At 56.3% G+C, this 57671-nt stretch carries 48 protein-coding genes, 1 tRNA gene and 12 pseudogenes (1 of these 61 running past the window's edge); 30 read left to right on the top strand and 31 right to left on the bottom strand.

The features are described 5' to 3' along the window. A protein-coding gene (locus tag JCM25354_RS03460) for a hypothetical protein (RefSeq protein WP_025884973.1) crosses the window boundary here: on the top strand, positions 1-67 show its 3' end. Its footprint begins 419 nt before the window's first position; only the last 67 of its 486 coding nucleotides appear in the window; its start codon lies beyond the left edge, outside the window; it ends in the stop codon at positions 65-67. Positions 68-288: 221 nt separating this feature from the next. Then, on the top strand, positions 289-678 hold the full coding sequence (locus tag JCM25354_RS03455) for a hypothetical protein (RefSeq protein WP_025884972.1): 390 nt from the start codon (positions 289-291) through the stop codon (positions 676-678). 79 nt (positions 679-757) lie between these two features. Here the strand turns inward: JCM25354_RS03455 and JCM25354_RS03450 are convergent. Further along, positions 758-833 (bottom strand) — tRNA-His (locus JCM25354_RS03450). A gap of 272 nt (positions 834-1105) precedes the next feature. On the opposite strand from JCM25354_RS03450, the pseudogene JCM25354_RS16350 reads away from it, so the two are divergent. Next, positions 1106-2560: pseudogene (locus JCM25354_RS16350) on the top strand (SulP family inorganic anion transporter). A 262-nt stretch (positions 2561-2822) separates the two neighbouring features. Continuing rightward, entirely contained in the window at positions 2823-4124 is a 1302-nt protein-coding gene (locus JCM25354_RS03440) for a hypothetical protein (RefSeq protein WP_148301360.1), read from the top strand. Positions 4125-4300: 176 nt separating this feature from the next. On the opposite strand, the gene JCM25354_RS03435 is transcribed toward JCM25354_RS03440, so the two are convergent. From JCM25354_RS03435 to JCM25354_RS03395, 9 genes and pseudogenes are all read right to left on the bottom strand, one after another. Continuing rightward, complete coding sequence (locus tag JCM25354_RS03435) at positions 4301-4720, bottom strand: host attachment protein (protein WP_025884970.1); 420 nt, start codon at positions 4718-4720, stop codon at positions 4301-4303. A gap of 78 nt (positions 4721-4798) precedes the next feature. Next, entirely contained in the window at positions 4799-5653 is an 855-nt protein-coding gene (locus JCM25354_RS03430; RefSeq protein ID WP_035446693.1) for an inositol monophosphatase family protein, read from the bottom strand. 81 nt (positions 5654-5734) lie between these two features. Beyond that, positions 5735-7038: pseudogene (gene hflX, locus JCM25354_RS16345) on the bottom strand (GTPase HflX). A 29-nt stretch (positions 7039-7067) separates the two neighbouring features. Further along, the gene (hfq, locus tag JCM25354_RS03420) at positions 7068-7334 is read right to left on the bottom strand and encodes an RNA chaperone Hfq (RefSeq protein WP_025884968.1); all 267 of its coding nucleotides are present in this window, start codon (positions 7332-7334) and stop codon (positions 7068-7070) included. A 157-nt stretch (positions 7335-7491) separates the two neighbouring features. After that, positions 7492-8876, bottom strand: a pseudogene (gene ntrX, locus JCM25354_RS16340) (nitrogen assimilation response regulator NtrX). 38 nt (positions 8877-8914) lie between these two features. Beyond that, positions 8915-11170 (bottom strand): sensor histidine kinase NtrY-like, encoded by a 2256-nt coding sequence (locus JCM25354_RS03410; protein ID WP_051537204.1) that lies wholly within the window; start codon positions 11168-11170, stop codon positions 8915-8917. 128 nt (positions 11171-11298) lie between these two features. Further along, the gene (locus tag JCM25354_RS03405) at positions 11299-12228 is read right to left on the bottom strand and encodes a helix-turn-helix domain-containing protein (protein WP_148301359.1); all 930 of its coding nucleotides are present in this window, start codon (positions 12226-12228) and stop codon (positions 11299-11301) included. Between the two features lie 80 nt (positions 12229-12308). Continuing rightward, positions 12309-13402: pseudogene (gene dusB / locus JCM25354_RS16335) on the bottom strand (tRNA dihydrouridine synthase DusB). A gap of 139 nt (positions 13403-13541) precedes the next feature. Continuing rightward, complete coding sequence (locus JCM25354_RS03395; protein ID WP_159103435.1) at positions 13542-14579, bottom strand: threonine-phosphate decarboxylase; 1038 nt, start codon at positions 14577-14579, stop codon at positions 13542-13544. An 8-nt stretch (positions 14580-14587) separates the two neighbouring features. Here JCM25354_RS03395 and cbiB point away from each other — a divergent pair, with 8 nt between their 5' ends. Next, on the top strand, positions 14588-15553 hold the full coding sequence (gene cbiB / locus JCM25354_RS03390; RefSeq protein ID WP_025884964.1) for an adenosylcobinamide-phosphate synthase CbiB: 966 nt from the start codon (positions 14588-14590) through the stop codon (positions 15551-15553). After that, positions 15550-16190 (top strand): annotated as a pseudogene (bluB, locus tag JCM25354_RS16330) (5,6-dimethylbenzimidazole synthase). The gene cbiB and the pseudogene bluB overlap by 4 nt, the downstream one beginning before the upstream one ends. 23 nt (positions 16191-16213) lie before the next feature. Here bluB and JCM25354_RS03380 read toward each other — a convergent pair. Continuing rightward, on the bottom strand, positions 16214-17122 hold the full coding sequence (locus JCM25354_RS03380; protein WP_025884963.1) for a LysR family transcriptional regulator: 909 nt from the start codon (positions 17120-17122) through the stop codon (positions 16214-16216). 278 nt (positions 17123-17400) lie between these two features. Between JCM25354_RS03380 and JCM25354_RS03375 the strand changes: the two genes are divergently transcribed. Continuing rightward, entirely contained in the window at positions 17401-17835 is a 435-nt protein-coding gene (locus JCM25354_RS03375) for a hypothetical protein (RefSeq protein ID WP_148301358.1), read from the top strand. A 37-nt stretch (positions 17836-17872) separates the two neighbouring features. On the opposite strand, the pseudogene JCM25354_RS16325 reads toward JCM25354_RS03375, so the two are convergent. The 3 genes and pseudogenes from JCM25354_RS16325 to cobU form a co-directional block, all read right to left on the bottom strand. After that, positions 17873-19309, bottom strand: a pseudogene (locus tag JCM25354_RS16325) (cobyric acid synthase). Positions 19310-19323: 14 nt separating this feature from the next. Further along, on the bottom strand, positions 19324-19932 hold the full coding sequence (gene cobO, locus JCM25354_RS03355; RefSeq protein WP_025884958.1) for a cob(I)yrinic acid a,c-diamide adenosyltransferase: 609 nt from the start codon (positions 19930-19932) through the stop codon (positions 19324-19326). Continuing rightward, positions 19929-20422: pseudogene (gene cobU, locus JCM25354_RS16320) on the bottom strand (bifunctional adenosylcobinamide kinase/adenosylcobinamide-phosphate guanylyltransferase). Before cobU ends, cobO begins: the two are co-directional and overlap by 4 nt. A gap of 48 nt (positions 20423-20470) precedes the next feature. On the opposite strand from cobU, the gene cobT reads away from it, so the two are divergent. Together cobT and JCM25354_RS16310 are read left to right on the top strand one after the other, a co-directional pair. Next, positions 20471-21493 (top strand): nicotinate-nucleotide--dimethylbenzimidazole phosphoribosyltransferase, encoded by a 1023-nt coding sequence (cobT, locus tag JCM25354_RS16315; protein WP_035446677.1) that lies wholly within the window; start codon positions 20471-20473, stop codon positions 21491-21493. Beyond that, a complete protein-coding gene (locus JCM25354_RS16310) occupies positions 21494-22267 on the top strand; it encodes an adenosylcobinamide-GDP ribazoletransferase (protein WP_035446676.1) in 774 nt (257 codons plus the stop codon). Positions 22268-22356: 89 nt separating this feature from the next. On the opposite strand, the pseudogene JCM25354_RS16305 reads toward JCM25354_RS16310, so the two are convergent. The 3 genes and pseudogenes from JCM25354_RS16305 to JCM25354_RS03325 all read right to left on the bottom strand — a co-directional run bounded on the left by JCM25354_RS16305 (position 22357) and on the right by JCM25354_RS03325 (position 25707). Further along, positions 22357-23381, bottom strand: a pseudogene (locus JCM25354_RS16305) (WD40 repeat domain-containing protein). A gap of 5 nt (positions 23382-23386) precedes the next feature. Further along, on the bottom strand, positions 23387-24349 hold the full coding sequence (locus JCM25354_RS03330; protein ID WP_025884957.1) for a CobW family GTP-binding protein: 963 nt from the start codon (positions 24347-24349) through the stop codon (positions 23387-23389). 14 nt (positions 24350-24363) lie between these two features. Further along, positions 24364-25707 carry an O-antigen ligase family protein gene (locus tag JCM25354_RS03325; protein WP_025884956.1) on the bottom strand — a complete coding sequence of 448 codons (1344 nt, stop codon included), beginning with the start codon at positions 25705-25707 and terminating at the stop codon, positions 24364-24366. A gap of 436 nt (positions 25708-26143) precedes the next feature. On the opposite strand from JCM25354_RS03325, the gene JCM25354_RS03320 reads away from it, so the two are divergent. Then, positions 26144-26611 carry a hypothetical protein gene (locus JCM25354_RS03320; protein ID WP_025884955.1) on the top strand — a complete coding sequence of 156 codons (468 nt, stop codon included), beginning with the start codon at positions 26144-26146 and terminating at the stop codon, positions 26609-26611. A gap of 171 nt (positions 26612-26782) precedes the next feature. Continuing rightward, positions 26783-27316, top strand: a complete 534-nt coding sequence (sodC, locus tag JCM25354_RS03315; protein ID WP_025884954.1) for a superoxide dismutase[Cu-Zn] — start codon at positions 26783-26785, stop codon at positions 27314-27316. Positions 27317-27438: 122 nt separating this feature from the next. Here sodC and JCM25354_RS03310 read toward each other — a convergent pair whose 3' ends face one another. The 3 genes and pseudogenes from JCM25354_RS03310 to mtnA all read right to left on the bottom strand — a co-directional run bounded on the left by JCM25354_RS03310 (position 27439) and on the right by mtnA (position 30921). Next, positions 27439-28734 carry an adenosylmethionine--8-amino-7-oxononanoate transaminase gene (locus JCM25354_RS03310; protein WP_025884953.1) on the bottom strand — a complete coding sequence of 432 codons (1296 nt, stop codon included), beginning with the start codon at positions 28732-28734 and terminating at the stop codon, positions 27439-27441. A gap of 15 nt (positions 28735-28749) precedes the next feature. Next, positions 28750-29705: pseudogene (locus JCM25354_RS16300) on the bottom strand (DUF2272 domain-containing protein). Between the two features lie 112 nt (positions 29706-29817). Beyond that, positions 29818-30921, bottom strand: a complete 1104-nt coding sequence (gene mtnA / locus JCM25354_RS03300; protein ID WP_025884952.1) for an S-methyl-5-thioribose-1-phosphate isomerase — start codon at positions 30919-30921, stop codon at positions 29818-29820. 221 nt (positions 30922-31142) lie between these two features. On the opposite strand from mtnA, the gene JCM25354_RS03295 reads away from it, so the two are divergent. From JCM25354_RS03295 to bioD, 8 genes and pseudogenes are all read left to right on the top strand, one after another. After that, on the top strand, positions 31143-31775 hold the full coding sequence (locus tag JCM25354_RS03295) for an NUDIX hydrolase (RefSeq protein ID WP_025884951.1): 633 nt from the start codon (positions 31143-31145) through the stop codon (positions 31773-31775). Positions 31776-31779: 4 nt separating this feature from the next. Then, positions 31780-32856, top strand: a complete 1077-nt coding sequence (locus JCM25354_RS03290; RefSeq protein WP_025884950.1) for a glycosyltransferase family 4 protein — start codon at positions 31780-31782, stop codon at positions 32854-32856. An 86-nt stretch (positions 32857-32942) separates the two neighbouring features. After that, the gene (locus JCM25354_RS03285; RefSeq protein WP_025884949.1) at positions 32943-33371 is read left to right on the top strand and encodes a hypothetical protein; all 429 of its coding nucleotides are present in this window, start codon (positions 32943-32945) and stop codon (positions 33369-33371) included. A gap of 138 nt (positions 33372-33509) precedes the next feature. Continuing rightward, positions 33510-34388 (top strand): SDR family NAD(P)-dependent oxidoreductase, encoded by an 879-nt coding sequence (locus tag JCM25354_RS03280; RefSeq protein WP_084294626.1) that lies wholly within the window; start codon positions 33510-33512, stop codon positions 34386-34388. Positions 34389-34447: 59 nt separating this feature from the next. Next, positions 34448-35631 (top strand): annotated as a pseudogene (locus tag JCM25354_RS16295) (aminotransferase class I/II-fold pyridoxal phosphate-dependent enzyme). Beyond that, on the top strand, positions 35628-36047 hold the full coding sequence (locus tag JCM25354_RS16290) for an alpha/beta hydrolase (RefSeq protein WP_051537187.1): 420 nt from the start codon (positions 35628-35630) through the stop codon (positions 36045-36047). The pseudogene JCM25354_RS16295 and the gene JCM25354_RS16290 overlap by 4 nt, the downstream one beginning before the upstream one ends. Further along, positions 36047-36259, top strand: coding sequence for an alpha/beta fold hydrolase (locus JCM25354_RS19815; protein ID WP_051537186.1), 213 nt, complete (start codon positions 36047-36049; stop codon positions 36257-36259). The genes JCM25354_RS16290 and JCM25354_RS19815 overlap by 1 nt, the downstream gene beginning before the upstream one ends. Continuing rightward, positions 36256-37641 (top strand): dethiobiotin synthase, encoded by a 1386-nt coding sequence (gene bioD, locus JCM25354_RS03265; protein WP_025884947.1) that lies wholly within the window; start codon positions 36256-36258, stop codon positions 37639-37641. The genes JCM25354_RS19815 and bioD overlap by 4 nt, the downstream gene beginning before the upstream one ends. Before the next feature lie 3 nt (positions 37642-37644). On the opposite strand, the gene JCM25354_RS03260 is transcribed toward bioD, so the two are convergent. Further along, positions 37645-38046: a rhodanese-like domain-containing protein gene (locus JCM25354_RS03260; RefSeq protein WP_025884946.1), complete on the bottom strand. Its 402-nt coding sequence runs from the start codon at positions 38044-38046 to the stop codon at positions 37645-37647. A gap of 144 nt (positions 38047-38190) precedes the next feature. Here JCM25354_RS03260 and JCM25354_RS16285 point away from each other — a divergent pair. From JCM25354_RS16285 to JCM25354_RS03235, 3 genes and pseudogenes are all read left to right on the top strand, one after another. Further along, a pseudogene (locus JCM25354_RS16285) lies at positions 38191-39171 on the top strand (cysteine synthase A). A 76-nt stretch (positions 39172-39247) separates the two neighbouring features. Then, the gene (locus JCM25354_RS03240) at positions 39248-39967 is read left to right on the top strand and encodes a response regulator (protein WP_025884942.1); all 720 of its coding nucleotides are present in this window, start codon (positions 39248-39250) and stop codon (positions 39965-39967) included. Continuing rightward, a complete protein-coding gene (locus JCM25354_RS03235; RefSeq protein ID WP_369345720.1) occupies positions 39924-41516 on the top strand; it encodes an ATP-binding protein in 1593 nt (530 codons plus the stop codon). Before JCM25354_RS03240 ends, JCM25354_RS03235 begins: the two co-directional genes overlap by 44 nt. A gap of 75 nt (positions 41517-41591) precedes the next feature. Here the strand turns inward: JCM25354_RS03235 and JCM25354_RS03230 are convergent, their stop codons facing one another. From JCM25354_RS03230 to JCM25354_RS03220, 3 genes are read right to left on the bottom strand one after another with little or no spacing between them, the layout of a single operon-like run. Further along, on the bottom strand, positions 41592-42242 hold the full coding sequence (locus JCM25354_RS03230) for a methionine ABC transporter permease (RefSeq protein WP_025884940.1): 651 nt from the start codon (positions 42240-42242) through the stop codon (positions 41592-41594). Further along, positions 42223-43254 carry a methionine ABC transporter ATP-binding protein gene (locus JCM25354_RS03225; RefSeq protein ID WP_025884939.1) on the bottom strand — a complete coding sequence of 344 codons (1032 nt, stop codon included), beginning with the start codon at positions 43252-43254 and terminating at the stop codon, positions 42223-42225. Before JCM25354_RS03225 ends, JCM25354_RS03230 begins: the two co-directional genes overlap by 20 nt. Continuing rightward, the gene (locus JCM25354_RS03220; protein WP_025884938.1) at positions 43251-44066 is read right to left on the bottom strand and encodes a MetQ/NlpA family ABC transporter substrate-binding protein; all 816 of its coding nucleotides are present in this window, start codon (positions 44064-44066) and stop codon (positions 43251-43253) included. The genes JCM25354_RS03225 and JCM25354_RS03220 overlap by 4 nt, the downstream gene beginning before the upstream one ends. A 354-nt stretch (positions 44067-44420) precedes the next feature. Here JCM25354_RS03220 and JCM25354_RS03215 point away from each other — a divergent pair, with 354 nt between their 5' ends. From JCM25354_RS03215 to JCM25354_RS22065, 4 genes are read left to right on the top strand one after another with little or no spacing between them, the layout of a single operon-like run. Beyond that, positions 44421-44747: a YnfA family protein gene (locus JCM25354_RS03215; RefSeq protein WP_035446674.1), complete on the top strand. Its 327-nt coding sequence runs from the start codon at positions 44421-44423 to the stop codon at positions 44745-44747. A gap of 48 nt (positions 44748-44795) precedes the next feature. Further along, a complete protein-coding gene (locus tag JCM25354_RS03210) occupies positions 44796-45374 on the top strand; it encodes a YqaA family protein (protein WP_025884936.1) in 579 nt (192 codons plus the stop codon). Between the two features lie 20 nt (positions 45375-45394). Next, entirely contained in the window at positions 45395-46144 is a 750-nt protein-coding gene (locus JCM25354_RS16280) for an SDR family NAD(P)-dependent oxidoreductase (RefSeq protein ID WP_243443866.1), read from the top strand. Then, complete coding sequence (locus JCM25354_RS22065; protein WP_243443865.1) at positions 46032-46394, top strand: hypothetical protein; 363 nt, start codon at positions 46032-46034, stop codon at positions 46392-46394. Before JCM25354_RS16280 ends, JCM25354_RS22065 begins: the two co-directional genes overlap by 113 nt. Positions 46395-46488: 94 nt before the next feature. Here JCM25354_RS22065 and JCM25354_RS03200 read toward each other — a convergent pair whose 3' ends face one another. The 3 genes from JCM25354_RS03200 to JCM25354_RS03190 all read right to left on the bottom strand — a co-directional run bounded on the left by JCM25354_RS03200 (position 46489) and on the right by JCM25354_RS03190 (position 49717). After that, a complete protein-coding gene (locus JCM25354_RS03200) occupies positions 46489-46875 on the bottom strand; it encodes a hypothetical protein (protein WP_025884935.1) in 387 nt (128 codons plus the stop codon). A gap of 146 nt (positions 46876-47021) precedes the next feature. Next, a complete protein-coding gene (locus JCM25354_RS03195; protein ID WP_025884934.1) occupies positions 47022-47903 on the bottom strand; it encodes a 4-(cytidine 5'-diphospho)-2-C-methyl-D-erythritol kinase in 882 nt (293 codons plus the stop codon). Between the two features lie 8 nt (positions 47904-47911). Beyond that, positions 47912-49717, bottom strand: a complete 1806-nt coding sequence (locus JCM25354_RS03190) for a tetratricopeptide repeat protein (protein ID WP_025884933.1) — start codon at positions 49715-49717, stop codon at positions 47912-47914. 122 nt (positions 49718-49839) lie between these two features. On the opposite strand from JCM25354_RS03190, the gene JCM25354_RS19810 reads away from it, so the two are divergent. The 4 genes from JCM25354_RS19810 to JCM25354_RS23275 all read left to right on the top strand — a co-directional run bounded on the left by JCM25354_RS19810 (position 49840) and on the right by JCM25354_RS23275 (position 52740). After that, on the top strand, positions 49840-50274 hold the full coding sequence (locus tag JCM25354_RS19810; RefSeq protein ID WP_051537185.1) for a uracil-DNA glycosylase family protein: 435 nt from the start codon (positions 49840-49842) through the stop codon (positions 50272-50274). A 98-nt stretch (positions 50275-50372) separates the two neighbouring features. Then, complete coding sequence (locus JCM25354_RS21285) at positions 50373-50564, top strand: uracil-DNA glycosylase family protein (RefSeq protein ID WP_159103434.1); 192 nt, start codon at positions 50373-50375, stop codon at positions 50562-50564. A gap of 170 nt (positions 50565-50734) precedes the next feature. Beyond that, complete coding sequence (locus JCM25354_RS23280) at positions 50735-51694, top strand: hypothetical protein (RefSeq protein ID WP_369345719.1); 960 nt, start codon at positions 50735-50737, stop codon at positions 51692-51694. Then, positions 51628-52740 carry a lytic transglycosylase domain-containing protein gene (locus JCM25354_RS23275; protein WP_369345718.1) on the top strand — a complete coding sequence of 371 codons (1113 nt, stop codon included), beginning with the start codon at positions 51628-51630 and terminating at the stop codon, positions 52738-52740. The genes JCM25354_RS23280 and JCM25354_RS23275 overlap by 67 nt, the downstream gene beginning before the upstream one ends. Before the next feature lie 15 nt (positions 52741-52755). Here JCM25354_RS23275 and JCM25354_RS22060 read toward each other — a convergent pair. The 4 genes and pseudogenes from JCM25354_RS22060 to hpnH all read right to left on the bottom strand — a co-directional run bounded on the left by JCM25354_RS22060 (position 52756) and on the right by hpnH (position 57324). After that, positions 52756-53378, bottom strand: a pseudogene (locus tag JCM25354_RS22060) (ATP-binding cassette domain-containing protein). Continuing rightward, positions 53375-54631 carry a hypothetical protein gene (locus tag JCM25354_RS03170; protein ID WP_025884932.1) on the bottom strand — a complete coding sequence of 419 codons (1257 nt, stop codon included), beginning with the start codon at positions 54629-54631 and terminating at the stop codon, positions 53375-53377. Before JCM25354_RS03170 ends, JCM25354_RS22060 begins: the two are co-directional and overlap by 4 nt. Before the next feature lie 75 nt (positions 54632-54706). Then, complete coding sequence (locus JCM25354_RS03165; RefSeq protein WP_025884931.1) at positions 54707-55999, bottom strand: hemolysin family protein; 1293 nt, start codon at positions 55997-55999, stop codon at positions 54707-54709. Between the two features lie 137 nt (positions 56000-56136). Continuing rightward, positions 56137-57324, bottom strand: coding sequence for an adenosyl-hopene transferase HpnH (gene hpnH, locus JCM25354_RS03160; RefSeq protein ID WP_025884930.1), 1188 nt, complete (start codon positions 57322-57324; stop codon positions 56137-56139). Between the last annotated feature and the right edge of the window lie 347 nt (positions 57325-57671).

The raw sequence follows: 57671 nt of genomic DNA, 5'->3' as shown, positions 1-57671 counted from the left end.
AAGTGGCTGGCTCTGCTGCCGCCTTGCCCCCCGTGCGCGAGACAGTTTCGGTTACGGGCGCGCCTGAGGATCAGGCAGCCAGAGGTCTGATTAGAAGCCTGTCCCATGTTTTTTTTTTGCGGAACAGGCTACAGCCCCTTGAAAATAAGTTAGAAACCACAACAAATTAAAAGTAAAAATGGAATTATTTGGATATTAAATCAGATAGTAGGCCAGAACTGTAATATATATCATATTATCCGTCATCTGATATAGACTTCTATTTAATATAAGAAGGGGTATAAATACATGCATTTTCATCATCTGTTCGACATTGAGAGCAGTATTTTCAGAGGGAGCGCACCACGCCCTGATGCAATCAACGAGCAGATCGGCGGTGATGAACTTGCGGCCTGGCTGCACGAACGCCTGATCGCAGCAGGAATAGCCTGCGACCCTGTCCATGCTGAAGACCATGGATGGGATTTCGAGATAAAATCCGGCAAAAGACGTTATCTGGTAGTGTGCTCCTGTGAATTCAGGAAAAAGGGCGTTTCAACCAGCTGGCATTCAGTGCAGGTCGCTCAGACCAAAGGCGCTGCGCTCATACCCGACCCTGTTCTGGTCGCAGTGCGTGAAGTTCTTTCAGCTGCCCCTGATATTCGGATCCTGACCGACGAGCCAAGAGGTCGGCATTAAGAACGTATTTCAAGAGACCTGAAATACGGAACTCTCTCTGTACGCAGAAGAGAGAAGAAATTAGATTTTCTGAGAATGCTGGGGCGAATGACGGGACTCGAACCCGCGACCACCGGTACCACAAACCGGCGCTCTACCAACTGAGCTACATCCGCCACACAGCGATGCCCGATTTAGAGAAATGCAGAGCAGACGTCTAGCCCCTTTATCGAAATTCTTTTGCCAACCATGAGCTGATCGCAAATGGCAGCCCTAAAATCATCACAAATACCGTAAGACCGGGCAAACAAGGCCAGAGAATCCGCTTTCCTTTATCTGCCCCCTTGCGATCCTGCACGGCTCTTTCTAGTTTTACGACGCCATTGCCGCGTCGGGCCGGAATACGACGAAAAAACCTGTTCGTCTTTCACCCCTGAGGAGTCGTCTCTTGAATCTCTCAACCTATCGCGCGCAGTGGGCGTTCAGCCGCTGCGCGAGGTGCTGGCTGGCATGGTGGGCACGTTTGCGCTCATTCCTGAAGTCATTGCCTTCTCCTACATAGCGGGCGTTTCGCCTGCCGTATCCCTCTATGCGTCATTCGTCATCAGTGTAGCTATTGCAATCACGGGCGGACGACCGGGCATGATTTCAGGAGCCGCCGGCTCGGTCGCCCTTGTCGTTGCCGCCCTCGTGCATAATCACGGCATTCAGTACATGTTTCTCGCCACGCTCATTGCGGGAGCCATGCAGATTGTCTTTGGGCTTTTGCGCCTGCATGTATTGATGCGTTTCGTATCCAAGGAAGTCCAGACCGGCTTCGTCAATGCCCTGGCCATCATGATCTTCTCGGCCCAGGTGCCACAGATGCTTCATGTCACCTGGCATACCTATGCGCTGATCGCACTAGGCCTGGCCATCATCTATCTTCTGCCACGTCTTACAACGGCTATTCCCTCACCTCTGATCTGTATTGTGGTGCTCACCCTGATCACGGTCTGGTATCCGATGCCCGTCCATCTTGTGGCCGATCTTGGCGCCCTGCCCGATGGTCTGCCATCACTCGTATTCCCGCATGTTCCGTTTACACTCGAAACCTTTGAGATCGTTGTGCCCTATGCCCTGGCAATGGCCTCGGTCGGGCTACTCGAATCCCTTATGACCGCTGGTGTGGTTGACGACCATACCGATACGCACAGCGAACCGCGCATGGAATGCACGGGGGCTCGGAATTTCAAATATTTTCGTCGGGATGTTCGGTGGAATTGCAGGCTGCGGCATGATCGGACAAACCGTCGGCAATCTGCGCTATGGCGGACGTGGGCGACTCTCCACCTTCACAGCAGGCGCGTTTCTCCTAGTTCTAATGGTGTTACTCCATGATTATGTAGCCAAGGTCCCGATGGCCGCGCTGGTTGCCATCATGATCATGGTGTCGATCAGCACATTTGCCTGGGGATCACTGCGCGATCTGATGCGCCATCCGAAACTGTCGAGCCTTGTTATGCTCATTACCGTGATCGTGACCGTTACCACCCATGATCTGGCAGCAGGAGTTGCAGTCGGTGTACTGCTGAGCGGTGTTTTCTTTGCCTGGCGCGCTGTGGGTATGCTGCGTATCGAAACACACAGCACCGAAGAACTGGACCGTTACATTGTCCATGGTCAGGTCTTTTTTGCCTCCGCAGATATGCTCTATGATGCTGTTGACTTCCAGACCAAGGCCTCAACCGTCGAGATCAATGTCGCCGATGCAATTTTCTGGGACATTACCTCGGTCGGCATGCTGGAAAAGATCGTCAGCAAACTTCAGGGACGCTCGATTGCAGTCCGCGTGGAAGGACTTCACAGCCGTCGACACGGATTGATTGCCGAACAATCAGACGAGCCCCTTCTTTCCATGTAGGGCAACTCAGGATACCCCCTTTTTGTACGAAAACCAAACAGGGGGCCTTGGCACTAATCGAACTCCTATTGTCGATATTCCCCGTGAGAAATCGGCTGCACATTCGATCTACCGTATCTACCAGAAAAAAATTTCCAGCGTTTGATAATCGTACGTTAAAAAGTGGCAACATAAAGTAGCAATTTTTCTGTTTTTTCGTATCCGCTCCCAAGTTATCAGAAGCCTAATAAATAAATAACAGGCGGGGATCGGAAATATGATCTTGTATGAGGGCGACGAGATCGTACTGCATCATCACAAAGGAAGCAGTCCTTACACGGTTATTACTTTCAATGGTCTCCATTTCGAAAATAACGCCAAAGATTTTTATATGCTCAAAAACGTTGCGCGCATAAAAGATATCAACGTCATCGGGTTCGCAACAAAGAAACCAAATTGGTTTCTCAGTGATGAGATGCATACCGCCATCAAAGTCATGAACGCCACGATCGGGTTTGGGGGGGACCGGCTCGTTTTCGGTCAATCCATGGGCGGCTACGCTGCGATCAAGTTCTCGAAACAGCTTTCCGCCGACTACATCATGGCGCTTTCTCCTAAGATTTCGATTCATCCCGATGAATGTGATATCGATGAGGGATACCATCAATATCTGACTGAACAAATGACTGGCATGTCAGTCAAAATGGGAGATGTCAGAGGTAAAGTCTTCATCTTATCAGACCCCCGTGACAAGACGGATAGCTACCACGTAAATCTGCTCTGTGACGTTATTCCGGATATTACGTATATACCGACCTTTTATAGCGGTCATGTTGTTTACGAGAGCATCTCCGGGTCGAAGTCAATTTCGTCCATACTTGATGCTTTATCAAGTGGCCGATCCTCAACGGTCCGGCGCGAAGTATGCGTGCAGCGTCGAAGAAATCCGGTTAATTTGAGAAATCGGCTTTTCCATGCCAAGCCACACCACATGAAGCTAGTCGCAAGAACTCTCGCCTCTGATCAAATTGATTCAATGAAAAAGCGGATTTTCATTTTTTCCCATATCGGCTTTATTTGTAGTATTATCTACAATGCAGCCCTGCACGGAGAAACTGACCTCGCCAGACGAATCAAGCGTAAGCTGGTCGCCAATCTCGCCGTATCCGGACCAGAAGAGATCCAAACTGAAGCCTTAACTGCCAATAACATTACCGGACCACTATGCCTCGACTGCCACCAGCGGATCGTATGTTATGACATTAAAAACAGGTGTCTGACTGTGGAGTCGCTGACGAATCGTGGCCCGACGATTATTCCCGTCTATCCTGACCAGATGGGTCACGAGGCCAGTTCAGCAGCGTGTGTGACTCTTCTTGGCGAAGAATTCAGACTGGTTCAGCAGGATGGAAAGATAGAGCTGTCTACTGATAGGAACACGGGGGTACAAAATATAATTTTCACGAAGAAGGAGACCTATCATCTTATCAGCAACGGCTCTGAGCTTGCCACCTCATGCTATGGTGGCTCGATAATCTTCGTAACAGCAATCGAGAATGAGTGGGAGCGTTATATCGTTATATGACAGAAGCAGGCAGAGGCTGAGCTCATTAATTTCCAGATGTCTCGATAACCGGGTTGTCACAATAGCGGATAAAAACAATGAATAGAGAAGCTCATTCACGGATCAGGTGCTGTGACAACAGCACCTGATCCGTGAAACGAACGGTTTGACCGCCAATTAGATCGGCTCACGTCAGATTACGGTTTTGGCCAACCTGTTGCGGGACGGTCAAAATGCGCCAGTAGATCCTGATCGGGGATATTGGTCAGATCCTTGCTCTCGCTCTTGATCAGTTTCCTGCTTGTGACTTTCGACAGATGTTCACGAATGTCATGCAACACATGCGGGGCAGCAGCGAGGACCAGACCTTCAAGAGCCGAATTGGCGGTAAAAGCCGTATCGATCTCATGTGCAATCTGCCGGGCAAAGCGCTCTTTCACCTGCACCTTCGGGTCCGATCGGGGCTCCTTGATGGAAGCTACATCACCTGCCGCATCCGTCGTCTTGTCATGGGCGTCAAAGCGCTGGATCGTACGCATCTGATGGCCATCAAAGCGCAGAAAACGGGCTTTTTCCCCGTCACATACTGCATAAAGTACCGGATCCTGAGTGGCCATAAAATCTCTCCTATGTTCCTGAGTCAGGAACGTCCCGGAGTGATGGCAGTTCTGGTCACACGAATACTTGAAATTACCCTAGGCAGACAGAGCCAGCGCATTATGAACAATGTGCCAGCTCTCCTTGTCAGGCGAGTAAAGCAGGCCACGCCCCGGAATGGCAGCATGATAGGGTGCGCCATTCAGACGCGCGCCATAGCCTCCAGCTTCATGAAGCAACAGCCAGCCAGGACAATGATCCCACAGACATGTGCGGCTGTAAGCCAGCACATGTCCATGACCTGAAGCAATCAGACGGTATTCCTGAGCGGCACAGCGCAGATCCCACAACCCTGTCATGGCGCGCAGATTATGATCCGCCAGAATCGTGTCCCCAAGCGGCAGAGTACGCCAGGCAATCTTGCCTGTAATATCCTCTATACGATGGAAGGGTGCGGCGACCTGCAATGGCGTGGTCTGACCTGTTTCATCCTCGGCCCAGGCCCCCTCATGCCTGAGTGCAAGGGCTACCGATTGCGTTACAGGATCCATAATGACGCTGGCCGTAGGCACACCATGTTCAAGGACAGCCATCATTACACCAAACACAGGCAGACCGGCTGCATAATTCGCCGTCCCGTCAATGGGATCAATCGTTACTGCAAGTTCGGCTTCCGCCGCCTGATCGACCAATGAGGGGTGCGCGCTGCAGCGTTCTTCACCGATCAACTGCGCCTTTGGCAACAATCGCCTTAACTGGGTTGATAGATACTCTTCAGCCAGGACATCCGCGACAGTGACCAGATCTGAAGACGAGGTTTTGGTATGAATGTCTTCTTTGGCGAGACGGCCAAAACGCGGCATGATGATGCGCGAAGACACTTCCCGGGCGATCAGAGACAGATCCTCGAGAAGAGCGCGGGTCACGACCGAAGGCCGCGCCGTTATTGTCATGTCCTCAGCCTTCAACCTGTCTGCCCTCCCGGAAAGGCGCTCTTTTACCAAGCCTTCACTTAAGACAGTATCGGGAGGATTTCAGGCAGATACAAGGCAATCAGGATAAAGCTGGCCAAAGCGTGACCGATCCTGCTCGAAGAGACGGACATCGAGCGTGATTTCAGTTTCCTGGTCCAGTCGCTCAAGCACTTCGCCATGCTCGTAGAGCCAGGCAAGAGCCGCACCATTACTGATATCAAGACTGATACGGGTCAGACTCATTGATGCTGTCATATGCTGATCGAGCATCGAATAGAGATTTGGCAAACCTTCACCCGTTATGGCCGAAATCGCCACGCAGCCGGGATGACGAGGAACAGCTTCGATGCCGCCCATCAGATCGGCCTTGTTCAGCACCTCAATCGTCCGTCTAGGCCAGTCTTCATCAAGCATTCCGTCACGTACCATGCCATCAAGCACGTTGATAACATCGGCACGCTGGGCTGCACTGTCGGGGTGAGCCACATCACGCACATGCAGGATGATATCGGCTTCAGCTACTTCTTCGAGTGTGGCACGGAAAGCAGCTACGAGCTCAGTCGGCAGCTCGCTGATAAATCCCACTGTATCCGAAAGAATGACCCGCCGGCCCGAGGGCAGACGAAGACCACGCATCGTCGGGTCAAGCGTCGCGAAGAGCTGGTCCTGTGCATGAACGGCAGAACCGGTCAGGGCGTTGAACAGGGTCGATTTACCTGCATTCGTATAACCGACAAGGGCCACAACCGGAAAAGGGACCTTTTGCGGGCAGAACGATGCAGGCCGCGCGTCCGCCGTACCTGGTCGAGTTCCTTGCGCAAACGCACAAGACGCTCGCCGATCATGCGCCTGTCAGCCTCGATCTGGGTCTCGCCAGGACCGCCAAGAAAGCCGAAACCACCACGCTGACGCTCGAGATGGGTCCAGAGACGCACAAGGCGTGAACGCTGATATTCCAGATGAGCAAGCTCAACCTGCAGGACGCCTTCACGCGTTGCTGCACGGGCACCAAAAATATCAAGGATAAGACCCGTGCGATCCAGAACCTTGCAGTTCATCGCCTTCTCAAGATTGCGCTGCTGGCCCGGTGAGAGCTTGGCATCTACAATCACGACCTTGACGTCATCCTCCTGCACCATCTCGGCAAGCTGCTCGACTTGCCCCTTGCCGAACAATGTTGCCGGGCGCACAGCCCGAATGGCAAGCACGGCCTGTCGCACCACAACAAGCCCGATGGAGGAAGCGAGACCGACAGCCTCCTCAAGACGAGCTTCGGCTGCACGAAACTCGTCGTTTGGTGTAGGGCGTTCCCAGGGGAGGATAACCGCGGCGCGTGTCGCGGGAGGAGTCGTACTGGTCGTCACTGACACGTCTTGGTAAAACTCCCTGCCTTCTATAGTTCGGTCTCGCCATCCTGCGCGAAGAGCGTCAGGGGCGCTACAGGCATGATCGTGCTTACTGCATGTTTGAAAACGAGCTGTGTATGCCCGTCACGACGCAGGATGATTGTCTCGTGATCGAAGCGCGGAATCACACCCTGAAGCTTCACACCATTGACAAGAAAGACAGTGACGGGCTGGCCGTTCTGCTGGAGATGCTGGAGAAAGAGATCCTGCACGGTCTCACCGGGATGGAACTCCGCATAAGGTTTATCGGACATGGTATCGACGGGGAGGGGATTTGCTCTGGCCAAAGTTGCTCTTCTTCTTTTCCGATGTGTGAGAGGGCCCCTCATAAGGGGGCCAGAGGTCAACGCATCAAACGCCTCTCTGGCTTTCTGATTCTATCTTAGCTTCATTGATATCCGGTTTCCAGACTCACAGAGTCCGATCTTCCGGAGTGACCCCAAGCTGTTTCAGTTTTCGATGCAGGGCCGAGCGTTCCATTCCGACAAAATTGGCCGTACGACTGATATTGCCACCGAAACGAAGAAGCTGGACCTGCAGGTATTGCGTCTCGAAAAGATCGCGTGCCTCACGCAGGGGAAGCGCCATGACATCAGCTCCGGCATCAAGACGCGTCATGGATGGCGCACCCTGACTGACGGTACTTGGCAGCATATCCGCACGGATCAGGTCCTGCCCATTGGGCATCATGATCAGCAGACGCTCCATCAGATTGCGCAATTCCCTGATATTACCCGGCCATTCATAGGATTGCAAAGCCGCCAGCGCATCTACTGAAAGCTCACGCGGTGCCAGACCGGCATTTTCCGCGTAGCGCTGCAGAAAATGCTGGGCCAAGGCCGGTATGTCTTCCCGACGTTCACGCAAGGACGGCAGACGCAGTGGCACCACGGCAAGGCGATAATAGAGATCCTCCCGAAAACGGCCGAGCGTGATCTCGCCCTGAAGATCCCGGTTGGTGGTGGCAATGACACGCACATCCACCTTCACGCGTGTTGCGCCACCCAGACGCTCGAAAGTCTGGTCCTGAAGAGCCCTGACGATCTTGCCTTGGGTCTCGATCGGCATATCAGCGACTTCGTCAAGCAGAAGCGTTCCCTTATGGGCACGCTCCAGCACTCCTGTACGACGCATTGTGCCATCCGGCTGCCCTTCAATGCCGAAAAGCTCTTCCTCGAAACGGCTAGGTGCCAATGTTGCACAGTTCAGCGCGATGAAAGGGCCTGATCCACGACGGGAACGCGCATGAAGCATCCGCGCCGCAATCTCCTTGCCCGATCCGGCAGGCCCGGTAATCAGTACGCGGGAATTGGTCGGTGCCACACGATCGATCTGCCCACGTACCGCACTGATTCCGGGGCCATCACCGAAAAGCGCCGTTTCAGTGCCTGCACGCATACGCAATTCGGCATTTTCGCGCTCAAGACGCGCTGCCTGAAGAGCACGCTGGACAACCAGAATGAGACGGTCGGTCTGGAAGGGTTTTTCGATGAAATCATATGCGCCATGCTGCAGGCTGGATACGGCCGTTTCGATCGTTCCGTGGCCCGAAATCATGACAACAGGCAGATCAGGTTCTTCACCCTTGATCGTCTTGAGCAAATCAATTCCATCCAGGCGAGAGCCTGGAGCCAGATATCAAGGATAACCAGCGACGGCCGACGCGCCCGGAATGCTGCCAGCGCCTGATCCGAATTGGCTGCGACGCGCGTTTCATATCCTTCATCGCGAAGGAGTCCCTCGATGAGAAGTCGGATATCCGGCTCGTCATCGACGATCAGGATTTCATGCTCCATGCGCGTCCCCCATCAACCGTTCCTTGCTCCTTATCAGCTCAACCCTGCTCCGGGTCATGATCACGCACCGGGAGGGTGAGCGTCGAGACAGTCCCCCGCCCATCCTGGCGGTCCTCCAGTCTGATGCCACCTGCGTGATCCTCCATGATCTTCTTGACGATCGCGAGCCCGAGTCCCGTCCCTTTCGGTTTGTGCGTGATATACGGTTCCGTCAAGCGGTGCCGGTCAACTGAAGGCAAACCAATACCATCATCTGTCACCTGGACTGCCGCCTCTCCCCCGTGCACGACAAGAGAAACCCTGATCTTGCCCAGTGTCTGATGTCCTTCACCCAGACCACCTTCCGGATCATTCTCCTGATCCGACCGCACCATCGCAATTGCATCCGCCGCATTCTGCAAGAGATTGGTCAGTGCCTGCCCCACGAGACGCCTGTCGCATCTCACAACGGGACCCTGCGGTGGTAACGATGTCGTATCATAGGCAATTTCAGGATGGGCGTTGCGCTGAAGTACCAGTGCTTCCCTGACAAGACGCACCAGATCCTCATCCTTCAGCACAGGCTGCGGCATACGCGCGAAGGACGAAAACTCATCGACCATACGGCCGATATCACCCACATGCCGTACAATCGTATCGACACATTGTCCGAATGTCTCGGGATCCGAACTGATCTCACGCATGAAGCGCCGCTTCAGGCGCTCTGCCGAGAGCTGGATCGGAGTCAGGGGATTTTTTATTTCGTGAGCAATACGACGTGCAACATCCGCCCATGCCGCCTTGCGCTGGGCGGCAAGCAATTCAGTAATATCATCGAAAGTAACCACATAACCGGTCGATTCATCGCTGCGTTCCTCACCGACCACACGTACCAGCAGAGTACGCCCGGCGGTTCCAACACTCGGCCCATCACCGAGAAGCGCACTTTTCTCGGGAGCATCTATCTGGATTTCGGCTGTATGGGCCTGTCCTGGTTCGGCACGCGCCTGACCAAGCATACCAGAAAACTCCGGTACCGTGTCGTACAGAGGCTGACCAATAAAGTGATCAAGGTCACGCTGTAACAGACGTGAGGCCGCCCTGTTGGGAAGTTCGATAACCTGGCGGGAATCAAGACCAATCACACCAGCAGAGACACCGGAAAGAACGGTCTCGGTAAAACGACGACGCTCGTCGATCTGATCATATGCCACCATAAGTTCGGTTCGCTGTGTCGAGAGCTGATCTGTCATGCGATTGAACGCGCGCGACAATGTACCGACCTCATCATCCTTGCGCCCGTCGCGACCTCTGGCCTCCGGAACACGCACGGTCAGATCGCCCTCACTGATACGTCTTGCCGCCAAAATCAGAAGACCCAGAGGCTGGGTGATCTGCTTGGCCAGCACGAGCCCGGTCAGCATGCCGATACTCAGTACCAGCAGGCCCAGCATGGCAAAGATCAGGACAAAACTGATCTGAATGGCCGATCGATGGGCATTCAGTCGCTGATATTCGGACACCACAGCATCGGTATGGCGCATATGCTCAAGAATCTTGGCATCGACAGGCCTGGTAATGACAAGCATCAGCCCGGAACTTGGCCCCAGACTGACGACGGCGCGTACGGTCTTTTCATCAGGACTGTCGAGAATTGCCACATCGTTGGTGCGGGCAAGCGTCGTAGCGTCTTTCGGCGGCAAGGCAAGCTGATTGCCCTGCAGGGCCGCAAGACCACCAGAAGCGACTACCTTGTTGGTATAGGAGTCGAAAACCACCGCCTCATTGAGCCCCCGCTCAGTCGCCTCGACATCGAGCATCATGCCCAGTTGACCGGGGTCACGCATCAGGTCGACACCGTGGCGATACATCTCATCGTTATTAGCCGTGATGATGATATTCGCCAGTGCAAAAGCCTCAGTGCGGATATTGTCATTATGCTCCTGCAGATAGCCGGCAGCAACATCACGGGCTTCTGTCAGGGCCGTGTTCACACGGTTCGAGAACCAAATCTGGATCCCGAAATGAAAGAACAGTGCTGCCAGACCGCCAATCACCACGGTTGGCGCCACCGCGACCACACCAAAAAGCGTGATCAGTCTGACATGAAGGCGCGCACCGGCAAGACCGGTCCGCCGTTCTGCCAGCATACGCCCGACACGGATGATCACCGCCGTACCCAGCAGGAGCAACACAATAAAATCGAGCAGAAACACCACAGCCTCGATCTGCGGTCGGTAGGCAAAGGAAAGACCACGTGCCAGCACGACAAAAGTGGTCACCAGCAAAACCAGTGCCGCACAGGTCAGAACCATGGCCGTTTTCAGACGACTCACATGACGGATCACAGATCGCAGACCGGAAAATCCGGATGATGTGCTCCTGTCGCGCTCCGACGCGGCGCCTTCATCATGAAAGGGCGGAGGGGACACATCATTGCTTTTCATGATCGGAAACCGCTCACATCAATACCAAGAAGCTGCAGACGTTTGCGCAGCGTATTCCTGTTGAGGCCAAGCAGCGCTGCTGCCCTGATCTGGTTACCTTCTGTGGCTTTCAGTACGAACCTGAACAGCGGGCGCTCGACTTCGGCCAGAACACGCGCATGCAATGTCCCCTGAATATCGGTTTCCAGATCGAGCATGGAAGGCAGATAACGGGCCATCAACCCTTGGAACGATGCCGTATCCGACACGGTATCGACCCGGTACCAGTCGGCAAGACGTGCCGCGGTTACCACACCTTCCGGACTGTTATGACAGGCATGATACAGCAACTGACGCATCTGGCGGAAATTGCCTGGCCAATCCTGTCGGGCCAGCCACGCCAGACAGTCCTGATGCAGCACTACTGAGCTGTTCCCCTGCCCCATCCATACCGCACAGAGCGCCGCAAGATCCTCATATCGGTCACGTGCCGGCGGTACGGTGAGATGACAGGAAGCCAGTATCGCGCCAAATGCCTCGGTAAGACGTCTGTCCTGAACCAGACGCGCAGGCGTCCAGGATGACGTGCACATCAGGACGGGTCGCTCGGACTCTGCCTTTTCCTGCACCATTTGCAACAATGCCATCTGAAGATCAGGTTCAACCAACCCGATTTCATTGATGAACAGACACCCGGTATTCTTCTCATCAATCGCTTCTTCGAAAGAGAGGCGGTCGATGACAGCAACAAACCGTCCTTCTCTGGCTGACGCTGCCCAGAGGTACCGGGCCGCACGCGTTCTGCCACTTCCGGCTTCACCGGTCAGAACATGGATTCCGAAGTTCGACAGACTTGCCTCAAGTCCGCTCCTCAGCTTTTTTACTGCCTCGGATTGGCCATCGAAGCCCAGGCTGACCGGAATCCTGCTCTGAACGGTCCGGATCACACTCACAAACGCGGTGGAAGGCTGGAAAAACACATATCGGACCAGACACTCATCGGGCGACAGGAAAGATCAGGATGCATTCAGGCTGCCTCCTCAACAGCGCTTGGAAGCTGACGGACATTTTCGCGATCACGTATCACCCCATCAGCGATCTGCTGATCGTAAAATGCCGTAAGATGCTCAATCACGTCCTGTGCCCGATCCATCTTATTGATACTGGCGCGAAACGCTGCCGATCCCCGAAGGCCATGCGAATACCAGGACACATGTTTGCGCGCGAGACGCAGGCCCGGGCGTTCCCCGAAATGATCGAGCATCATGCCATAATGACGCAGCACGATTGCCTTTTCCGTTGTGAGGTCGGGGTCAGGCATGGTCTGCCCCGAACGCAGTGACTGGGCCACCTGCGCCAGGAACCACGGCCTGCCATAACAGCCACGCCCGATCATAACGCCATCGGCCCCCGACGCAGCCAGCGCATCGCGCGCATTCCGGATCGTGACAATATCACCATTGACGATAACCGGCAGCTTCACACTTTCCTTGACGGTACGAACGAAATGCCAGTCAGCCGTGCCGTTATAGAACATCTGCGCGTGCGCCCATGCACTGTCACCATGCGAATGCCAACATCTTCGGCAATACGGGCAAGGCGTGGCGCATTAAGCGATTGATGGTCCCACCCCATACGCATCTTGAGGGTCACGGGCACCGACACCGCCCTGACCGTGGCTTCGAGCAGGGCAGCAGCCTTTATCTCGTCACGCATCAGAGCAGAACCTGCCGACTGGCCAACTGCCACCTTCTTTACGGGGCAGCCAAAATTGATATCGATCAGATCAGCTCCCTGATCGACGGCTATCTTCGCTGCCTGCGCCATGGCCTCTGGGTCGCATCCGGCCAGTTGGACTGAATTAGGACCGTTTTCGGCACTGCGTGCCATACGCAATGTGTTCTCGTTCTCACGTACCATCGCCCAGGAGGCAATCATCTCCGAGACGACAAGCCCTGCTCCCAGATCACGGGCAAGCTGCCGAAAAGGCAGATCGGTCACACCTGACATAGGGGCAAGAATCACCGGCGTCTCGATAACGACACCGCCACCAAGATCGATCGGGCGTAGCTCAAGGGCGCGGCACGACCCAGCCACGTCTGAAGAAGGAGAATTGCTCATGATAAAGCAAGAATATCGAGGCGCCCGGCCTGAAGCAATCAAAGATCGCGCCTGGCTGAACGTCACTTTCGTCAGCCTAGGGCCGGATATCCGATAAGACGGCTGTCCTGACAAAGCATGAGAAACCGCCCGTCATAGTTCAGGACAACGCCTGGGCAATCCGCCTCAGCACCACTTCATCGAGGGGGAGACCAAAACGCAGCAACGTTTCGTCCCATTCGAAACGACGCACCAGAAGCCCGGTGCGGGCGAGTTTCTCCCAAAGCGTCTGCGCTTCGGGAGAACGAAAAAGACTGAAGAGGGAGGTACCGCCCACAAAATCCGGCCCGGCCTGGGTAACAACGCGGCGCAGAGCTGCCATTTCACTCTCCAGACGTGGCGCCATGTCCTGACGCCAGGCACGATCTGAAAGCGCATCACGCCCTATATGACAGGCAGGTGTACTCACGGCCCATGGTCCGATTGCGGCACGCATGGTGTGGAGGACCGGATGAGACCCCAGCAGAAAACCGATCCTGAGCCCGGCAAGGCCATAGGCCTTGCCAAAGGAACGACAGATGAGGAGAGCAGGATGAGGCAGTAACGAGGCAGCACTTTCCAGGCTGAAATCGGCGAAAGCCTCATCGACAACAAGCATTCCCCCGAATCGCGCATGATCTTCGGCCAGAGAGGCAATTTCGGCCAGAGAAAATCTGTGACCCGTGGGATTATTCGGCGAACATATGACGGTCACCATCTGACGGTCAGGCGGGACAAGCACGGTACCATGATGAACAAACGTGATGGCGAAACCAGCCTCACGCCAGGCCGCCTCGTGCCCGCTATAGGTCGGAGCCAGAATACGAATAACCGATGGCTTGAAGAAACGGGAAAGGAAAACCGGCAGAAGACCGATCAGCATCTGTGTACCGGCTCCGGCAAGGATATATGCTGATGAGACGCCATAGGCCCCGGCCGCTGCGACACGCAGGGAATTCTCTTCCAGAGGGTCTGGCAGACGCTGCATCAGAGCAGTGTCCAACTTTGCCAGAGGATAGGCATGCGGATTGATACCGGTAGACAGGTCAATCCAGGGAGTCGGAGCGTCGGGAAAAAGGCGTGCGAGTTCGCTCAGCTGCCCGCCATGGACCGGCCAGGGCGTCATGCTATGGTTGACCCTTTCATGCAGCCCGGTCATCTCGTCCCATGTTCCTTTCCCTGACTCTGTGCGCCCTTCTGATCGAGGCAGTTTTCGGCTATCCGGACGCATTATTCCGGCGTGTTGGCCATCCGGTAACATGGATTGGCCGATTGATCACAGCGCTCGAACGACATCTGAACAGACCGCACACGTTTTTTCATGCACGCGCCCTGGGTCTGCTGGCGCTCGTCATGATCTGCGCCGTACCTGTCGGCATTACCCTCGTAGCGCAGGGTCTGTTTCGTCATTTTCTGCCTGAAAAGATGTGCTTCGGGTTCGAAGCATTCTGTGCCAGCACATTGATTGCCCAACGTGCCCTCTATCAGCATGTCAGAGCCGTTCTGATCGGCCTTGTCGAGAATGGACTTGTGGGGGGACGCCATGCTGTCTCGAAAATTGTCGGGCGGGACCCCGAAACACTTGACCGGGCTGGCGTGGTGCGGGCAGCGATAGAAAGTCTGGCCGAAAATTTTTCGGATGGGGTGGTTGCCCCTGTTTTCTGGCTTCTTGTTTTCGGCCTGCCGGGCATTGTTGCCTACAAGGCGATCAACACCGCAGACAGCATGATCGGCCATCTCTCGCCACGCCATCGCGATTTCGGTCGAGCCGCAGCCCTTTGCGATGACTGTGTAAATATACCTGCCTCACGACTGACCGCTTTATGGATCTGTATGGCCGCTTTTCTCTCTGGCAATGCCGCCGGAGGCGCCCTGAGAGCAATCCGGCGCGATGCAGCCCGTCACCGCTCCCCTAATGCCGGCTGGCCCGAAGCCGCGATGGCAGGGGCACTCGCTTTGCGTCTGGCGGGGCCAAGACAGTATGATGGCATCATGGTAGTCGATTCGTGGATGGGGGATGGCAAAGCCGAAGCCGGAGAGCAGGATCTTGCAAAAGCGTTAAGACTCTATCGCCTCGGGTGCCTGATCCAGGCGATTTGCCTGTTGAGTCTGCTGACTGGAGTACGCACATGACCGCAGCCCCTGTATTCGACCAGAAGTTTCGTGATCAGCTCGATTCGCTGTTTTTATGGCGGCGGGACGTACGACATTTCAGGCGTGACCCTGTGCCCGAAAATGTGCTCGATCATATGCTTGCTCTTACCTGCGTCACACCATCCGTCGGGCTGAGCCAGCCTGGCGGTTCATCCGGGTCGACGCCCCCACACGCCGTGCCGCAGTCAAAGCCGAATTCGCCGAACGGAATGCCGAGGCTCTGGCAGCACAAAGCGAGAGTGACAGCGCTGCCTATGCCCGCCTCAAACTGGCAGGCCTCGACGAAGCCCCTCATCATATCGCCGTCTTCTGCGACCCTGATCCTGCACAGGGGCGCGGACTTGGGCGCATGACCATGCCAGAGACTGTACAATGGTCGGCCGTTATGGCCATTCACAGCTTCTGGCTTGCGGCGCAATCTCACAATATCGGGCTTGGCTGGGTCTCCATCCTTGACCCCGAACATATGCGCCTCCTGCTGGACGTTCCTCCCGAGTGGCGTTTCATGGCCTATCTCTGCGTCGGATATCCTGAGGAAGAACATAACACCCCCGAACTGGAAAGACGGGGGTGGGAACAACGGGCATCGGAACGTCATCACTGGATCATACGCTGACTCAAACCAGTGGTAGCCGGGATCTAGTTCGGGAAAGGAATTCCCTGCGCCGCACAGGCTACCCATTCGACAAAAAGCCTTACCGCCGCCAAACGCTGCCGTGTCGGATAGGTATAGGCAAGAATACTGCCGCTTTGCGCCGACCAGTCAGGCAGGAGATGAACCAGACGCGGGCTCAGTGCCTCATGCTCACAGAGAAAATCCGGCAGGACCGAGAAACCCTGACCATCCATGACGCTCTCGAGCACGAGATTGATCGGTCCGAGCGTAATCCTTGACTGGAACTGGACATGGCGCTCAGAGAGACCATTAGTGAACGTCCAGCCAGACTGATCGATATGATTGACATAATCGATAAACGGCAACTGACGAAGACAGTCGAGTGTCTCAATCGGTCCGAAACGATCACGATGCTCGCGACCAATGACAATCTGACGCTTGAAACTGCCGATCCGGCGTACATGTAATGCATGATTTTCGAAACTGCGTGTACGGATCGCCACATCAAACCAGACCATATTCGCTTCCGATACGTCATCGGCCAGTTTGAAACTCACGCGACATTCCGGATAACGCTCTGCAAAAGCCTGTATGACCGGAAAGACGACATAGCGTCCGTAAGCGGCATTGGCGAGAACGCGTAATTCACCCTGCGGGGAGGCGCCATGATACTGCGCGTCAAGATAAGCTGCCTCAATCGTTCTGACTCCTGCAATGCATTGCTTGTAAAAAGCCTCTCCCGCCCGCGTAGGCAAAATCTGTTTCGATGTTCGTACCAGAAGACTCGTCTGCAATGACAATTCCAGATCACAGATCGACTTGCTGATGACGCTTTTTGACACCCCCAGAGTACGAGCCGCTGCCGAGACAGACCCGGCCTCGACCACCGAAATAAAATAGATCATCGCATTGAAATTGATCTTCTTTTTCATTTTTTCTCTCAGTCATCGTTCTGAAAATACGAACGACGCGTTCCCAAAACGTGACTTGTTTTTACACAGCATTTCAGCAAAGGATATGTGTCGTAAAAATTGAGTCATACAAACGAACCCGAAAAGCTTCTTATCGTTACAAATCGTCAAAAAATTAAACGAATGTTGCGGATAACACTGCATTTACGAATGTTTCTCCAAAAAACGCCCAAAAATATATATAGAAAAAACAGGAGATTTGGATGCATCACTTGAACACATCATGCGAGAGTCAGTACATGACCGATAACCGCTGGAATAACATATCAAAAAGCTCCGAGATTGCGCGTAATTTTCTCACTTTTTATCAAAATAACTACGAATCAGAAATAGTATTCAATTCGAATACTTCTATTGATCCAAATATTGCAAGAAATACCATTCCCTTGTCAGACGTGCATATGCACGATGCCATTTCCTTTCTGGGCTCTGATACCGAACTGCTGGTCAAAAATGAACAGGAGCCTGTTGCAGTACGCGTAGTGTGGAATCTTCTTGAGAATACGAGCCGCGTTTATTTTCCCAGAAGTATTGCGACAGACGAACCAGAGACCATCTGCCTGTCAGTCAAGGGAGATCCTTATTCCGTCCGCGAAAATGGCGTCATGCTCGATGCATTGAACTATGTTCGCATGCTTTTTTCTGAACAGTCCGGGATTGTTCCTGCTTACTGACCATTACAGTAAGCAACCCGCCCCTGTACTGAAAATATTACCTTCGACAGGAGAAAAGAATTCTTTCAAGATCCAGATGCTCTTCAAGATGATCTGCCAGAGCATCAAGTGTATCAAGGATGCGGCGTGTATTTTCAAACGGCTCGGAAACGATACCCAACTGAGTGAGTAAAGCCGAACGAGAAGCAGAGTGATCAAACAGGCCGTGCAGATACGTTCCGCAAACCAACCCTTCCTTCGATCGGGCCCCATCGAAACGGCCATCTGAAAGTCTGACGAACGGGTGCTTGAGACCGGGTCCGAAGCTCGCTCCGGCATGAATCTCATATCCGCAGACCGATGCTCCCGATGGCAGAAGAACGCCTTCGATCTGCCTGACAGTCTTCGACGGCATCAGTACGGTTTCGATCTCCAGATAACCCAGCCCCGCGCATGAGCCGGCTTTACCCTCCACACCCTCCGGATCGGCAATCAGGCGCCCCAGCATCTGGTAGCACCGCAAAGACCCAGGATGTGCCCGCCCCTGCGAAAATGCGCTTTGAGATCAACATCCCATCCCTGAGCGATAAAAAATGCAAGATCACCCATCGTGGCCTTCGAACCGGGCAGGATCACGAGATCGCAAATAGGCAAAGCCTGGCCAGGCGGAATGAATGCCATGGATACATCCGGCTCGGCGCGCAGAGCATCCAGATCGTCAAAATTGGCAATCATGGGCATCATGGGAACGGCAATACGCAAGGCTCCACTGCCCTGCCATCCCATTACAAGATCCCCAGTATCCTCAGGAGGAAGCTCTCTCATCCGGTCAAAAAACGGTACCAGCCCGCACGGTGCCCAGCCGGTTCTGTCGGCTATAAATCGCATTCCATCGTTAAACAGACTGGATCTCCACGCATGCGATTGACGATAAATCCCTTGATCCGTTCGTGATCAGACGAGGCCAGAACATTTTTCGTCCCGACCAGACTCGCAATGACGCCACCACGATCGATATCCCCGATCAGAATGACGGCAGATCCGCAGCTTCGGCGAAACCCATATTGGCAATATCGTTACGCCTGAGATTGACTTCCGAGGCTGATCCAGCCCCTTCCACCAGCACAATATCTGCTTCCTCCTGGAGACGGGCAAAACTGTCGAGAACCGCCGGCATCAGAAGGGATTTGACCTCCTGATAGGCGCGCGCCTGTTCCTGCCCCCAGACCTTACCCTGAAGAATGATCTGGGACCCCTGCTCCGATTGCGGTTTGAGCAGCACCGGGTTCATGTGCACACTGGCCGGTACGCCGCAAGCCAGCGCCTGCAGAGCCTGGGCACGACCTATTTCGCCGCCATCGGCAGTGACAGCGGCATTATTGGACATGTTCTGGGGCTTGAAGGGACGCACTCTGAGACCACGACGCGTCAGAACACGCGCAAGCCCCGCCACAAGCACCGATTTACCAACATTCGATCCCGTTCCCTGAAACATCAGGGCGCGTGAAGTCAAAACTCAATCCCCAGCTGGGCCTTCACGCCATCCTTGAAATGATGCTTCACAAGCGTCATTTCAGTGACAAGATCGGCCTCCTCGATCAGCCAGGCTGGCGCATTGCGCCCTGTAATCACGACGTGCTGCTGTGGTGGACGATTGCGCAGGCCATGCAGTATCGCCCGTTCGTCAATATAACCGTAACGCAGGGCAATATTGAGCTCGTCAAGCACGACCAGCGCAACGTCTTCCTGCGCCAGCGCGACAAGTGCCTGTTCCCAGGCCCGGAGACAGGCGGCAATATCGCGTTCACGATCCTGGGTCTCCCAGGTAAAGCCCTCACCCAGCGCATGAAACTGCGCCAGATCACCAAAGCGTTGCAGCGCCCTGCGCTCCCCCGTATCCCAGGCCCCCTTGATAAACTGCACCACCACAACTTTGCGTTCATACCCCAGCATACGCAGGGCAAGCCCGAATGCTGCTGTGGATTTGCCTTTTCCGGAACCGGTGTGGACTGCAATCAGACCTTTCTCGATCGTTTTCCCGGCCACCTCACGATCCTGGATCGCCTTGCGATGTTTCATTTTTTCACGATGCCGCGCGGTGTCATTATCCAGGGTCATTTCATCTCCAATGCACATCCCGCGGCTACAAACAGCACACGGCGCGCTTCACGGGCAATCTTCTGATGCAGCAGACCAGCCTCGTCACGAAACCGGCGGGCCAAGGCATTTTCCGGGACGATGCCCAACCCCACCTCGTTTCCGACAAGCACAGTCAGGGCTGAACGTTGTCGTAATGCATCAAGCAGGCTTTCCGTGGCCTCTTCAATGTTTCGTTCATCCAAAATTAGGTTTGTCAGCCATAAGGTCAGGCAGTCGACCAGAACCGGCTGAGATCCGTGCAAGGAAGAGACAAGATCAAAGGGCGCCTCGACGGCCTCCCACCCTTCACCGCGCCTTGCGCGATGAAAGGCAATACGTGCGCGCATTTCATCATCCCAGCTCGCCCGGTAGCGACATAGCGCCAGGGCGCCGGTTCGGCCATGACCAGCGATTCGGCATGGCAACTCTTGCCCGAACGCGCCCCACCCAGAACCAGAATGGAATTCATTGCCCACTTCCTCTTGCAGAAGAGCACTTATCCCAACAGAAAGACGCCATGTCACCTTTCCGATCGCTCGACGACCTCCACAGGGCCTGCACGATACTCCCCATGCCCGATCAGGACGCCGCTTCACAGATCCGGGCGCGTGAAGCTGTTCTGACCAAACCTGCGGGCAGTCTGGGCAGACTGGAGGAACTCGCCGAATGGTTCGGTTCGTGGCGCCCCTTATGTCTTGATCAGGCGGATATCTGTATTTTTGCAGGTAATCACGGGGTTCTGGCACAGGGTGTCTCCAGCTGGCCTGCCAACGTCACGGAAGCCATGGTGCGGAATTTTCTGAGCGATGGGGCAGCAATCAATCAGCTCGCTCGCAACGCCGACGCCCGGCTGCATGTCGTGACAGTGGGCAATCTTGTGGCAAGCGGCGACTTCACCAGGGATGTGGCCCTTTCTTCCGAGGCGTTTCTGGAAGCCGTCTCGACAGGATATAATGCGGTTCCCGCCGGATGTGACCTGCTTGCCCTAGGCGAAATGGGGGTGGGAAATACCACCGCCGCCGCCGCACTCTCTGCGGCTTTTTTCGGAGAAGACGGTGCCTACTGGGCCGGGCGTGGCGCCGGTCTTGATGACGAAGGGGTCATCCGCAAGGCACAGGCCATTGACCGGGCTCTGTCCCTCCACGGGCGCGATCATGCTCCTCTCGAGCTCGCCAGAATCTACGGGGGCTGGGAACTGGCTGCCCTGCTGGGTGCCACGCTTGCGGCACGCCATAGGCGCATTCCTGTCATGCTGGACGGATTTGTGGTGACAGCGGCCGTGGCCCCTCTTGCCGCGCTCCATCAGGAGGGACTCGCCCATACGCGCCTTGCGCATAACTCGCATGAGCAGGGACATCGCCAGCTTGCATCCAGGCTCGGCTTTGTACCACTCATGGACCTGAATCTGCGTCTGGGTGAAGGGACAGGGGCCGCTCTCGCCATCCCGCTTGTGCGGGCCGCTCTCGCCTGTCACAATGGCATGGCGCGCTTTTCGGATGCCGCCTTCGCCGATGAAAATGAACGAAAAACAATGAAATAGATGTCTACCATTCGCGCAGATCTAGCTGCAGGTATCAGCCTGCTTACACGCCTGCCGACGGGATGGCTCCATACTCCTGGATCAAGGGTTGATCTGGCCCGATCCAGCTGGTGCTGGCCTCTGATCGGCGGTGCCATCGGTGCCGCTACCGGTGCCGCATTAACGCTCGGCATCCTGCTCGGCATGCCTGCCATTGTTGCCACAGGCTGGGCCATCACCTTTCAGCTTCTGTTGACCGGTGCGCTGCACGAAGACGGCTTTGCCGATTGCATGGACGGGCTGTTCGGCGGCAACTCGCCACAACGTCGTCTGGAGATCATGCGTGACAGCCGGATCGGCAGTTATGGAGGGCTGGCTCTCAGTATCGTCCTTCTGCTGCGCGCTGGTACCATGACAGCGCTTGCAGCAAACCCTTTTCATATCATCGCGGTTCTGATGACCGCCGGTGCCTTTTCACGTCTTGCCCTGTTACTGCCCATTCTCTGGCTTCGACCGGCCAGGGCCGACGGTCTGGCCCATCAGCTGCGTCATTTGCCAGCCAAGGGGTTGCTGATCGCCATGGTATGTACTGCGCTGATTGCATCTTCTCTCTCGATGCTTGGCGCATTATCCCTGTTCCTGCTCGCCTGTCTTGGCACATTGGGACTTTGCAGCATCGCCTATCGCCTTATTGGCGGCTATACTGGCGATATACTGGGCGCCACAGCCATTATCGCGGAACTCCTCGTCCTGACCGGAGCCAGTCTGGACGGATTCAGCAAGCTGCCTTTCTGAGAACCGGGAGGGTCTGGCCGCTTCGAACAGGCAGGACCAGAGGGCATGACCCTCTCTGCCCGGGAAAGAGTCAGAACTCTACGGTCGCCTTACCCTGCTGTCGAAAGATCAATGGCTGCAATCACCCCGTCTTCGGTACCGAACACCATCACGCCGCCCAGAGGTGAAAAGACGAGCCAGTCACCTTGCCCCGCTTGCCAAGACAGATCGGTAGCACACGTTCTGAGCCCAGCTCGGCCAACAGCACCGAACCATCCTCAAATCCGGCAGCAATGATATCATTTTTGGGGTGAGCGCATACGGCGGAACAGAAGACACCAGGCAGACGCGCCAGCTCTGTCGGAGGCTTGCCCATGGGACCACCACCAAAGAATGGCCAGAGCACAATGGCATCGGCCCCCGAAGTCGCGAGCCAGCGCCCGTTTCGGGTAAAGGAAAGTGAGGTGACACGCTTGGGATAACCGCTCATACGCATGTTATGGCCGTCAGACAGACGCCAGCCATGCAGATCGTTTTCCTGCATGGCCGTCACAAGCGCTTCTCCGCCAGGGTGAATGGCGAGCGCCGTATGACTGCCCTTCCATTCCAGCGGGCGCACGGTGTCAACTTTGGCACCAACAAACCACATCGAGACGCCATTGTAATGAGACGCCGCCACGCGTTTGCCCTTGGCGTCGAAAACAATGCCGGTAACACTCGAAGGATGATCAAGGGTCTTCAATGTGACCTGGCCAGCAGCATCACGAACCTCAAGCTGCTTGCCGACAGAAAACGCGATATTTGCCGTTGTGGTCGCCACGCACTCGACCCAGCGACGCCCGCGATAAAGCTCGGTTACCGTTCCGTCAGTTTCGGTTCGGCAAAGACGGTTATCTTCGCCACCGCTGACAAAACCGGTCTTGCCCGTATCGGGAGCCAGACAGAGTACAGCGCCATCATGGGCCTCGACACGCTGCCACGTTTCGGGATGTTTGAGGCCCGCTACGGGGATAAGAAAGATTTCGCCCTCGACCGTGCCCAGCGCAAAGGTCTGGCCGTCACGAGCGGAGGCAGCGACAGTTACTGGCGATCCAATGGTCTTTTCCGCGCCACGGGTGGCGAGGAGTTCGGTCATCTCACTCATGCGCGGCAGCTCTCAAAGCCACGACGAAGCTGCGGACGGTTCAGGTCGCGCCCGATAAACACGATGCGTGACTCCTTGCTGTCGCCTTCCTTGCCTTTGCCGATGTAATCGCCATCAGCCATCATGTGCACCGCCTGAAACGCAAAGCGTTCTTCCTGACCGGCAAAATGCAGAATGCCTTTCGACCGCAGGATATCAGCGCCCCGTTCCTGAAGCAGGGCACCGATCCAGGCCTGGAAACGCGGCTCGTCCAGTGGCTCCGACACGGAGAAGGACATGCTGGTCACACCCTCCTCATGCGAATGTTCGCTATTCTCCAGAAAATCTGGCATGGTTTCGAGCGCCCGTTCGAGATCAAAACCTCCCTGATCGAGCACTGCGCTCAGCGCAACGGCGCTGTGTTGGGCACGATGGATCTGTACGCTCACATTGATGCCGCGCAGACGGGCCTCTATAGCCTCAAGACCAGCCTCATCAACCAGATCGGTCTTGTTGAGAATGATCACATCTGCAAACGCTACCTGACTGACAGCTTCCGGGCTCTCGTCAAGAGTCTGCATGACATTATAAGCGTCGACCACCGTCACGACTGCATCCAGCCGGGATTTTTCGCGCAAATTCTCATCGACAAAAAAAGTCTGTGCAACGGGAGCCGGATCAGCAAGGCCTGTCGTTTCGACAATGATCCCGTCAAATTTGCCGCGACGGCGCAGAAGACTGCCAAGGATGCGGATCAGGTCTCCGCGCACTGTGCAGCAAATACACCCATTATTGGTTTCAAAGACCTCTTCATCCGCATCGACCACCAGATCGCCATCGACGCCGAGTTCACCAAACTCGTTGACGAGAACAGCATATTTGCGCCCGTGTTCGGTAGCGAGAATATGATTGAGCAACGTCGTTTTACCGGCACCGAGAAAACCGGTGAGAACGGTAACGGGAATCTTGGTCTCTGACATCGGCGCTCCGGGTCCTAGCGAGAAATTGCTGTGGGTCCAGCATATAGGGTGGCAGGCAAAGGAGGAACAGAGGCGGAGCGCGCCGCTGCTTCTGCCAGACCCACGCCCAGCAATACGAAGGCCCACCCTCCCAGCGGCAGATTGAGAAAGTCGCTCGCAGATGCCAGAGGCCATTCCTGGACAAAAAAAGCGGCAAACAATCCGATGCGCCAGGCCAGATGCGGGCCCGGTAACGGCCAGAGTGCCCTCAGACACCCCAGCACCAACCCGCAGAACAAGAACAGTCCGGGCAGCCCGGCATTGGTCAAGGCCTGCAGATAATGATTATGAGCATGCTGTACGCAGATAGCCGTACCGCCACCGTCCTGCACTGTACTGAGCCAGGAAAGCCCATGCAGATAGGCGGGGTTGGCACAGGCATGACGGAAGGCATCATAACCAAGACCGGTGACAGGATGGGCCTGCGCCATGACAACCGCACGGGTAAAGACAAGACCATAGTGCGATTCCCAGAAATGCGAGAGCTGCTGCGCTGCCAGAATAACAAGATGATGAAAGGGCTGAGGCGCGAAAATACGCGCCAGAAGCACAAGTACAGGCAGGCTGCACAAGGCTGCCAGAGCAGCGGGACGCAAGGGGCGATAAAACAGGGCGCATACCGCCATTCCCAGAAGGGTCAGAGCCATGGGAATTCGCTGCCCGGCAAGCACCATCAGCGCCACCACCCCAATAGCCAGACAGCTCATTGCCAGAAAACCACGCAACCGTGCCGTACGACCGGACAGAACTCCACTCTCATCCCCAGAGGCCACAAGCCAGGCACAACCAAACATCATGACGGGAAGAACAAGACGCGAGAAAGGCGCTGCCGCGCGCGGATGGGCATAGGGACCGGTCAGAGTGCCATCGATATAGCGCGGATAGCCAAACAGGTTGTGACCCGATATCGCCTGCACCACAAATTGCAGGACAAAATAGAGGCAGCACGCAACCAGTACCCAGGAGATCGCGCGACGGGCCTTGTCGGTCGAGAGCGTCCATACCTGCAACGCGATCGCCATAAGCGGAAAACGTATGGCCAGAATCGCCTGGGTGAGCGCCTGAGAAGAGCCCAGACCGATATGAGGCAGGGAACAGACGACCTGCCACAGCCACCAGAGCAGCGCGACGCGTACCCAGGACTGACGCGCCCACCCCCAGCCCAGCCCCAATGCGGAACGCGCCAGAAGACCAGCCGCCAGCACATCCATGGTGATCTCTGAAAAGACCCGGCCATGCGTGAGAAAAACAGGGAGCAGAAGCGTCGCCCAGAGGCCGAGGCGATCAAGAACAGGAAGAAAACGATCGGTTCTGGTCATGCCTCAGGTGATGCCGTTTCCATTCGTGCCGCGCAAGTGAGGCCATTATGATCCGAAAGAACCACAGGAAGGACACTGACCCTGTCTTCGAATGGAAACGGATCAGAAAAACAGGATCTTGCCCACTCGGGTCATCAATGTCTTCGTCCGGCAAAAAGATTGCCCGGCAGCCATTATGTCACCTCCACACGTCGAGCGCATAACAGCCTTTCTGAGAGCAGGACGACCGAAGGCGGTGTTTCCCCGATCAGGGAAACCCGCCATGCTCGTGATGTCTCCTCTCACGCCATGTCGTCATGGCTACCTGGCCTCAACAGGCTGGCTGGAGTCAGGCATGATCTTCACTGCCTCGCGATCATATAACCGGGCGGGAACGAAAATCACTGCAATGAGTTAACGCTTCATAACGAACCCTTTTTTGAGAGGACCGAGTCAGATGCGCTCCATTACCCGCCGGGCTCTTGCCGCTTCCACCTTCGCCGCAGCTGCCCTGGCCATTATGCCTGCAACGCATGCCGCCCCCAAGACACCTGATGCGCTCGGCACACCGGTCGGTCATGTCACACTTACAGCCAAATCAGCTGATGTCGGTATCGGCTACACCTGGGGTCAGGGCACGCTGACTTTTGGCAACAAGACCTATCGCTTCAAGATTTCAGGCGGCAATATTGCTGCAGTCGGTTTCTCCAAGATCGAGGCAACAGGCATCGTCTATAATCTGAAAAACCTTCATGATTTTGATGGTGGCTACGGTGCACTGAATGGCGACGCCACACTCGATCGCGGAATCGGCGGTGCCATTCTGAGCAACAGCAATGGTGTAAAGATCAAGATCACCACAGCAACACGTGGCGCTCATCTTGCGGCAGGTGGTCAGGGTCTGTCTTTCCAGATCCAAGACTGATTGTCAGATCGTCGACAGTTCTGAAAAAGCGGCCCTAGGGCCGCTTTTTTTATGACCACACATGAACGCAGACCGGTTGTTGCGAAGCGATCTCACCTCAGGCAAGCTCATATCGTTTCGATCTGATTTTCACTCTGCTTTGCCCGACGCACTCCACAAGAGGTCTGATCCATGTATTCTTTTTCCAGAAACACACTTTCGCTCATTTCACTTGTTCTGTCCTTCGCCGGCACCTCGCAGGTTTATGCGGCAGACACTACCAGCGGTACACTGATGGGCACGGACGGCAAATCCCACGGCACCGTTACTGTGACCGATGCTCCAAAAGGTGTGCTGCTGCGCATAGTAGCCGAAGATCTTACCCCCGGTTGGCATGGCATGCATTTCCACGAAAAAGGCAGCTGCACGCCGCCGAAGTTCACCAGCGCCGGTGGCCATGTCCACGCTGTTACCCCAGTCGTACATGGCCTTCTGACACCAAACGCAACGGATGCCGGTGATCTGCCCAATCTCTATGTCGCCAAAGATGGGACAGCGACCGTCGAACTTTACTCGACTCTCGTATCACTGCACGGTGCTGGCGGCCGACCTGCACTGAAAGACACTGATGGCTCGGCTCTGGTCATCCATACCAGCCCTGACGACTATGTCTCCCAGCCAATTGGTGGTGCGGGGGCCCGTGACGCCTGTGCAGCGCTGAACTGATACGTTCGGGCAGCAGCCCCTGTCTTTCATCAAAGGGTTTCTGCCCTTTGGTGACCATTACTCAGAAAAGCATGAGTTGAACTCCTCCGCGAAAAGCGGATCATTCCTTCAGTTTCTCCGGGTCAGGCACTCCTGTCTGGAGATCGGGCTGGCTTTCGGAATGCTCCTTCCCGAATGACATGATATATAGCCTGTGTCAGTCGAGTCAGCTCATCGGATGTAATGGTGAAAGCAGGCGTCAGATAGACGATCCTGCGGAACGGTCGTACCCAGACGTTACAGGCAACAAGGGCATTTTTCAGACGATTCATATCATCGACAGAATCGAGTTCCACCACCCCGATTGCTCCCAGAACGCGCACATCACGCACGCCTGACAAGACCCGGCAAGGTTCCAGCTCTGCACGAAGCTGGCGCGAAATTGCCGCCACCTGCTCAAGGCGGGGTTCGCGCTCGAACAGGTCGAGTGAAGCACAGGCCGCCATGCAGGCCAGAGGATTGGCCATGAAGGTCGGACCATGCATCAATGCGGCTGAAGGCGAGTCAGATAAAAATGCCTCAAACACATGGCGTCGGGCCACAGTAGCGGCAAGTGGCACAGTACCACCGGTAAGTGCCTTGGAAAGAGTGATGATATCCGGAATGATTCCGGCCTGCTCACAGGCAAACATCGTGCCCGTGCGCCCGAACCCGGTAAAGATCTCATCGAGAATGAGCAGCACATCATGCTTGTCAGCCAGTGCCCGCAGACGAACCAGTACCTCGGGAGGATGAAAGATCATACCTCCTGCCCCCTGGACCAGAGGTTCGAGAATGATCGCCGAAATTTCGTGACGTCGTTCTGCGAGAAGTGCGTCCAGCGCCGCAGAACTCGTTTCATCACGGGGCAAATCAGCAAGAACCTGTTCGGGGAATGCGCCAGCGAAAAGACTGTGCATGCCCTCTTCCGGATCGCAGATCGACATGGTGGCCAGCGTGTCGCCATGATAGCCATCACGGAAGGAAAGAAGCTTCTTGCGCCCCTGCACACCGCGATTGATCCAGTACTGGATCGCCATTTTCATGGCGACCTCTACAGCGACAGATCCGCTATCAGTGAAAAAACTGTGATCAAGATCGCCCGGAAGCAGGATCGACAGACGTTCGGATAATTCCCGAACCGGCTCATGAACCAGCCCGCCCAACATCACATGCGGCATACGCCCGAGCTGCTCACTCACCCGCGCATGGATATGCGGATGGTTATAGCCGTGGCAGGCCGTCCACCATGACGCAATACCATCGACCAGCTCACGCCCGTCTTGCAGCGTGATCCGGCTGCCCTCGGTACGTACTGCGTGCAAAGGTACTGGTGCTGTCTTCATCTGGGTATAGGGTAACCAGATTTTCGGCAGATCAGTCAGGGGTATCTCGTTCATGCAGATCTGTTCGGTCTACTGACCGCTATCCGGCTCGCGTTCAGCGTCATAAAGAACCTGAAGCACTGCACACCATGGATAGCGCGTATCGTAGAACTGCCCGTCGGATGTCGCCAGTGCGCCATTGGCATCGGTAGGTACATGGGTGAGCGACACCGTGTCATCCACATTGCCACCGATGATGCTCAGCTCGTTGCCGAAAGGGGGGGCGTTCTGACGCGTGGCGACCACGATGCCGCAATGAGACGGAAAGCCGTACGAGGTAGGCAGATTGGCGAAGGTGATACTGCGGCTCTTGCCACGACCGACACAAAGCAGATCGCCCAGTTGGGGAATATAGCTTCTGGGATCCTGCGCACGTAGGCCGGAAGACTGACCCGAAGCAGCCGCATTGATATAGGTCGAATGATTGGGCGAGTAGGGAAAACGGTCATTTGCCCCTGCAACGCGCATTACATAGGAAATGAAAGCCGCAGACCATGCATAATGCCCGTCGTTTCCGGACGGAAAAGCTGGCCGTCGGCGTTGTATTTGCCACTCCACGACACTTCGGTCTCATAAGGGTCCTGACCGATCCACCAATATTCACCGACACGCTGCCATAAGCCAGGGATGCGTTCCGGTTTGAGCGATGGCGCGCTGGGCTCAGGGCGATCTTCCGGGTCATCATCGCTTACGGGACTGCCGAACATGCGCCACTCACGCATGGCAATGGCCACGACATCCTGACGATTGAACGGGACAAAATTGCGAGAAGCGAAATCAGGGACATGTCCGTCATAACCATAGGCGCCGGTGCGACCGTTGGCATACTGCGCCATGGGCGTCTGGACGGGGGTCTGGGCGGCAGGCTGCGGGGTCGATGAACAACTCGGCAACAGGCCCAATGCCCCGAAAGCCAGAAGCGATCCGCGGGTCAGGCGAACTCTCTGCAATCGAGGTAAGGAAATAAAAGCCAGTCCGGCGCTCATGATCTGTTCCTATCCGTTAGACACGTAACGAGCGCCGAACAGCGCCGGTTCGTAATAAGGAGATAGGAACGAGAGCGGTCCTCCGGTCAAGTGCCGCTCTCTTCACAGCTGATCAACCTGCAAGATCGGGAAACAGGGCAGCCAGACCTTCGGCACTGGCATCGCAGCGTCCGCGTTCCGTAAGAAGACCGGAAACCAGACGTGCCGGAGTCACGTCAAAAGCCGGATTGGCAGCTTGTGTCTGCTGTGGTGTTACACGCAGACGTGCGGCCTGGCCATGTTCATCAAGGCCGTGAACATAGGTCACTTCCTCACCCGAACGTTCCTCGATCGGGATCTCCTTCACACCGTCTGTCACGCGCCAGTCTATGGTAGAGGAAGGAAGTGCTACCCAGAACGGAACATTGTTGTCCCGTGCTGCAAGCGCCTTGAGATAGGTGCCGATCTTGTTGGCAACATCACCCTGGCGCGTCACACGATCCGTGCCGACAATCACCAGATCGACATCACCATGCTGCATCAGATGACCGCCAGCATTATCGGCTACCAGGGTATGGGGCACCCCATGTGCACCCAGCTCCCAGGCCGTAAGCAGCGCACCCTGATTGCGCGGACGGGTTTCATCCACCCAGACATGCACCGGCAGACCGGCATCATGCGCCATATAGATCGGAGCGAGTGCTGTCCCCCAGTCGACAGTCGCAATCCAGCCTGCGTTGCAATGAGTGAGGATGTTCAGACGTTCCTGACCAGGGCGACGCTTTTCCCAGAGCATACGGAACAGTTCCAGACCATGACGCCCGATAGCTTCATTGACCTGCACATCTTCATCGCAGATCGCATCGGCCTCTTCATAGGCTGCCGCGACACGGGTTTCGGGCGCAAGCGGACGCAGATGCGCGACCATGCGCTCGATCGCCCAGCGCAGATTGATGGCAGTCGGGCGCGTCTCGACAAGCATGGCTGCGGCATCTGTTAGGCCGGCATCCGACGCATCTTTCTGCAAGGCAAAGGCAAGTCCATAAGCCGCAACGGCGCCAATCAGAGGGGCACCGCGAACCTGCATGGTACGTATGGCATGAGCCACTTCCGCTTCGTCCTGCAAGGCAAGAATATCAAGCATCCAGGGGAGTTTTGTCTGATCAAAGATATGAACCAGTCTGGGATCATGCGCGTCGCGCCAGACGCTGCGATAGGGCGTGCCGTTGATTTTCACGTGAGTATCCGTCTTTCGGGCGTCAGGATGGGGAGATTCTCATGTGGCAAATAAGGAAGCCGGACTCAAGTTTTCTGCCCTTTCTTTTCCGTTGAGCCGCTGAAATCTTCCTGCAGTCTGCGGGCTGCAATCACCCCTGATATGAATCAGACAAGGAGAACGACTGTTTTGCACTCGCAGCGATCCGGTCTATATCGAGCCCTGAGCGAGAGGACCTTGGCATGAGCGAACCGCAATGGCTGATCTGGGCAAGAGACGTTCAGGCAATCGCCCAGAACGGGCTCACCTTCTGTCAGAATCCCTATGATCGCGAACGTTACGAGCAGCTCCGTTTGCTTTCTGCAAAAATGCTGTCCGCGCTGAGCGAGACGACGCCTGAGCGCATGCTTGCCCTGCTTGAAAAGGAATGCGGCTATACAACGCCCAAAATCGACGTTCGGGGTGCCGTATTCAACGACCAGGGCCATATTCTGATGGTGCGTGAGGCAATCGACCATGATCGCTGGACGCTGCCTGGCGGATGGGCGGATGTGAATCTCACCACAGCCCAGAACACACTGAAGGAAGTGCTGGAAGAAAGCGGCTATACTGCCGAGATCATCAAGCTCGCAGCATTATGGGATCGCGATACCCAGGGACATCCACCCGATCTCTACAGCTGCGCAAAGGTTTTCTATATATGCCGCCTGACAGGCGGCACAGCGACGATCGACAATCTCGAAACCTCGGGCATTGGCTGGTTCGACCGCCAGAACCTGCCAACCGATCTTTCTCTCGGCCGTCTGCAACCCCATCAGCTTGTACGCATGTTCGAGCATTACGCTCACCCTGAAATGGCGACGGATTACGACTGAGTCCATGAAAGTCATGATTGTCCTTCCCCGCCGGGAAGGTTATGCCCCCGATCGGGCAGGCGCCATTGCTCTTCTGGTATCGCGTCTCGCCACACCTGACGATATCGTCATCGGCACAGAAATTCCCGATACGCCCCTGCCGGGAGGGCAGTTCTTCGCCGTGACCGAACCAGGCGGCCTGCATCGCTGGAGACAGGACGGGACACGTTACCGTATCGCCTGTCAGCGAGAGATCCGTCGACATAAACCTGATCTCATTGAAGTTCATAACCGCCCTGCCCTGGCGCGCGCACTGAGCAAATGCGGTATTCCCGTTCATCTCATTCTGCATAATGACCCGCAGGACATGCATGGCGCCAAACGCCCCCGTCAGAGGCAGGAGCTGATGCAGCGTGTACGCGTCTTTACCGTCTCGTTATGGCTGCGCCGTCGCTATCTGGAAGATCTGGATGACGGCCCTGTTACAGTCATGCCGAACTGCCTCGATCTGTCAGCCCTGCCGCCTTCTCCGGCAGAACGCTCCAGGCTTGTGCTCTTCGCGGGGCGCATGGTTGCCGACAAGGGTGCAGATGCCTTTGTGCGCGCCTGGGCGGCCATCGCCGGACAGGTGCCGGAATGGCGTGCCGTCATGATCGGTGCAGACAGATTCCGTTTCAACTCGCCACGCACGACTTTCGTCGACCGTGTCGAGGCCAGTGCGCGTGCGGCCGGCATCACGCTTTGCGGTTATCAGATGCATCATCAGGTACTCGAAGCCATGGCGGCCGCCTCGATCGTCGTTGTGCCAAGCCGCTGGCCAGAACCTTTTGGTCTGACTGCGCTCGAAGCCATGGCGAGTGGTGCCGCCGTTATCGCCTCCCCCCGTGGTGGCCTGCCCGAAGTCGTTGGCAAAGCCGCTCTTCTGGCCTTGCCGGATGATGGCGACGCTCTCGAACAGGCATTGCTTCGCCTGATCAATGATTCAGCCCTGCGGGCAGACTGTATGGCCCGTGGGCGGGAACAGGCGCGGAAATTTGACCTCGTCGCGGCCCGCAAGTTTCTTCAGAAAATGCGCGAACGCTCTACAAAAAACCGGAAATAAAGACGACAATCTGACTGATACGCCGCATATTCGACACATTAAGCATATCTATAATAAGATATCAGTATAAACCTGAAAGAAACATCATGATCAAGACACGAATTCTATCGGCAATGGCTCTGGCATCTATGATTTCCATGCCCTTGGCTCAAGCACAGACTTCAGGCTGCAATAACAATACTTCCGGCACCGATATGATTGGTCGGCTGGCCAACAAGGAAAACTGCCTGAATAATCGTGTTCAGAACCTGCAGCAGAAGAATCGCGATGCCGTGGAAGCACGTCAGAAGAAGATCGATGACCTGCGCGACAAATACACCAATGCCCCTGAGCGGGAGCGCGAAAAGCTTCAGGGCAAGATCGATGAACAGAAAAACAAGCTCAACCAGGTCACCCAGGATCGTACAAAGCAGATCGATCAGCTGCGGGCTGACCAGAAGGCACAACATGATCGCATCAAAGCGCTCTCCAGCAAGACAAGGCAGGACTTCCGTAACCTCGGCCGTTTGAACTGATCGTTCTGAATTCCTCCCGTCGATAAACTCGCCCCCCTGCTTCCTCAAGGCAGGGGGAATGACATGCAGAACAAAAAAAGACCTGATTCTTCCGAATTCGCATGTCTTGCACCGAATTTCGGAGGTAAGACGGAATCCATGACGGTTTCTTCCCCCCCTCAGGGTACTCCCCTTGCGGCCAACGCCTCCCACGAGCCCAAACCCGCTCGGGATATTTCGCCAGGGTGCCGCAGAACCGTCGTTCTGACAGGAGCTTCGGGCGGAATCGGTATTCTGATCGCCAGGCGTCTTCTCGATCAGAATTATCGGGTCATTGCGCTCTGCCGCTCCAAACCGGCGATTGAGTCCGAGCTGCTCTCTCATATCGCCTGTGATCTTGGCGCCTCCGGATCACTTGCAGAAGCCTGCAGCCGCATCCACGAACATCATGCGCCTGTTTTTGCCGTCATTCATTGTGCAGGAACAATCTCACCCTCATTTATGGCAACAGCCGATGAAAAAGACATCACGACTCAGATCAGCCTCAATCTGAGTGCGCCGATCCTGCTGACACGTCATCTGCTGCCTTTGATGCAAACCATTGATGGCAGGCAGAAGAGCTGCATTGTTTTCGTCAACTCCATGGCAGCGGTCATGCCGCTTGCAGGCAGTGCCGTTTATGCCGCAGCGAAAGCCGGTCTACGCAGCTTTGCTCTTTCCTTGGCCCAGGAGGCTCGACCACGCGGCATTCTGGTCAGTTCCGTTTTTCCGGGCGCCGTACAGACCGACATGCTGATCCGCGAAATGAAAGAGGGCGGGTCCGTCCTGAATTACGTCAGTACGCCTCTTGATCCTGATGTGGTTGCAAAAGCGGTAACGGATCAGCTGATCCGGTGCGGATCCGAGCGGTTTCTTCCTGCGATTGACGGGGTTTTCGGTCGGCTCTGCATGCTCGCCCCCTGTCTGCTGCGTCTTTCGCTTCCCCTGCTTCGCTTCATTGGCAAGCGGGGTTATCTCCGGACCAAGACACGTCTGTAAATACGTGCTCTCCCTGACATGTGATTGACAAGCCCGGGTGGCAGCGGCAGGGAACTGGCATGATGCGTTTCGATCCGCTTCTCAGACGAGCCCTCAAAGACCTGGAGGCCCGTTCCTTGCGCCGCCAGCTACGCCCCTTGCAGCTTACACCTGACCAGGTACTGCACCGGGGGCAGGCCATTACCGATTTTTCATCCAATGATTATCTGGGGCTCTCTGGTCACAGGCTTTTGCGCGAACGCTCTGCCGAGTGGGCTATGCAGCACGGTACGGGAGCTCGCGCCTCGCGTCTTGTGTCAGGCACACTGGATCTGCATGAACGGGTCGAAAACCGCCTCGCGCAGTTCAAGGGAACAGAAGCCGCCCTGCTTTTTGCCTCGGGCTGGCAGGCAAATGCCGCCGTTCTGCCCGCCCTGTTCCGCCTTGCCAAGGAACAGACCGGCGAAGCACCGCTCGTATTCTGCGACAGACTCAATCATGCCAGCATGCATCAGGCTGTGCCGCCGCCGGCATCCGACAGATCCGGTTCCGGCATAATGACCTCAACCATCTGGAGAGTCTGCTTGTACGGCATACCGATCTGCCAGGTATGCGCTTTATCCTGACCGAAAGTGTTTTTTCGATGGATGGCGATACGGTTGATATCGCTGCCCTTTCGGCCCTTGCGAAGCGTTACGATGCCTTCCTCTATCTCGACGAGGCACACGCCACAGGCGTCTTGGGACCCCAGGGGCGTGGTCTCTCCCATGGCCATGAAGTCGATCTCGTCATGGGAACCTTCAGCAAGGCGCTGGGCAGTATGGGCGCCTATATCGCCGGGTCGCGCGCCCTGTGCGACTGGATTATCACGGCCAGTTCAGGTTTTATCTACAGTACTGCTCCATCCCCCCCGATGCTCGGGGCGATGGATGCCGCACTTGAAATCGTACCCGGCCTCGATATGGAACGGCAGGCACTTCATCAGAAAGCCGAGAGACTGCGCCAGGCACTGAATGCTGCCGGGATCGATACCGGCCTCTCGAATACCCAGATCGTCCCTGTCATTCTGGGAGAGGAAACAACGACCCTTTCAGTGGCCAGAGTTCTGGAAGAACGTGGCATTCTGACCATTGCCATCAGGCCCCCTACTGTCCCCTCCGGTTCAGCCAGACTACGTCTTGCTCTCAGCGCCAGTCATGATGACGCTTCCATTGCCTCTCTCATCGACTCTGTCATCACAGCACTGCGACAGACACAGGCATGAAACTCGTTTTCATGCATGGATGGAGTTTCGACGCCTCTTTCTGGCACCCTGTCTGCCACGCATTGGGGCAATGCGACATGACCCTGTTAGAGCGCGGCTATAGCGGGGCCCGACCTTTCACGACCCTGCCAGACCAGCCATTCGTGCTGGTTACGCATTCTGCCGGGACTTTATGGGCATTGAGACATTCCCTGCCTCAATGCCGGAAAATCATCGCTTTCAACGGATTTGCCCGCTTCAGCCAGGCAGATGATTTCCCACAGGGCCTCCCGATACGGGTTCTCACACGCATGCGCACCCGCCTCGCCCGCACGACGAATGAGACAGTCATGCAATTCAGACGGCAATTCACCCTTTTATTCCTTGTCCCCCACACCTCGATCTGCCGGTCCTTGATGAAGGTCTGGCGGAGCTGATGGAAGGTGACGGCCGTGCAACGGCCCATTCATTGGGCAGGGGTCTGATGGCCATACATGGTACTGACGATGAGCTTGTTTCCGGCGCCATGCATGAGGCAAGCTTTCCTGACGCAACGCGCCTCATCTTCGAAGGGGGACATCTTCTGCCTTTCACAGCGCCTCATCAATGCGCCGCTATTATCAGCAATGCTCTCAGAGACGTCTCGTGACCACTGCGCGCAATTCTGTCGCAACCTGCTTCGACAATGCGCGGGATTATGACACTTCCGCGCGCGTACAGGCAGCCGCAGCTGCGGAGCTCGCCCATTCCCTGACACGACTTTATGCAGACCGCCCTGCACCAGCCCGTATTCTGGAACTTGGATGCGGTACTGGAATACTGACACGTGCTTTGCGCCTGATTTTTCCCCAGGCAGCCCTGACAGCAATTGATCTCTCTCCTCGAATGATCGAACGCGCAAAAGAAGCTGTACCAGACGTCAGGTTTCACGTGATGGACGCTGAATATCCCGTATTGGAAGACTGCTTCGACCTGATCTGCTCCAGCTTCTGTCTGCAGTGGTTTACTGATCGACGCGCAGCATTCAGACGTCTGGAAAGAATGCTGGCGCCATATGGAAGAATAGAGGTCACGACCCTCGCGCGTGGCAGTTTTGCCCAATGGCGGGACGCCTGTGACACTCTTGATCTGCCCTGCGGCTTTCCGGAATATCCTAGCTTGGACGCACTTCAGGATGAATGGCCTGAAACGTTACGCGGCAGCTGGACAATCAGAAAATTCAGCGACCCTGTCGGGTCGGCCCGGCAGTTCCTCCTTGATCTGAAAGCGATCGGTGCAACGACCCCCCGAGAAGGCAGCGAATCTCTCACCGGGCGCGATTTGCGCCGGATAATGCAGGAATTCGACAGGAAAGCGGGTATCATGAATTATCAGGTTGCTTTTGGTTCTGCCAGAAAACAGGCGCGTTTTTTCGTCACCGGCACGGATACGGGCATTGGCAAAACTCTTGTTTCCGCCATCCTTACCAAAGCACTCAACGCCACATACTGGAAGCCTTTCCAGACCGGGCTGAGTGAAGAAGCAGGTGATACGGCCAGCGTTATGAAACTGGCAGGGTTATCACCATCGCAGATCCTTCCTTCCGCCTATGCGTTTCAGGCACCCCTCTCCCCCCAGGATGCGGCGGCACTGGAAAATGTGACCGTGACACTCGACAATCTGGATCTTCCACAAACAGATAGTCCCCTTGTCGTGGAAGGTGCAGGTGGGCTGATGGTTCCCCTGAATGACGACACTCTGCTGATCGACTGGCTGGCTGGCCTCGATCTCCCGGTCATTCTCGTCTGCCGCAGTGGACTCGGCACCATCAACCACACCTTGCTCAGTCTCTCAGCTCTGCGCAAACACGGCATCAACGTGGCGGGTGTGGTGATGAGTGGCATACCCAATGCCAGAAACCGAGCCGCTATCGAGCATTTTGGCCAAGTCACAGTGCTGGCTGAAATTCCTTTTCTGGCGGAGGTCACGCCCGAGACCATCGCCACCGAAGCCGGGAAACTTGCCCGGTCATTACACCAGCAGGGCTATTGAAAATCAGGTGGGAAAGAAACGCGGCAAATTCTGGAACTGCCAGCCACAAACACGTCCCCGCTGGCCTGTGGAATCTGGCGGCCCCTCATAGCCCTCAACGACGTTTATACTGACCTCATAGCCCAGATGAGCCGCAAGCTCCGCCGTCTGCTGCGAGCGCATCCCTGACCGGCACAGAAAAAAAACAGGCGTTTTGCGGGATGGGACAGCTTCGCTCAATGCCTGTGCAAAACCGGCAGCGTCATACGGATCCCAGCTCAACGCGATGACGTCTTTGTCGAGTGAGCTCAGATTGGGCAGACCAACGGTGTACCACTCATTGGGCATGCGTACATCGATCAGAACCGCATCCCTGTCAGTACCCAGACGTTCCCATGCCTCACGCGCTGATATACAGTCGACCATCGTTCTTCCTCATTTATTTTACATGTCGCGACGTTAAACTCTCAAACTGCAGACGTATAGGATGGAATGCAGATGACTACGCAGACCCCGATTTCCCTGTCTCCTACGGGCCCGATTTCCGGTTGGCAGCACCCTTCTGACGGCATGATTGGCGCAATTGGCGGCACCCCCCTTATCCGCCTGAAACTGGCCTCTGAGGCAACAGGCTGCGATATTTACGGCAAGGCGGAGTTCATGAATCCCGGTGGTTCGGTCAAGGATCGCGCAGCCCTTGCCATTATTCTCGACGCCGAATCACGTGGCGCACTCAAACCTGGCGGCGTCATTGTGGAAGGAACAGCGGGTAATACGGGTATCGGTCTCACGCTTGTTGCCAAGCACGCGGCTATCGCACGATCATCGTGATGCCCGAGACACAAAGTCAGGAAAAATCGATTTTCTCCGCATGATTGGTGCGGATCTGCGTCTTGTTCCCGCCAAACCGTTCCGCGATCCGGGCAATTACGTGCATGTTTCGCGTCGGCTTGCCGAGGAGACCGAAAATGCTGTCTGGGCCAACCAGTTCGACAATACAGCCAATCGGGAAGGTCATCGCACCACCACAGCGGTTGAGATCTGGAAGCAGCTCGACGGGCATGTCGATGCTTTCACCTGCGCCTGTGGGACAGGTGGTACACTTGCCGGCGTTGCCTGGGTCTTGGTGAGCTTGCCGAGCAGGCAGGGCGCAAGCGCCCCGAAATTGTTCTGGCAGATCCGGAAGGATCCGGTCTCTATGGCTGGGTCAAATCCAATGATCTAAGCGTTTCCGGAGGCTCGATAACCGAAGGCATCGGTCAGTCCCGTGTGACCGGCAATCTGGAAGGTATTGCCATCGACGATGCTGAACGTATCCCCGATGCCGAAGCGCTGGAACAGATCTTTTCCTTGCAGGAACGCGAGGGTATCTCTCTCGGTGGCTCAGCGGGCATCAACGTTGCCGCGGCGATTCGCGTCGCAAAACGACTCGGGCCAGGGCATCGCATTGTAACAATTCTCTGCGATGGCGGGGCACGCTATCAGTCCAAGATCTTCAATCCTGCCTTTCTGCGGGCCAAAAATCTTCCCACCCCTCCCTGGCTCGATTGAGACAGGTTTTCGCAACTTGTGACGGAGTGAAACACCCCCTTGTGGGGCAGGATCGATTCGGACCAATGTTACATTCATGGAAACGAACCCGCACCTTCTGATTGTTGATGATGACCGTGAGATCCGGGAGCTGCTCTGCCGCTTTCTGGAACGCAACCATTTCCGTGTGACAGCCGCACGTGACGGGCGCGAGGCCCGTCGCGCCTGGGCCGCCGGGCATTATCAGCTGGTGGTGCTCGATCTTATGCTGCCGGGAGAAAGTGGTCTCGACATTGCACGCTGGCTGCGCAGCCAGGACAATGTGCCTATCATCATGCTCACGGCCATGAGTGACGAGACAGACCGTATTATCGGTCTGGAATTCGGCGCTGACGACTATGTCGCAAAGCCCTTCAATCCGCGTGAGCTCTTGGCCCGCATCCGGGCCGTACTACGCCGGACGGCCGACAGCTCCGACAAGAAGCTTTCAGCCGATTCCCGGACCATCCGATTCTCGGGATGGACACTGGAACCGGCCCGTCGCCGCCTTCTCAATCCCGATGGTGCTGAAGTGCCTCTTACCGGCGGCGAATATGACATGCTTCTGGCTTTTCTGGAGCGTGCAAACCGTGTTCTGACACGCGACATGCTGCTCGAATTGCTGCGCGGACGACAGGCCGGCCCCTTCGATCGCGCCATCGATGTGGCCGTCAGCCGCCTGCGACGAAAGCTCGAAGACGATGGCCGCAATGCCCAGATGATCAAGACCGTGCGTGGCGGAGGCTATGTCCTTGCCGCCGATGTCGAACGCCTCTGACGCTGTGATCCAGCTGCTGCCGCGCTCGCTCAGAGCGCGCACCAATCTGCTTCTGATCGCAGGGCTCTGCGTGGTTCAGGCAGCCGGCCTGACCATTCATGCCCTCGACCATCTCAATATTGCCGACCGGGCCGAGATGCATGAGAACGAGCATCACGCCTTTTCGATCTATCACACCCTTGTCGAGCTTCCTCCTTCTGATCGTGAAACCAGCCTGGCTGCACTTGAAGTACCGTCAAATTTCAAGATCATTTTCGACGACAAACCCGATACGCATCTTCCCGGCGCTTTTATTACGCTTCCTTTTGGAATGAATCCCATGATGCATGGCGGCCCGCCAGGCGGACAGGAAGAGCCCGGATTCGGAGGACCGCCACCAGGCGGAGGACCGGGCGATTTTTCCGGGGGAGAAGGGCGTCCCCCCTTTCCGTTCGAGGGAGGACAGCCTCCCCCGAATGGTATGGACGGTTTTTCGCCCGATGACCGACGCACTCCCGGCTTCATGCCACCGCCCCTTGCGGGAATCGGCATGCTTCCCGTGCGTCTCCGCCCTGAGCGGGTACTCATCAGTCACAAGCCTGGTACGAGACATTACGCCTTGTCTTTCCAGATGCCTGATGACCATCGGTGGCTCGTCATGAGTTACACTGTCCGGCCTCCCAACCCGTTTGGCTCACCTACTTTCATGATCTCGTTTGCACTCATGACCATCTGTGGTGGCGGGCTGATCCTGTGGGGATCGCATCGTCTCATCGCGCCTGTTGCCACGCTGGCCAACGCGGCCACCGCACTCGGCCGCAACGTTCACGCCCAGCCTCTCCCTGAGGCAGGCCCTACAGAAATCGGTCAGGCGGCTGTCGCGTTCAATACGATGGCCGCCCGCATCCGGCGTTTTGTGACCGATCGCACACTCATGCTCACGGCTATCGGTCATGACCTACGTACCCCGATCACCCGTTTGAAACTGCGTGCCGAGTTCATTGATGATGACGAGTTGCGCGACAAGTTTCTGGCTGATCTGGATGAAATGGAAAGCATGGTCGCTGCCACCCTCGCCTTTGGTCGCGACAGCTCGACACTGGAGCCTATGACCACGCTGGATCTGAGTGCCCTGCTCCAGACCATTGCAGATGAGGCTGCTGAGGCACGCCCTGATCTCGCAGAGGAAGTCAGCTATGAGCCGCCTCAGGCGCCGATCCGAATCAAGGCACGCTCATTGGCGCTGAAACGCGCTTTGACCAATCTGGTCATGAATGCCCTGAAATATGGTGGGTCAGCCTGTATCAGCGTTACCTTCACACGAGGCCCCGATCAGGAAAAGGCCATCTGCATCCGCATTGATGACAGTGGTCCCGGCCTTCCCCCGGAAGATCTCGAACGCATGTTCGAGCCCTTTGTCCGCGCTGAGACAAGCCGCAATCGCGAAACCGGCGGCACTGGCCTGGGTCTTGCGATTGCCCGCTCGACCCTGCGAGGCCAGGGCGGCGATGTGACCCTGATGAACAGGCCTGAGGGAGGCTTGCGAGCAAGCGTCATCCTGCCTGTCTGAACCCTTGAGAGTGCTCTGTGACCCACCAGAGATAGACCCGTTCTTGCAATATCCGGGGCATCATCGCCCCGGTTCTTACCGCCGCACTGCCCTGACAGCCACTGCCCCGGCCCCCTGGATTGCGCCGACCAGCAGGATCAGCACAGCAACCACGGCAAACATGATGGTAACGTTGAAGCGCTGATAGCCATATCGGATAGCAAGATCACCCAGCCCACCGGCACCGATGGCACCTGCCATGGCAGAGGCTCCGACAAGGGTAATTGCGGTCACGGTCAGGCCGGACAGGAGGCCTGGCAGGGCTTCGGGGATCAGTACATAGCGAATGACCATCCAGCGCGTGCCTCCCATGACACGCACCGCTTCGATAAGACCGGGTTCGATCTCCTGCAATGAGATTTCAGCAATACGCGCATAATAGGGGATGGCTGCGATCGACAGCGGCACGATAGCAGCAAACGTACCGAGCGATGTCCCTGCGATAAAACGGGTAACCGGAATCAGCAACACCAGCAGAATAATAAACGGGATCGCGCGAATAGCATCAATGACCCAGCCAATGGGGCGCCCCAGCCAGGGCATGTCATACAGATCAGTGCGTCTGGTTGCGATCATCAGCACAGCCAGAGGCAGACCGAAAAGCACGGCGACAAAGCTGGACGCTGCAACCATCTCAATGGTCTGAAGCGTCGACTCCGCGATGAGCCTAGTGATCAGCCGGTACATAGCCGAGCACCTCCGTCACATGGGTTTCCTGTTCAAGAAACGAAATGAGCGGCTCGGAAAGCGGCTCGGAAAAGCCCAGAATCATGTCAGTCAGAAGCTCGCTTCCGCAGGCAAGCGTACCCCCCTGTATCAGGGTGATTGCCTGATCGAAGCGCCTTGTCAGAACAGAGAGGAAAGGCGTTTTTGCTGCCTGAGGTCCAAGCACGACACGGACAAGTGTGAGACCATCAGGAAGAGGGACGGTGCTGAGCTGGCTTCTGAGCGTGTCAGGCAGAGAGGGTCGCGTATCTGCCAGTAGCCTCTCGAGTCTCGGATCCCCTCGACTGTCACGCATTAGCGTAGCCATACTGCCGTTTTCGATCAGTGCGCCATGATCCAGTACAAGGACACGATGGGCAAAACGACGCACGACTTCCATCTCATGCGTGATGAGAATGATGGTCAGACCCAGCGAGCGGTTGATGTCAACCAACAGATCAAGAATGGAGGTTGTCGTGTGGGGATCGAGTGCGGAGGTTGCTTCATCGCAAAGAAGAAGCGATGGAGAATTGGCTATGGCGCGCGCAATACCGACACGCTGCTTCTGACCACCCGAGAGCTGGGACGGGCGCTTGTAACCGTGGCTTTCAAGCCCGACAAGGGTCAGCAACTCCTCAACGCGCTCGGTAATCCGGCCTCCAGCCCAGCCGGCAATTTCAAGCGGCAGGGCAATATTGGCAGCTACAGAGCGCGAATTCAGAAGATTGAAATGCTGAAAGACGAGCCCGACCTTGCGCCTGGCAGCAACCAGCTCTCTCTCGGTCAGCTGCGTAAGATCAGCCCCCTCAAGCAGAATCTGACCTTCTGTCGGGCGTTCAAGTGCACAAAGACAACGCAGAAGCGTGGATTTTCCCGCTCCCGAACTCCCGATCACGCCAATGATCTCGCCCTTGTCGACCTGAAAACTGATATCGCTCAGCGCCGTCTGCGATCCGAAGCGACACGACAGACCTGAAACGTCAAGAAGACTCATGAAAACGCAGGGATCACTGTATTGGCATAAACATCAATCAGGGCCTGACGGATATTCGGCTGCTGGTAAGCACTGACTAGCGGCTTGACCCAGGAGGCCTGGGCATCGTCGCTATTGACCGCTATCACGCAGATATAGGGGTTATCCTTTACCCCTTCTCGCGCCAGACGCTCATGAACAACATCAATACCCGCCTTGTGTGCCCAGTCGGTATTGATCACAGCAGCATCGAGATCGGGTAGTGCACGACCGACCACACCGGCATCAAGCTCACGTATCGTGAAGTTGTGCGGATTTTCCGTAATATCGAGTGGCGTGGGCAACAGACCGGCTGATGACGAGAGCTTGATGAAGCCAAGTGTCTGGAGCAACAGAAGCGCACGTCCTTCATTACTGGGATCGTTCGGGACCCCGATAACTGCGCCTTCAGGCAGAGTGGCAAGCGTCTTCCATTTGCGCGAATAGAGACCGATTGGCGCAACATAGGTATTGCCTACCGGTACAATCCTGAACCCGTGCGCATCGTTCTGGGCTTTCAGAAATGGCATATGCTGAAAGGAATTGGCATCGAGATCATGGGAGGCAAGCGCCTCGTCCGGTGTCGAATAATCCGAGAAGGTGACAATCTTCAGCGTCAGACCGGCTTTCTGGGCATTCTGGCTGACCAGACGCCAGATATCCTCGTCCTCACCTGCCATGATACCAACGCGAATGGGTTTGTCGGCAGCCCTGGCCGAGCGCAAGCCCAATGCCAGAGGCGCAGCAAGGAGCGTGGACAACACTGTACGACGCGGTAGCGAAGCGAAGGACATGAGACGGACACCCGGTTTATGGCGCAAGGCGAAGTATTAAACGATCAAATATCGTTATTAAAAACAACCTCAACGCATTCAACGATTTATCCGTGTTTTATACAGAACGCCTCATAAAGCAATGATCGATCTTGTTTGCGGCTTTCAGAATACCTTCCCGATATAATCGGCAATCCTGATCTCGCGTGATTCAAGCCTTGTTTCTACATCTTTGCGAGAATTCAACCTGCCTCACCACACTGCAAGAGACAGACCTCTCGGGATTCCTCGCTGACATCTCATCCGACACCAATAGCCATGACGATGTGATTATGGTCCCATGCCCACATTCCCAGCTCAATTCCGGACCCTGTCATGCTGACTCTTCTATTCTATATTGCTGCCGGGTTTGCAGAAATCGCCGGCTGTTTCGCTTTCTGGGCGTGGCTACGTCTTGATCGATCGGTCTGGTGGCTTTTACCCGGTCTGTTAAGCCTGACGCTTTTCGCTCTCATTTTGACGCGCATCGACAGTGACAGCGCAGGTCGGGCTTATGCGGCCTATGGCGGGGTCTACATCACGGCATCCCTGATCTGGATGCGTCTGTTCGAAGGACGAAGCCCTGACCGCTGGGAACTGATTGGTGCCGCAATCTGCCTTTGTGGCGCAGCGCTGATTCTCTGGGGCCCACGCTCGACATAAGGCACGGCTTGGGTCATTGACGGGTCTCCCGATTACCGGAGGCTTCTCGTGTTTCAACCGCTCTATCGTCGCACACTCGCTCTGGCGGCTTCGCCTTACGCAGGGTGGTGGCTTTTCGCCGTTGCTTTCGCAGAGGCCTCGTTCTTCCCGATTCCTGTCGATCTGATGCTGATCCCGATGGTACTGGCCGCGCGTCAGCGCGCCTTTTTACTGGCTGCGATCTGCACTGCGGGTTCGGTAACAGGCGCCTTGCTTGGCTGGGTGATCGGTGCTGTTCTGCTTCAACACGTCGCCATGCCAATCGTACATTTCTATCATGCAGAACACAGCCTGACAGCATTACAGGAAAAATTCCGGCAATACGGAGTAATGATCATCCTGCTCAAAGGGCTGACACCGATCCCGTTCAAGATCGTGACCATCGCCGCCGGCGCAGCTCATTTCAGCATCCTGCCTTTTCTGGCAGCAAGCCTCGTCACACGTGGCGCGCGTTTCTTTCTGGTGGCGACTCTGCTCTGGTTCTATGGACCGCCTATCAAGGACTTTATCGAACGTCGTCTGACACTTGTCATGGCGGGCTTTCTCTTTCTGATCATCGCTGGCATTCTCGCAGTGACCCTTTTGTAGACCGTGTAAGGATTGCTGCCATGCCCAACCAGATTGCCGTCGTCACAGGCGCCGGAGCCGGTATCGGGCGCGCCACGGTCCGTATGCTCGCATCCTACGGTTTTGACATCGCCCTGCTCGGACGCAATGAACAGCGTCTTCAGGATGCCGCAGACGAACTTGCAGCCAACGCAATACGTACGCTCATCCTGCCGGTTGATGTCTCAGATGCAAGAGCCGTTTCCGATGCCGCCGAGCGCGTGGAACGTGAGCTCGGCCCCATCACTGTCTGGATCAATGCAGCCGGTGTTGCCGCTATCGGGCCGGTTCTGTCGCTCGATGCCGAGACACTCAGACGCGTGACGGATGTCACCTATCTTGGCTCGGTTTTCGGCACCCAAGCCGCCTTGGCCTGCATGCGCCGTCGCGGTAGCGGCACTATTGTCAATCTCGGCCTTGCCCATCCACTGCGTGGCCTGCCCCTGCAGGCAGCAATCAACGGTGCCCACGCCGCGATAAGTGCCTTCTGTGACAGTGTACGTCCTGAAATCCGCGCGCTATCGGATCGCATTGACCTGACCATCGTGCATCTCCCTTCGATCAATACCCCACGCCTTGGCTGGAGTCGAAACCGTTCGGGTCACGCACTCAAGCCCAGCGGGCGGATTTACGAACGAAGTGGCTGCCCATGCAATCTGTCAGGCAGTCCTTGGCCATCACCGCGATATCTGGGTCGGCGCCACCTCGATCCTGCCAAGTCTGATCAACGGCATTGCGCCTTCGCTGCGTGACCGGTATCTCGCCAGAAAGGCCATCACGTCGCAATACGCATCAGGCAAGGCAGAGAGCGACACCGACAGTCTTTCTGAAAGCCTTCCCGGCGCCTATGCTGCCCACGGCCCGTATGAAGGTATTCCTCTGCACGAAACAGGACGCAAGCCACTGCTGCTGACCATGCCGCGCCGGATCGGCTCGGGCGCCATGCTGTTGTCCCTTTGTGGGGGAGCTCTTGGCTGGCTTCTTCTGCGCCACAGAAAATAGATATACTGCAGAGCCTCTGCGAGACCTGTTGCCAGCACGTCCCGTCAACCTGAGGAAACCCTGATCAGCCTTGAACAGATCCTGTGGGCCGGGATCAGCTCGGCTGACGGGATGTGCTGGCAGCCATCAGCGCACGGTGCTGCTTGAGTCCCTTGACCAGTTTGTCGGCATCTTCAGGCCCGAAAACCAGCCCGATCGGTCCATAGGCAGGATGCTGAAACGCCAGAGTCGAGCCCTCGGTCAGAGCATCGATCTGGAGCGCCCAGTTCGTATTATAGACCGGCAGAAAGGGGGCATTGGCAATCGAAGGCTGAGGTTCATGTGCCGTGATAGCGTAACGCACCTGTCCCAGGCTTTTGATCAGCTGGCTCAGCTGAGCCAGTGTCAGGTCAATTTCGCCTTCTATCCCGCTTTCTTCAAGAAAGCGGAGCGTTGCACCCTTGCCATCCTCTTTCTGAATGACCTGCATTCTTGCGCCCATTGCCGAGCCCCTTCCTCGCATTCCATCTGCCGGATTAGCCTGCAAAGCAGAAATTCATCCGGAAAGCTCCGGTCTCAAAGCGATCTGGCAGAGTCATTACTTTCCCTGAAACAAGACAGGACGATATTATATCCCAAAGACTGGTTTCATGCCTCCTGAATCCAGCCGGCTTCTGCCCACCAGCCATGACTCCGCAGACTTTCCGCCGCATGACGTGCCTCATCGAGATCGGCATAAAGGCCAAAACAGGTCGCACCTGACCCGCTCATGCGGGCGAAAAGACAGGTTTGCGAATATTCGAGCCTGTCCAGCACTTCGCCGATCACAGGATAGAGCGCAATCGCCGGAGCCTGCAGATCATTTGAAGTTGATCTTAGACCATGCGCCATGCTGGCGACATCGTTCCAGCCGCCCGGCAGAGATGCTGCTGGACGGAATGGTGCGCCCGATTCTTTCCAGGCACGAAAAACGGTCGGTGTCGGTACGGATATTCCCGGATTGACCAGCACCATCGCACAGCGCGGAAGCCGTGGAGCCGCAACAAGGATCTCGCCTATTCCCTGCATACGTTGTGTTTTCTGCATGAGACAGACAGGCACATCCGCCCCGAGCCCGGCAGCAACCGGAGCAAGATCAAGGTTCTCACATTGCCAGGCCGCAGCCAGAAGACGTAACGCAGCCGCCGCATCAGCCGACCCCCCGCCAATTCCTGAGGCCACGGGCAGGTTCTTGGTCAGGCGGATCTGCCAGTCCGGTGCGCCCTCGGGCAGAGATGCCACCTTGCGCAAACCCTCCGCCGCACGCAACACGAGGTTGTCTGGTCCAGCCTCAAGTCCGGCGCCGAATGGACCATCGATTTCGAGGCTCATACCACTCCCGGCCGGACGTGGCGCTGCAAGAGCGAGTTCATCCGCTGTTTCGGCGAACACAACCAGAGAATCGAGCTCGTGATAGCCGTCATCACGACGTGCGGTAACATGAAGGAAAAGATTGATCTTGGCGCGGGCCATGGAACGATCAGGAAGCATCTTCTGTCTCATCTGGGCGAAGGAATGGCACGTCCGCGCATGACCGGCAGATCGGGCCCGTTAGCGAGCGCGGCTTCAATCAGGGCCTTCGTCTCAGGCTCAGGTTTGTTATTGAGCGCCTGGCTCCATTGGTCCCGCGCCTCAAGCTGACGCCCCTGATACCAGTAGGCAACACCAAGGTGATAGGCGATTTCTGCATCAGCAGGCGCCGCGTTGACGGCAGAAAGCAGCAAGGGAAGGGCCTGTGCCAGATCGCCATTCTGCTTGAGCAATGCCCAAGCATAGCTGTCACGTATCTCCGCATCATCAGGTGCCATATCCATGGCATGGCGCAGCAGAGTCAGGGCCTGGGCGGGGCGCTCGTTATGTTCGACATCCGAATATCCTGCATAATTGAGCAGGACCGGTTCGGAGGGCGCGAGAGCCAGAGCATGATCGAGATCGGCCTGGGCCTTGTCGCGGCGTTTGAGATGATCCCAAGCAATCGCACGACCTAGGAGAAGAGGCCAGACGCGCGCCTCCATGACACTGACCTGATTGAGTGCCCTTGTATAGGTGTCGACCGCCGCTTCGGACTGACCAAGCTGATCCTGCACGGAACCGAGCTCGTTCAGGATATCAGCATTATCCGGATTGGCCTTGACCACACGTTCCAGAGCATGAAGTGCCGCCTTCAGATCATGACGCTTGAGCGCGATCTGTGCCTGGGCATGATCGGAAAGTGACGCGAGCGGGTCGTTGTCTGCCACATTATCGAGCGCCATTTGCGCCATGTCGAGCTGACCGTCGTTGCGCAGCTCTTCTGCCAGCAGGATCTTGCCCAGGGTCAGATCAGGACGAAGAAAAAGCGCCTGCCGCAAAAGAAGGATCTTGAGCTGACGAAGATCCTTGAGCTTGTCCTCGCTCTGATCCGGGGATGAACTGGCGGCACCATCATGCGAGGTCGTATCTCCCAGAAGAGACGTTACGCCAATATAGAACTCTGCCAGTCCCTGGGCAGGAGAAAAACCCGTGCCAATCTTTTCAGGTTCAAGACGTGCTGCCACAAGCTGGAAAGCAGGAAGGATTGCAGCAATATTCCCGAGTTTCCGTTGGGCCTCCGCCTTGTGATCGCGAAACGCAAGCCAGTCGGCTTCAAACTGCAGGGTCTGCATACGCAGCAAGGACGGTATGGTGGCCGCATTGCGATCAAGCGCGGAAAACAGGGTATCCGTGCGTGCTTCGTTACGCAGTGACGCAATCCGGGCCTGTTGCAACAAGGCAAGATAAGTCACAGGATCGATAGCACCCGGACCAGACGCAACAGGATCTTCCTGACCGTTGGCCGGGTTGGCGCCATAGTGACACCAGTCACGCAACCCCTGACCCGCCATACGCAACAGGCCTTCCGGCTCCTTGCTGTGAAGGGAAAAATAGGCTTCAGCCGTTTTCCACTGCCGGTCGCGAAATGCTGCCGTGCCCAAAATGATACGGGCCAGATTCTGTTGCGGCATCATCTTCGCCAGAACGCGCGCACGCGCGGCCGATTCCATCCCGGCATCCATCGCCGCATAGCGTAACGCCATCAGAATGAATTCCGGATCGTGATAACCCTGCGTCACAGCCTCATACAAAGCATGATCGGCATCACTTACATTATTGCGCTGCACGGAGACGATACTACCGAGCAGACTCCCCGTCAGTGAATAATCGGCGGCGCTCGGAACGGGTACATTCTGGCCAGGATTGCCTTTCGTCCCGGCAGCTGACGCACTGGTAACAGAGGCCAGGCAGATGAGAAGAACGAGCCGGAACGGAGAGCGCTTGGTTTGCATCGTATGACAATCTAGACTGAACCCGTTCAGACACCAAACTGATAAGAGATCATGTCACTTTCCCTCTCCGGTCAGGACCGTTCCGAGATACTTGCCCTGCTGGACCTTTATCGGGATTGGGGGTGGATTGTGCGCTTGACGAAACAGCCCCGCACAGACTGGATCGTGCGGCAAGCCTTGCCATATCCCCGCTCCGGCAGACCCAGCGCCCTGTCCGTTCCCTGCCTCACAGACAGGACGCACAATCGCCATTACAGGCGCGCCCGGCAGCTATCGACCCCGAGGCAGCACAGGCCTGGGGGGTGGAACGCTTTCCCGATTCCGCGCTTGCCCGCACGGCTTCAGCCAGTGTGCGGCCACATATCGTACCTGGTGCAAAACTCATGCTCATCGGGGACGCGCCTGACGCTGATGAGGATCGTTCCGGCGAGGTCTTCGCTGGAGAAACCGGGCGTCTGCTGGACATGATCCTGCCAAGCATCGGGCTGGATCGCGCCTGCCTATCGCAGGCACCTGCCTGCCGTGGCGCCCGCCGGGAGGACGCGCCGTCTCGCTGATCGAAATACGCGAATGTCGCCATCTGCTTGTTGCGGCGATCATCAAGGCACGTCCGGAACGTCTGATCCTGTTTGGCCTGACCCCCTTGCGGATGCTGATGGATGAACAGGCGAGCATTGCCCGCTCGCGCGGAAGCTGGCACCCGCTGCGACTCGAGGAAGGGATTTGTACAGAAACCCTTGTCATGCAGCATCCGCAGCAGCTCGTATCAAGCGCAAGAGCGCGTCGCGAGATGTGGAAAGACCTCGTTTTTCTTGCTGAAACCCTCGAATCCGGGTCTGGTGGTTGACAGTTGCAAAACCTTTGAAAAAAAACGATTTCCGGCCCGGAAAATGCGGTTTTTTGGTGTTATCCCTCTGGTAGAATTCGTTAAACGATCTTAGAATAGCGAACTCCTCTGGTGTGACCTTTTGGCCACTCTTGCTTTATCAGGCAAGGGAAGCTACCAGCATCTCCACCATGCGAGGAATTTCTTATTTCGCGTCGAGTAACAGCGCCCGTGCTTTGATGCTGTGCGCCTTGCTTGTGGCGGGAGCGACGTTCAATCCGCTTCGTGCCCAGGAAAGCAGATCGACGCTTAACCCTGCTGACCATGACAACAGCCAGAGTGAGGAAACGGCGTTTGCAACGCCGCGTTCTTCTGCGCCTGGTGGTCCGAATGGTCTCCCCCATCCTCTTTCCGCTTCAGATGCCGCGCTTCTGAAACAGGCTTTTCGCGCCCAGCGTGCGGGTGATTTCGAGATCGCGATTGCGCGCTCACGCGCCGCCCACGACAACGTGCTGATGGGTGATCTGCTGGCTGAGCGCTATCTGAACCCTGCCTATCGCCCTGAACCGGTGCAGCTGCGTCTCTGGCTCAAGACCTTTTCAAGCCTGGCCGACGCCAGTGCCATCCAGTCCCTGCTCATCTCACTCAGCCCAAAAGGTAGCGTGACACCGCAAGGCTTTCCGACACCACTTGCACCATCGGATACCTCCTCAAACAGCACGGCAGTCTCTCCGGATCCTCTGGCTCACATCCTCAACCGTAATCCCCTTCTTGATCACACCATCAGTGAACGTCTTTCCTGGGGCCTCAAGGGGGGGCAAAGCGCCGTCAAACTGGTCGATTCGACGCCTGGCATGACGCCACTTTATGCCGCCCAGCTCAAATCCGAGATCGCTCTTGGCATGCTTAGCGCGGGTGAAACCGCTTTTGCGCTTCAGACAGCGCGAAACGGTTTCGAACAGAGCAAACATCAACTCGGCTATGCAGCTATGTCGCCGGACTTGCAGCCTGGCGTCAGGGAGCCCTGCATGAAGCGCTCACTTCTTTCGAACAGGCCTCGCGCGCAGGCACAACCACAAACGAATTGCGTGCGGCAGCATCCTACTGGGCAGCACGTGCTCATCGCCATATTGGCAACGTCTCGACGCTGACAACCTCCTGGTTACAGCGTGCTGCTGCTGAACCCGGCACTTTTTACGGCATTCTCGCGCGTCAGATGCTTGGGTTGCATCATGCAGGCATGCCACCGGCATCAGACGCCCGACAGGATACCATGCGTGATGGTCTGTCGAATGACGATACGGTCGAGCTCCAGAATCCTATTCCGGTCATGGGCGAGATCGATGTCGAAGCTGTCGCGGCAACACCTCAGGGACGGCGTCTTTTTGCCCTGCTACAGATTGGTGAAACATCACGCGCTGAGGCTCTGTTGCGTCGGATGTGGCCAGATATCACATCGGACACGGCGCTCTGTCATTCGGTTCAGCTCGTCGCCGCCGCCGCCGGACTGCATGATCTGTCCGAACAGATCGCCACCATCCTTGCAGCCCGCGATGGAAGCCCCGCCCATCTGGCTGGTTTCCCCACACCGCAACTTGCTCCCCGCCATGGTTTCAAAATGGATCCGGCACTTGTCTATGCCCTGACACGTCTCGAATCCAATTTCGATCCCAAGGCATCATCCAGCGCCGGAGCGCATGGACTGATGCAGATCAGACCATTGACAGCGAGCTTCGTCACTGGCCCCAAACCGGCTTTCGACGCTCATGGTGTTGCCATTATCAATGTTCCTGCTGATATGGTCGGCCGCCTGCACAACCCGGCTGTCAATCTCGAGATCGGTCAGCTCTATGTGCAATATCTGGCAGGACTTTCCGAACGCTCGGAGGCGGCTCCAAAGGGAGGGGATCTCATTCATACCCTCGCCTCCTATAATGCAGGCCCCGGTGCTATAGCCCGATGGGAAAACAGCACACCTCATGAAGCAGGGCAGATCCATGATCCGCTGCTCTTCATGGAATTGCTTCCCAACAATGAGACACGCGATTACGTCCATCACGCTTTCGCCTATCTCTGGATCTATGCTGACAAACTGGGTTTGCCGGCCCCTTCACTCCATGCGCTTGCTCATGCTCAATGGCCCCGCTTCACAGATGAGCAGGAAATCGCCAGTGCCAAGCCTGTGACCTATCACTGAACCTGCCAGTTACCGTCAGGAGGTGCTCAGGCTCTCCTGACGGATGATCATTGCACCAAGCGTCTCAAGGAAGGCGCTATCGTGTGTCGAGATCAGAACACAGGCCGAACGAGCCTTTTCAGCGATCAGCGCGCCAAAAAAATTACGGGAATCCGCATCAAGACCGTTGGCCGGCTCATCCATCAACAGGACTGCCGCATTGCCGATAAAGGCAGAGGCAATCAGCATCTTGCGTCTCGTGCCCAGAGACAGTGCATCATACCGCTTATCGAGATGAGGCCTGAGACCGAATCCCTCAATCAGGGAGTCTGGCGCTGTCGGCGCTTTGCGTGCCCAGGCACAGAGTGCCATCAGGTCGCGCCCGGTCATGAAAGGATAAACCGCCGCTTCGTCCGGTACATAGGCCAATCCCTGTCTTGCTGCGACCGGGTCACGTGCCAGATGTTTCCCGGCGATCCAGACATCACCATGATCTGGCCTGCACTGCCAGACAACACACGCAACAGCGTCGATTTCCCGCTGCCATTCGCCCCCCAGAGACCATAAAAGCCGACATCCAGCGACAGGCTGACCGATGAGAGAACAGACCGTCCACCATAGGCAACAGACAGGTTGGAACAGCGCAGAATGGCGGTCATACTGTCACCTTCATCAGAATAAAACTGACCCAGAGAACACTCAGGCTCACGCTGATTATGGGCCGCCAGCGTGGATCGATACACAGACACAGCTGCAGGGCCGACAACAGCAATCCATAGGAAAAAAGCAGTACAACCGGCGCTGAAGGAGAAATGAGCGCATGCAGGCAGAGGGGTAGGACAAACAGAATAGCCGATGGCGTAAACGCGACAAGAACGAGGCCAAGATCACGCCTTGTCCAGAACAATCGTGGCAAAGGCAGAGTCGAGAGAAAAGGTGCCGCCCGACGATGCGCTGTATCGAGCGCAGCGAAAGGCACAAGGGCGAATTGTGCGACCAGGCCCATTCCGACAATCATTACCGGGACAGATCGTTCGTCATAGGCAAACACAGAAAGCAATCTCCATAACCCGACGGGGAGGAAAAAAGAGACAACAAGCGCGCTTCGCACCCTGCTTCCCCGTTCGATCCAGCTACGCAGTTGCAGACGTAGGACAGGAGAGAAACGCGCCAGTCTGTCACCATGTCCGGGCCTGACATGTTTCGGCGCTCCCCACCGGCAAGACAACCATACTGGAAAAGGGACAAGACCGGGCGCATGCCCAGCCAGCCTGAACCCGACCCCACCAAGCGCTGCGGCCCCGATCTGGCACAGCGCTCCCGACCAGAAGGGTTGCGTTATGCAGCCCGCAGCAAGCAGATAATCAGCCAGGAAAATGGCCATACACAGACAAAAGAGCCGCTCGACGACTGCCGCCTGAAGAAGCAGCACCAGACCTGCAAAAACGGCCATCCCCATTATGTAGCGAGGCAGAATCAGAAGAGACACAGAGCCCGTCAGGATGCCCCCGACCACGAATGGGATGAAAAGCGGCAGATCGAGCACTGCAACAAGAAAACCCGCAACAAGAAGGCGAGTTTGCGGGGTGATAGGCAAGGTGTTCAGGAAAGGACGAAAGGCGCCACCCCTGACAAGACCGCGCAGCCCTTCCGACCAGGCGATAAAAACGGTCTGAGCTGCCAGCAGCATCAGCATATGATCGTACAAATTACCCGGTCCAGCCAGAACCGACTGGGCCAGTTGGCCAAGATGCAGGGAAATGGCCACGAAGGGAATGGAAGGGGAGGCCAGAACGGCTCCCATCAACAGCAGCCAGCGCTGCATAAGCAGAGCTTTTCCGGCATTGAACAGATGACGCGCTCTTAACCCGAGAAAAAACCTGAACCCCGGCTTCGCGCCTGTCTGTTCCAAATACGTCATCCGTCTCACGTCATCGGATTTCCAAACGATATCGTCACAATCGAACAGACGACAAACGGCTTCAGATTAATTTTCCGCCAGAACCTGACGACTGGCACGTACCTTGGTTACGCGACGCTGCTCCATTTCGACTACCTCGAACAGCCATCCGGCGAAAACCACCTTGTCCCCCTTGGCAGGAACACGGCGAAGCAAGGCAAGAATGGCTCCGGCAAGGGTATGATAGCTCCCTGCTGCGGGCAGATCAGGTAGATCGAGTACCGAGCGCACTTCATCGGCCGGCATGAAACCGTCGAGCACATATTCATCCCGTCTCTGCGGGTTTTCACGCTCTGTCTTGTTCTTTTCGGCATTTTCGTCCCCGACAATGGCCTCAAAGATATCGGAAGGCGTCACAATCCCTTCGAAAGAGCCGTATTCATCAAGAACGAAAGCAATACCCAGACGCTCGCCACGCATACGCTCGATCATGTCCTGAGCTGTCAGGCTATCAGGTACGACGATGGGCTGACGGAGTGCTGCTTCGATCGAGACGGGCAGCCCCTGCAGCAGGCGATCCATAAGGTCTTTGGCCAGAACGACGCCAACCGGATGATCCACATCACCCTCGCAGACAAGTATGCGCGTATAGGTTGATTGACGCAGCTTGACGATCAACGCATCGCGACTCGCATGACGATCCACCCAGAACAGCTCATTCCGGGGTGTCATGATGGCACGTACCGGACGGTCTGCCAGACGCAGCAGCCGTTCGATCATGATACGCTCTTCTGTCTCCAGCACACCGGCCTGGGCACCCTCTGCAAGAATGGCCCGCAATTCCTCTTCGGTGATTGCAGCACGTGTCAGCCCCCCGACACCGAACAGGCGCAGAACGAGAGAAGAAGCACCACTCAGCAATGCCACCACGGGACGCGAGATTGTCAGGAGTGCCGAGAGAATAAAGGAAAGCCGTGCAGCCATTTTCTCGGGCTGCTGCAAGGCAATCTGCTTGGGAACCAGTTCCCCGAAAACCAGCATGGCGAAAGTAATGCCCATCACCACGATGCCAATCGACAGCTCATTGGCAAAAGGACGCAGCATATCGCTGCGGCGGATCAGCCGTGCCAGTTCCTCTTCAATCTGACTGCCGCCAAAAGCACCTTCCAGAATGGACACCAGTGTCATCCCGATCTGCACAGTAGGCAGAAAGGAATGCGGCTCATCAGCCAGACGCAATGCCCGCTCTGCACCACGCACCTGCCGCTTGACCAGCGCCGCAAGGCGCGGCCGCTTGGCCGAAATCAGCGCCATTTCGCCCATGGCAAATATGCTGTTCAGCGCAATGAGGAGGCAGATGACCAGAATGGGGGTGAGCATGGGGTCCTTCGATCGAAAAAAAGAAAAGGCGGACATACACGCCGTATGTCCGCCTTTTCAGGATAAAGCTGTCGTGCCCCGTTTGACCAGAGCACAGGAAAACAGGGGTCTACCCGTTCTCCCGCAGGGTTGGGCCGTCAGTCCGCAGCGTCAGCAACCTCGACCGGCTTTTCTGCAGCCTTGTGTACGCGAACGCGTGGCCCACGGGCGGGCTTGCGCGATTCAAGCAGCGTGACCTGCTCGGCAACCTGAGCCTCGTATTTGTATTCAGCCGGACGCTGGTTAGCGAGCGAGATCTCGGGGGCCATCGGTTTTTCGGTTTCAGGACCGAAGAGCGCAACCTTGGCGATGTGCCACGGACGCTTGACAGCATCCATAACCGCTGTGGATTCGTAGCCGGAATGCACCATGCAGTCAGCGCATTTCTCATACGCGCCGGTGCCATACTGCTCCCAAGCTGTATCGTCCATCAGCTCCTTGAAGGTCTTGGCATAGCCTTCACCCAGCAGATAGCAGGGACGCTGCCAGCCGAATACGGTGCGTAGCGGCTTACCCCAAGGCGTGCAGTGATAGTTCTCGTTGCCGGCAAGAAAATTCAGGAAGAGAGGCGACTGCGTAAAGCGCCATTTCTTGCCTTTGCCCAGACGGAAGATGTCACGGAAAAGCTGCTTGGTCTTCTGACGGTTCAGGAAGTGTTCCTGATCGGGGGCACGCTCATAGGCATAGCCCGGCGCCGTCATGACGCCATCGACGCCAAGTGCCATGACTTCATCGAAGAAACGAGCCACGCGCTCAGGCTGCGCACCGTCAAACAAGGTGCAGTTGATCGACACACGGAAACCGCGCTCCTTGGCAGCACGGATGGCCGAAACCGCACGCTCGTAAACACCTTCCTGACAGACCGACGAATCATGCATCGCCTTGTCGCCGTCGAGATGGATATCCCAGGAGAAAAACGGATTGGGCTCGTAATCATCGAGCTTCTTCTCGAGCAGAAGACCGTTCGTGCAGAGATAGACGTATTTCTTGCGCGCCGTCAGACCCTTGACGATTTCAGGCATCTCCTTGTGAAGGAGAGGCTCACCGCCGGCAATGGCAATAACGGGGGCATCGGCTTCGGCATCGGCATCCAGGCATTCCTGAAGGCTCAGACGCTGATTCAGGATCTGAGCCGGATAGTCGATCTTGCCACAGCCTGCGCAGGCCAGATTGCATCGGAATAGTGGTTCGAGCATCAGAACGAGCGGATAGCGTTTGCGACCCAGAAGATGCTGTTTGACCACATAGCGTCCGACACGGACGGCCTGCATCAATGGAACAGCCATGTATCTCTATGCTCCTACACCAGATGACATGCTGACGCGGCGTCAGAAAAGGCCCGACATGGTTACCGCGTTGCTGTCATACGTAAGACCCGTTGGTCATGTGATTTCGAAAAAAGAACACCGGAATAAGAGGCGGCGTGCAAGACTGAAAAATGATACGAACGGGATGGTAAAATCCGGCCTATACACCGGGCATTGCCTCCGGCTCAACAACCAAGTCTCTTCATTGGCCCTGCTGTGTCATTTTGGCGACATTTATCCGTGGTAATTAACCAAACTTTAAGCTTGCATGTATTGCGCCGGTGCTGGTGATACGCCAATTCCCCCCTCCCGCCTGGACGTAACAG

Source organism: Asaia prunellae JCM 25354 (assembly GCF_000613885.1).
In the GTDB taxonomy this organism is placed as follows: domain Bacteria; phylum Pseudomonadota; class Alphaproteobacteria; order Acetobacterales; family Acetobacteraceae; genus Asaia; species Asaia prunellae.
The sequence above is the reverse complement of the archived record's forward strand: the minus strand, read 5'-3'. Positions and strand labels throughout refer to the sequence as shown.

Bases quoted from the DNA above. Each gene is read 5' to 3' on its own strand.
- JCM25354_RS03225 (WP_025884939.1), bottom strand. From the start codon at position 43,254: ATGAGTCTTCTTGACGTTTCAGGTCTGTCGTGTCGCTTCGGATCGCAG.
- JCM25354_RS03285 (WP_025884949.1), top strand. From the start codon at position 32,943: ATGATCAAGACACGAATTCTATCGGCAATGGCTCTGGCATCTATGATT.
- JCM25354_RS03190 (WP_025884933.1), bottom strand. From the start codon at position 49,717: ATGCAAACCAAGCGCTCTCCGTTCCGGCTCGTTCTTCTCATCTGCCTG.
- JCM25354_RS03200 (WP_025884935.1), bottom strand. From the start codon at position 46,875: ATGGGCGCAAGAATGCAGGTCATTCAGAAAGAGGATGGCAAGGGTGCA.
- cbiB (WP_025884964.1), top strand. From the start codon at position 14,588: ATGTTCCTTTCCCTGACTCTGTGCGCCCTTCTGATCGAGGCAGTTTTC.
- JCM25354_RS03375 (WP_148301358.1), top strand. From the start codon at position 17,401: ATGACCGATAACCGCTGGAATAACATATCAAAAAGCTCCGAGATTGCG.
- JCM25354_RS03165 (WP_025884931.1), bottom strand. From the start codon at position 55,999: ATGCTCACCCCCATTCTGGTCATCTGCCTCCTCATTGCGCTGAACAGC.
- JCM25354_RS03430 (WP_035446693.1), bottom strand. From the start codon at position 5,653: ATGACAATAACGGCGCGGCCTTCGGTCGTGACCCGCGCTCTTCTCGAG.
- JCM25354_RS03230 (WP_025884940.1), bottom strand. From the start codon at position 42,242: ATGTACCGGCTGATCACTAGGCTCATCGCGGAGTCGACGCTTCAGACC.
- JCM25354_RS03280 (WP_084294626.1), top strand. From the start codon at position 33,510: ATGACGGTTTCTTCCCCCCCTCAGGGTACTCCCCTTGCGGCCAACGCC.
- JCM25354_RS03220 (WP_025884938.1), bottom strand. From the start codon at position 44,066: ATGTCCTTCGCTTCGCTACCGCGTCGTACAGTGTTGTCCACGCTCCTT.
- JCM25354_RS16310 (WP_035446676.1), top strand. From the start codon at position 21,494: ATGTCTACCATTCGCGCAGATCTAGCTGCAGGTATCAGCCTGCTTACA.
- cobT (WP_035446677.1), top strand. From the start codon at position 20,471: ATGTCACCTTTCCGATCGCTCGACGACCTCCACAGGGCCTGCACGATA.
- JCM25354_RS03410 (WP_051537204.1), bottom strand. From the start codon at position 11,170: ATGGTTCTGACCTGTGCGGCACTGGTTTTGCTGGTGACCACTTTTGTC.
- JCM25354_RS03435 (WP_025884970.1), bottom strand. From the start codon at position 4,720: ATGGCCACTCAGGATCCGGTACTTTATGCAGTATGTGACGGGGAAAAA.
- JCM25354_RS03395 (WP_159103435.1), bottom strand. From the start codon at position 14,579: ATGACCGGGCTGCATGAAAGGGTCAACCATAGCATGACGCCCTGGCCG.
- JCM25354_RS03240 (WP_025884942.1), top strand. From the start codon at position 39,248: ATGGAAACGAACCCGCACCTTCTGATTGTTGATGATGACCGTGAGATC.
- JCM25354_RS03455 (WP_025884972.1), top strand. From the start codon at position 289: ATGCATTTTCATCATCTGTTCGACATTGAGAGCAGTATTTTCAGAGGG.
- JCM25354_RS16280 (WP_243443866.1), top strand. From the start codon at position 45,395: ATGCCCAACCAGATTGCCGTCGTCACAGGCGCCGGAGCCGGTATCGGG.
- JCM25354_RS03290 (WP_025884950.1), top strand. From the start codon at position 31,780: ATGAAAGTCATGATTGTCCTTCCCCGCCGGGAAGGTTATGCCCCCGAT.
- JCM25354_RS21285 (WP_159103434.1), top strand. From the start codon at position 50,373: ATGGATGAACAGGCGAGCATTGCCCGCTCGCGCGGAAGCTGGCACCCG.
- JCM25354_RS03325 (WP_025884956.1), bottom strand. From the start codon at position 25,707: ATGACCAGAACCGATCGTTTTCTTCCTGTTCTTGATCGCCTCGGCCTC.
- JCM25354_RS03320 (WP_025884955.1), top strand. From the start codon at position 26,144: ATGCGCTCCATTACCCGCCGGGCTCTTGCCGCTTCCACCTTCGCCGCA.
- hfq (WP_025884968.1), bottom strand. From the start codon at position 7,334: ATGTCCGATAAACCTTATGCGGAGTTCCATCCCGGTGAGACCGTGCAG.
- JCM25354_RS19815 (WP_051537186.1), top strand. From the start codon at position 36,047: ATGGAAGGTGACGGCCGTGCAACGGCCCATTCATTGGGCAGGGGTCTG.
- JCM25354_RS03195 (WP_025884934.1), bottom strand. From the start codon at position 47,903: ATGCTTCCTGATCGTTCCATGGCCCGCGCCAAGATCAATCTTTTCCTT.
- sodC (WP_025884954.1), top strand. From the start codon at position 26,783: ATGTATTCTTTTTCCAGAAACACACTTTCGCTCATTTCACTTGTTCTG.
- JCM25354_RS23280 (WP_369345719.1), top strand. From the start codon at position 50,735: ATGCGAGGAATTTCTTATTTCGCGTCGAGTAACAGCGCCCGTGCTTTG.
- JCM25354_RS16290 (WP_051537187.1), top strand. From the start codon at position 35,628: ATGAAACTCGTTTTCATGCATGGATGGAGTTTCGACGCCTCTTTCTGG.
- JCM25354_RS03310 (WP_025884953.1), bottom strand. From the start codon at position 28,734: ATGAACGAGATACCCCTGACTGATCTGCCGAAAATCTGGTTACCCTAT.
- JCM25354_RS03215 (WP_035446674.1), top strand. From the start codon at position 44,421: ATGCTGACTCTTCTATTCTATATTGCTGCCGGGTTTGCAGAAATCGCC.
- JCM25354_RS03295 (WP_025884951.1), top strand. From the start codon at position 31,143: ATGAGCGAACCGCAATGGCTGATCTGGGCAAGAGACGTTCAGGCAATC.
- cobO (WP_025884958.1), bottom strand. From the start codon at position 19,932: ATGACCCTGGATAATGACACCGCGCGGCATCGTGAAAAAATGAAACAT.
- JCM25354_RS03380 (WP_025884963.1), bottom strand. From the start codon at position 17,122: ATGAAAAAGAAGATCAATTTCAATGCGATGATCTATTTTATTTCGGTG.
- JCM25354_RS03330 (WP_025884957.1), bottom strand. From the start codon at position 24,349: ATGTCAGAGACCAAGATTCCCGTTACCGTTCTCACCGGTTTTCTCGGT.
- hpnH (WP_025884930.1), bottom strand. From the start codon at position 57,324: ATGGCTGTTCCATTGATGCAGGCCGTCCGTGTCGGACGCTATGTGGTC.
- JCM25354_RS03260 (WP_025884946.1), bottom strand. From the start codon at position 38,046: ATGGTCGACTGTATATCAGCGCGTGAGGCATGGGAACGTCTGGGTACT.